The organism is Pseudocitrobacter sp. 73 (genome assembly GCF_008369545.1).
Taxonomy (GTDB): domain Bacteria; phylum Pseudomonadota; class Gammaproteobacteria; order Enterobacterales; family Enterobacteriaceae; genus Pseudocitrobacter; species Pseudocitrobacter vendiensis.
Genome location: NZ_VTZO01000038.1, coordinates 1 through 44,764 on the forward strand (window position 1 = coordinate 1; position 44,764 = coordinate 44,764).

Consider the following 44,764-nt stretch of genomic DNA (forward strand, 5'->3'; position numbering starts at 1 on the left):
ATGATCAGAATTATAGGGTGCTCGCTCTGCTCCATTACCGAGCACGAAGGGCGCATTATTCAGAGCCGCTCGGAAGATTCGATCATCAACGAGATCGAAGCCATTCGCGATACGGTGCCGGGCTTTACTGGCGTGATTTCCGATCTTGGCGGGCCAACCGCGAACATGTACATGCTGCGCTGTAAATCGCCGCGTGCCGAGCAAACCTGCCGCCGCCTCTCCTGCGTTTATCCGGATATCTGTCCGCACATGGACACTAACCATGAGCCGACGATCAACCTTTACCGCCGCGCGCGCGATCTGAAAGGCATCAAGAAGATCCTCATCGCCTCCGGCGTGCGTTACGACATCGCGGTGGAAGATCCGCGCTATATCAAAGAGCTGGCAACCCATCACGTGGGCGGCTATCTGAAGATTGCGCCGGAACATACGGAAGAAGGGCCGTTGTCGAAAATGATGAAGCCGGGGATGGGAACCTATCACCGCTTTAAAGAGCTTTTCGACACCTATTCGAAACAGGCCGGCAAAGAGCAGTATTTGATTCCGTACTTTATCTCCGCGCATCCGGGTACGCGTGATGAAGATATGGTGAATCTGGCGCTGTGGCTGAAGAAACACCGTTTCCGCCTCGACCAGGTACAGAACTTCTACCCGTCACCGCTGGCGAACTCGACCACAATGTATTACACCGGCAAGAACCCGCTGGGTAAAATTGGCTATAAGAGTGAAGAAGTGGTGGTGCCGAAAGGGGATAAACAGCGCCGTCTGCATAAAGCGCTGCTGCGTTATCACGATCCGAAAAACTGGCCGATGATTCGTCAGGCGCTGGAAGCAATGGGTAAAAAGCATCTGATTGGCCCGCGTCGTGATTGTCTGGTGCCGTCACCGACGCTTGACGAGATGCGCGAAGCGCGTCGTCAGAACCGCAATACGCGCCCGGCGTTGACTAAACACACGCCGGTGGCGCACCAGCGCCAAACGCCAGCAGGTGCGAAGAAAGCGCCTGCCGCGCAGCCGCGTCCGGTTAATGCGGCTGCGAAAAAACGCGCAAAACCGACGGCGGGGCGTTAAGAATCCTGCTCCGCTCTGATTCTGGCCGCTAATGCGGCCAGCTTCTCATCATCCGCCCGCTCGTGATCGTGAGAAGACAGATAGCCCTCATACTGTTCAAAATACTTCTTCTGCTTAAATTCGATAGGCCGCCATTTCCTCATGTCGCCTGTGCCGTGCATCGGGCTGAGTTTGCTGTGCACGTGGTCCACGCCGAAACCTTCAAAAAACATTCCGCTGCGGCCCACATCATCAAAGGATTTATCCAGCAATTTAGCCACTTTCTGCGTCGCCAGAACTAAATCGGCCAGCGCCTGCGGCGGCATATCAAAGGCATAACTCGGATAGTGTTTTTTCGGGATGACGACGGTAAAGCCTTCGGTATTGGGGAAAATCGACAGGAAGGCCAGGTGATGCTCATCTTCCCAGATTTTATGGCAGGGCGCTTTGCCCTCAACGATTTGGCAGAAAATGCAGGTCATTCAAGGTCTCCTGTTTGGTTTACCCACGCGTGAATTTCGGCAGAAAAGTACTTATGGAATAGTATCATCCAGGTCTCGTCACTTAAGTGAGTTCTAACACAGGCGACTGCACTTTCGATAAATTGTTTCCACATGAAGTCCAGACTCTCTTCGTCAGAAGCCATCAAACCTGGCAGCGTCTTAGCATCCCATTCAGCACTATTTTTATCGTCAGTCGTTGTACGAATATAGCGGGCTATCTCTTGTAGACTGCTCGTAGCCGTTTTCTGACGCCAGTAATTTAGTGCCATGTTTTGGCAAATTTTAACGTCTTCTCTGCTGGCTGGAAGGAAAAGCGAATCAGGAAGAAGGTCGATACAGTCGCTGACAAAATAGAGGCGCTTGAGATGCCACGCCATTTTGCTTTTCTTTCCACGGTCCATTTCCCTCTCGCCTGCGTTATCGATAATGCGTATTACCGCCGCTTCTGGAGGGTTGCCTCTTCAATTTTTCGACGCAAGCTCCCGTATTCCGGGCGAATAAAATCCATAATTTCCCACTCTCCGGCAGAGCGACGAAGAAGGAGGTCTTGCTCTTTTATCGAATTGTCGTTAAGCGTAATACGAACATGCACCTTTGCCTGGTCCCCTCCGGCTTCTGGTACCGTAGTGTCGAATCGTCTGATGTTGTCGTCCGGTACGCCAATGAATACAGGATTGTCGTAGATAAATAGCGCGTCGGCCTGCAATGCATTTCTTATTTCCTGAGATGATTTCACTGGTGTTGCGATGCTGTCGTTCATCACATGGTGATACCAGGTGGTAATTATCCATTGCCAGGGCCAGCTATCATTGCGGTTTATCTGTCCGAAATATCGCGGTAAATTCGCCAAAATATTGCCCAGTTCAAAGGTCGAATGATAATAGTCATTCACCGCATCACGATATTGCGCACTGACAACCCATGTCCATGGCCAGGTATAATCACTTCTGCGGTGAAATAACTCCCTAACGAAATCCTGAGGTTGCGTTCTTTGCAGCGAGGCTAATGAAGAGAGTTTGGCCTGATTTTCACCGTTTATCGCCTGCCATGTGCTTCCTTGTGAAGACTTAATGTCGTCAATCAACCAACGCCCATCTTCCGCAACCATATACAACGTTTGCGTTCTGCTTTCTGTATCATCGACAAATAAGCGAAAACGCACGGTTACGCTGGCGTGCGTTTCATTAACCTGAATTGCTGAGACATTTTCAAGCACCAGCGTTTCATAGTCCTGACAATCACAAATCGGATCGCCATCCAGCCAGCCAATTTCGCCCGGCAGCGTGAGTTGATTGTTGAGAATAATGGCATTTTTCATCCACGTGGAAAGCAATGATGTGCTGCTGGTGTCACCAAAATTAACCCCAGTGGCATCGGCAGTGTAATGTTGATAAATCTGTTGGACAGTTTGCTCAGGTGATAATGATGGTATTTGTGACAGTGATGGGGCGCTGAAGAAAAGGCTCAGGAGGCAAAGGAGGTATTTCATTATCTTCCTCATCAAAAATGCCGCCCTATAAACTAAGGCGGCAGAGTCTTATTAGTAAAAGCCCAGCATCTTCCACCACGCCAGGCCGACGGTGATAAACACCGCCTGGTTAAACAGGCTGATAGCAAACCCGGTTCGCCACCAGACGCCAGTAGGCACGTAGCCCGCGCCGAAAAGAATCGGGCCGCGCGCGTGGGTGTATTGGGTGAGTGAGCAATAGAGGCTGCTGGTGAACGCCAGCATCAGCGCCATCGGCGCAGGCGGGATGTTCAGATGTAAGCCCACGCCCAGGAAGACAGCATACAGCGCCGCAATTTGCGCGTTGCCGCTGGCGAAGAAGTAGTGGGTGTAGAAGTAGGCGGCGTTCAGCAGCAGCAGTACGACAACCCAACTGGTGCCCTGCATGGCGCTACCAATGCTGTCGCCAATCAGGTTGCCGAACCACATGGTAAAGCCCAGTTTTTTCAGCTGGTTGGCCATCATCAGCAGCGCGGCAAACCAAATCAGCGTATCCCATGCGCCTTTCTCACTTTTCACATCTTCCCAGCTCAGCACGCCGCTCAGCAGCAGGATAGAGAGCCCAACAAACGACGCGGTGGTGGCATCCACACCCAGTTTGTCGCCGAAGATCCACAGCACCAGCAGTACGCCGACGGTCGCCAGCATCAGCCACTCGCCACGCGCCATGTTGCCCATTTCGGCGAGTTCTTTACGGGCGATTTCGGGGGCATCCGGCGTGTGCTTGATTTCCGGGCGGGTCAGCCAGTAAACCAACAGCGGTACGATCATCAACGACACCACGCACGGCAGCAAGGCCGCCATAAACCAGCTACCCCACGTCAGGGTGACGCCCGCGTTAGCCGCCAGTTTGACCGCCAGCAGGTTGCCGGTGTAGCCGGTCATAAACAGCGCGGCGGTGACATCATTGACGTTGCCAATACAGGTGATCAGGAAGGTACCGATTTTGCTGCGCGACTCGTCCTCCGGGCGTGAGCCAAAACTGCGCGCCAGCGAGTCGGCGATGGGGTAGATAACGCCGCCGCAGCGGGCGGTGTTGCTCGGCATTGCGGGGGATAAAATCAGGTCGGCAAACGCAAGGCCATACGCCAGCCCCAGCGTGCGTTTACCCAGCAGGCGGATCATTTGCAGGGCGATGCGCCGACCCAGGCCCGTTTTGATAAACCCGCGGGCAATCATAAAGGCGACGACGATAAGCCAGATCAATGAGCTGTTCAGTTCACTCAGTGCCGTGGTGATAGCGCCGCTGGCGGTTTTATCACCCGCCGCATAGGCGAGGGCAAAAACCGTAATACCGATGATCCCGACCGCGCCAATCGGCAGGACTTTCGCCACAATTGACGCAATGGTTGCCACAAAGATAATCGCAGAATGCCAGGCGGGTGCGCTGAGCCCGGAAGGCGGCGTCAGTTGCCAAAGCCCGGCGGCGATAAGCACGATAATAATGAGTGGGAGCCATTTTACTCCCTGGGATGTTTTCTTCGTCACGACATTACACTCGTTTTTATAGGCGAATTAATTCATGACATATATGTTTTGCCAAAAATTACCGCGCTATTGATGTCTGAGAAATACAGTTATCCTGATGATATTTTTATCCTGAAACCATCAGGAGGCCGGAGAAATTCAGCGGTTAGCGTAGAGTGTCGCGCCGAGACTGAACTCTGTGACCTTTATTCTGCAATGTCTTACGAAGAAAACTTTGATCCTGAAAAAGAAAATGACGGTAGGCAGTAAACAGAAGATATAACTTTATATAATGGCGCACTTATTGTTTAGAATTATATTGATAATATAGGTGTGAAGAATGAATTGAATTGTGTTATTCATTGTGAAAATGAATTACGGAATAAAAACGCCTGATACGAATAAGCGTACCAGGCGAAAATCATTAGCCGCCGAATTGATCCGGATCGGGTCCCAGACGTTTGCCTTTATCCAGTTTGGCTATTTCGCCCAGTTCGTCTTTATCAAGACGGAAATCCCAGACGTCGAAGTTGGCGGCAATACGCGCCGGTGTGACGGATTTAGGGATGACGACCAGGCCGTTATCCAGGTGCCAGCGAATCACAATTTGCGCGGGGGTTTTGCCATATTTATCCGCCAGCTCACGAATGATTTTCTGGTCAAATACGCCTTCGCCACCCTGAGCCAGTGGGCTCCAGGATTCGGTTTGAATTTTGTGCGTCGCGTTCCACGCATGTAGCTGGCGCTGCTGCATCAACGGGTGCAGTTCAATCTGATTGATGACCGGGGCGACGCCGGTTTCATCGATAATGCGTTGCAGGTGATTCACCTGGAAGTTGCAGACGCCGATGCTTTTTACCAGCCCTTGCTTTTGCAGCTCAATCATTCCTTTCCACGCGTCCACATAGTGGTCGATGGCGGGAACCGGCCAGTGCATCAGGTAGAGATCGAGATAATCCAGCTGTAGTTTATCGAGGCTCTCCTGTAGCGCCTCGGCCGGGCGTTTCTGATCGTCGTTCCACAGTTTGGTGGTGATAAACAGCTCTTCGCGCGGAACGCCTGCGCTTTTCAGCGCCTGGCCCACGCCATCTTCGTTCTTGTAGGCGGTGGCGGTATCAATCGAGCGATACCCGACTTCCAGCGCTTTATGAATCGCGGTGACAACCTCCTCGTTGCTTGCTTTCCACACGCCGAGACCCAGCTGCGGCATCACGTTGCCGTCCTGGAGTTTGATTACGGTTGGATGTGTCATGCATTTCTCCTTTTCTCTCTATTGCTTATCGGCACAGTGGGCCCGATAAGATTTGTAAGATCAATTCTGGTCGAAATATGCAAAAACGAAAGCCAGACGCTAAAGAGTTAGGTCTGGCTTTGGGTGGGGATTAACGTGCCGCTTCGTAAATGCGACGGCTTACGTCGAGGGTAATATCCTGATTTTCACCCAGTTTTGTCATGCCGTGTTCTTCGAGTTTTTTCAGCAGTGCGGGGATGGAGCTGCCGTCAAGACCATAATCGGACAGGCGAGTCGGTACGCCCATTTGCTCGAAGAAGTTACGGGTGGCGGCGATGGCGGCGTCGATACGCGCATCATCGGAACCTTCGGTGATGTTCCAGACGCGTTCTGCGTATTGCAGAAGTTTGGCGCGTTTGGTGTCACGTTTTTCATTCCACAGGGCCGGCAGCACGATAGCCAGCGTCTGTGCGTGGTCAAGACCGTGCATGGCGGTCAGTTCGTGACCCAGCATGTGGGTTGCCCAGTCCTGCGGCACGCCTGCGCCAATCAGGCCGTTTAACGCCTGTGTTGCCGCCCACATAATATTGGCGCGAACATCGTAGTTCTCAGGTTCTTTCAGCGCTTTCGGGCCATCTTCAACCAGCGTCAGCAGAATACCTTCCGCGAAGCGATCCTGAATTTTGCCGTTGACCGGGTAGGTTACGTACTGTTCGACCGTGTGCACGAAGGCATCAACCACACCGTTGGCGACCTGACGCGGTGGCAGAGTGTAGGTGTAGACCGGGTCCAGAATCGCGAAGACTGGCTGCACGTGCGGCGACATAAATGCGCGTTTGTCACCGGTGGTTTTCCGGGAAATAACCGCACCTTTATTGGATTCAGAACCGGTTGCCGGCAGAGTTAGAACGGAACCCATCGGAATCGCGCTGTTCACCTTGCTGCCGTAAGTTTCCAGAATTTCCCACGGGTCGATAGACGCATCGTAATGCGCTGCCGCCGCGATGAACTTGGTGCCATCCAGCACGGAACCGCCGCCAACGGCCAGCAGGAAAGTGATTTTTTCGTCGCGGGCAATTTTCACCGCGTTCATCAGCGTTTCATAAGACGGGTTCGGTTCAATGCCGCCAAACTCGCGAACATCCAGACCGTTCAGCGCGGTTAACACCTGGTCCAGCACGCCGGTTTTTTTCACGCTGCCGCCACCGTAGGTCACCAGAACGCGAGCATCTGCCGGAATTTGCGCACGCAGATTTTCAATAACGCCTTTACCGAAAAGAATGCGGGTTGGGGTGTGGAGATCAAAATTAAACATTGCTCGTTTCCTTCATCGGAGGATGGAAAAAGTGGGTAGCAACGGTGGCTACCGGATGACGACTATTGTGGTCTTTGGGGGCGATCCGCTCAATGCACATTCCTGCCGATGTCTTGCCCATTTCTCCATAGGGCTGGAGAAAAGTAGCGAAAAGGTCAACAATGAAAACCTGAATTCAACTGGCGGGAGAGTGGAGAAATGAACCGGGAAGAGATTTGCGCGTTACTAACGGAAAAGGTTAAGTTACTGAAAAGTAATGAACAAAAACTCAGTGCTTTGGTGCCGGATATCCAGCTTATCTATGGTACACAGCCTGCCGCTCGTACGCCCGTTATGTACCGTCCTGGGATTATATTTCTCTTTTCTGGCTATAAGATTGGCTATATCAATGAACGCACCTTCCGCTACGACGCCAATGAATATTTACTGCTGACGGTGCCGCTACCGTTTGAGTGTGAAACCTTTGCCACAGAGGCCGCGCCGCTGGCCGGGTTGCGCCTGAACGTCGATATTTTACAGCTTCAGGAGCTGTTGATGGATATCGGGGAAGATGAATGCTTCCAGCCTGCAATGGCGGCGAGCGGCATTAACTCGGCGACGCTCTCTGATGAGATCCTTTGTGCGGCCGAGCGCCTGCTGGATGTGATGGAACGTCCGCTGGAAGCGCGCATCCTCGGCAAACAGATTATCCGCGAAATGCTCTTCTATGTGCTTACCGGGCCGCGCGGTGGGGCGCTGCTGGCGTTAGTCAGCCGCCAAACGCATTTCAGTCAGATAAGCCGCGTATTAAAGCGCATCGAAAGCCAGTACACCGAAACCTTGAGTGTCGATCAACTGGCCGCCGAAGCCAATATGAGCCTGTCGGCGTTTCATCATAATTTTAAATCGGTAACCAGCACGTCACCGCTCCAGTACCTGAAAACGTATCGCCTGCATAAGGCGCGAATGATGATGGTGCATGATGGATTAAAAGCCAGCGCAGCGGCAATGCAGGTGGGATATGAAAGCGCATCGCAGTTTAGCCGCGAATTTAAACGCTATTTCGGTATAACGCCGGGAGAAGATGCGGCGCGATTACGCGCGATTCAAATCGTTTAGGCAAGAGGCTCTTGTAGGCCGGATAAGCGCAGCGCATCCGGCTTCAAAGCGCATCCAGCCCTATAGAACAGCGCCCTCAGGCGCTGCAATACTTCTTCTTAATCACCACCACCAGCGTACCGAGCAGCCCGGCAACCAGCAGGAAAATAGGCAGGATCATCAGGAAGGTCATCACCTGATCTTCATGACGTTTTACGAAAGGAATCATACTGATGGCATAACCGAGGCTGGTGACGACACCCACCCACAGCAGCGCGCTCAGCCAGTTAAAGAACTGGAAGCGACGATTAGAAAGCCCGGAAATGCCTGCCATGGTGGGCAGCAGCGTACGTACGAACGCCAGAAAACGCCCGGCGAGCAGCGCCAGCAGGCCGTGGCGATCGAACATGCAGGTCGCACGTTGATGGTATTTATCCGGCAATTGAGCGAGCCAGCCTTTTACCGTACGGGTGTTACCCAACCAGCGCCCCTGAATATAGCTCAGCCAGCAGCCGAGGCTGGCGGCGGTCGTCAGAATGATCACCGTCGGCACGAACCCCATCACCCCTTTGGCGATGAGCGCGCCTGCGAGCAGCAACAGGCTGTCGCCCGGCAGGAAGGAGGCCGGAAGCAGACCGTTTTCTAAAAACAGCGTGGCAAACATGACCAGATAAACCACCCCCACAACGTGAGGATTCGCCAGCGCGGCAAAGTCATGCTGCCAGAGTGCGGCGACAATATCTTGAATGACGACCATGGACTTTCCTGTGGAACAGCATTTTCGCTTATTGTACTCCCGAATTGCCCGAAACTCTTTGATCCCTCGCGCAACAACGCACGCGTAACTGTTCAGGAATAAGAACAACCTGAGCACTATGCGTTTACGCCGGGATGTTCTGGCCATTCGGCAGATTGACTGTTCTCAAAATCCTGAAAACACGCGAGACGCTTTTTCAGGAACATTGCTAACCAGACAGCCCGAGGCGAAACGCCGCCGGGCCTGAGGCTATTTTACACAATACGCGCGAAGCCTGCTGCTAAATCCGCGATAAGATCGTCAATGTTTTCTAAACCAATATGTAAGCGAATAAGGGTGCCGGTAAAGTCCACTTCGCCGCCGGGGCGAATCTCCGCCAGCTGTTCTGGCTGGTTAGGCAGAATCAGCGACTCAAAACCACCCCACGAGTAGGCCATGCTGAACAGGGAGAAGTTGTCGAGGTAGGCAGAAAGTTCGGCATCGGTTAAACGCTTTTTCAGCACGAAGGAGAACAAGCCGCTGCTGCCTGTAAAATCTCGTTTCCAGTATTCGTGACCTTTGCTACCCGGCAACGCCGGATGATTCACGCGGGCAACCTGCGGATGCTGTTCCAGCCATTCGGCAATTTTCAGGCTGCTTTCATGATGCTGACGCAGGCGAACGCCAAGTGTGCGCAGGCCTCGACTGGTCATGTAGGCGGTGTCCGCATCCAGCATCTGGCCCATCAGATACGCATTTTCGCGCAGTTGTGCCCAGCAGCGTTCGTTGGATACCGCGGTACCGACCATCGCGTCAGAGTGGCCAATCAGGTACTTTGTGCCAGCCTGAATCGAAATATCTATGCCGAAATCGAGTGCTTTAAACAGCACGCCTGCCGCCCAGGTATTGTCGATCATAATGATTGCATCCGGCGCAACGCTGCGTACGGCTGCAACAATTGCAGGAACATCATGAACTTCCATGGTAATTGACCCCGGGGATTCCAGGAACACCACTTTAGTATTGGGTTGAATCAGATGCGCGATTTCGCTGCCAATCAGCGGGTCGAACCAGCTTGTGGTGACGCCCAGTTTTCCCAGAATTTTGGTGCAGAAATCCTGGCTCGGCTCATAGGCGGTATTGGTCATCAACACATGATCGCCCTGTTCAACAAAGGCCAGAATCGTATTGGCGACCGCCGCGGCGCCGCAAGGGAAGAGGGCGCAGCCCGCGCCGCCTTCCAGCTCACACATCGCTTCCTGCAAAGAGAAGTGAGTGAGCGTACCGCGACGCCCATAGAAGAGTTCGCCTTTCGCACGATTGCGAGTGGCATGTTTTTTCGCCTCAACGGTGTCGAACACCAGCGAAGAGGCGCGCTGAATGACGCTGTTTACCGAACCCTGCGTGTACTTTTTACTCCGCCCGGCGTTGACCAGCGCGGTATCCAGGTGCTTATCTGCCATCTCTCTCCTGCCTTTTTTTATACGTCTGGACGTCTAAATTATCACGATTGTTGCTGGATGTACCCGCCCGCGCGAGATAAAGCAGAAAATATCTCAAAAATCGCGGTGGTGACTTTTTTACTGCGTAAGCGCAAGGAAAATAAGTATGATTTGAGTCACTATGTAAATACTAATGAGAACTACTATCAATTCGACGTCGTTTTGATATTATTGTGCTCAGATTTTGTGATTTATGTCCTGGAGATACAGAGTGGGTAATAATTTGATGCAGGCGGATCTCTCCGTTTGGGGTATGTATCATCATGCCGACATCGTTGTTAAAGTGGTTATGATTGGCCTGATTCTGGCATCCGTAGTCACCTGGGCCATCTTCTTTAGTAAGAGCGCAGAGTTGTTCTCCCAGAAGCGTCGCCTCAAACGCGAGCAGCAGCTGTTAGCGGAAGCCCGCTCTATCGATCAGGCGCACGAAATCGCCGCCGCCTTCCACGCGAAAAGCCTCAGTACGCAACTGATTCATGAAGCGCAGGACGAGCGCGAGCTTTCTGCGGGTTCCGAAGACAATGAAGGAATTAAAGAGCGTACCGGCTTCCGTCTGGAACGTCGCGTTGCCTTCGTGAGCCGTAGTATGAGCCGCGGGACCGGTTACCTCGCAACTATCGGCGCCATTTCCCCGTTTGTCGGTCTGTTCGGTACCGTTTGGGGTATCATGAACAGCTTCATCGGTATTGCGCAGACGCAAACCACCAACCTGGCTGTTGTTGCACCGGGTATCGCAGAAGCGCTGCTGGCGACCGCAATTGGCCTGTTTGCCGCGATTCCGGCGGTGGTTATCTATAACGTCTTCGCCCGTCTGATTGGCAGCTATAAAGCAAACCTCAGCGATGTTGCTGCGCAGGTTCTGCTGCTGCAAAGCCGTGACCTGGACCTCCACGCCAGCGGCGTGACCCAGCCGGTGCGTTCCGCACAGAAATTACGAGTAGGTTGATGCCCCATGGCAATGCGTCTTAATGAAAATCTGGACGATAACGGCGAAATGCATGAAATCAACGTGACGCCGTTTATCGACGTTATGTTGGTTCTGCTGATTATCTTCATGGTTGCCGCGCCACTGGCGACGGTGGATGTAAAAGTCAATCTGCCTGCGTCCTCCAGCCAACCGCAGCCACGCCCGGAAAAACCGGTCTACCTGTCGGTGAAAGCAGATAAGTCGATGTTCCTGGGTAATGACCCCATTACCGATGAGAACATGGTAAACGCGTTGAACACTCTGACGGAAGGGAAGAAAGATACCACTATCTTCTTCCGCGCCGATAAAACCGTCGACTATGAAACGATGATGAAGGTGATGGATACGCTGCATCAGGCTGGCTATCTGAAGATTGGCCTGGTAGGGGAAGAACACGCAGGGGCGAAATAAAGCCCCTCACCCCGGCCCTCTCCCTCAGGGAGAGGGTGAAAACCGCACTCACTTAAACCCTGGCTCTGTCGGTTCCCTCTCCCTTGAGGGAGAGGGTTGGGTGAGGGGGTAAACACCGCACATTTCCCCTAAGTCTTCTCTCCTGAAAAATACGTCCCCACAACACAATTATTTATCTCTGCTTTAAATTAAATTTAATTCTTTATTAAGTAGTAATAAAAACGCGTGTAAAGAATATATTCTCTCCCTCCGCTGGTAATGATTAATAAACTCTCTACGCTTATTTATGGCGCTAAAAATACTAATAACATTACCTGTACAGTGCGGAAAGAACATGGATAAATCAAACAATTCAGACGCTCGCGAATCGCTACGCGAAAGCATCTCTGTCTCGGCAATTCGTCAACGGGCTGACGGCCAAATGTTGGCGCTGGTGTGGCTGCTTTGGGTTATCTCGCTGGTTGTGGGCTGGATAGCCGGAAATGTCCTGGTGGCGCTATGTGTCGCCACACCATTAGCGATTCTGGCCACGCTTGTTACCGCATTTTTTCGCGGGCGATTAATTTCACGGTTGTTTTTTGCGTTTATCCTGATGACCTTTTCCGCACTGCTTATTCAGCTTGGCGAGGGCGAAACAGAATATCACTTCTCCGTTTTTGTGCTTTTGTCCGCGTTGCTGGCCTGGCGTGACTGGCGTCCGCTAGTGATGGGTGCTGCAGTTATCGCAGTACACCATTTAGTCTTTAACTATTTGCAGGAATATAACCTTTATCACATCGTTATTTTTATGCATACCGGCCTGCATATGGTGATGATGCATGGCGCGTTTGTGGTGGTACAAACCCTTTTCCTGGTCGTTCTGGCAGTACGTATGGAACAAGATGCAGTATCTGCCAGTGAGGTGGCGAAACTGGCGGCAGTCATTAATTGTGAACCCGGCAGTCTGACCCTGGCGCGAGAATCAAAAGTCAGTCATTCTCCTTTCGCCCGTACCTTTAGCCGAACGCTTGGCGCGATGCGCACTACGCTGGAGCAGGTGAGTAGCAATGTTGGTCAGTTGCTGGATACCTCGCAAACCATTTTGCAGCGCAATACCGCACTATCAGAACGTACTGACAGCCAGGCCACTTCTCTCGCCATCGCCGCAAGTGCGATGGAGCAACTGGCGAGCGCGGCGTCACTGACCAGTGAACAAGCCAGTGAGGCGCGCAAGCGTGTTTTACAGGCGTGCGATGTCGCGAGGCGGGGTGGGGAAAACATCCGTGCGGCGACGGCGTCAATGATGCACATTCGTGATGAATCACAGCAGATTAATAGCATTCTGGAGTTAATCGACGGCATCGCCTTTCAGACGAATATTCTGTCGCTGAACGCCTCGGTTGAAGCGGCACGCGCAGGCGAACATGGCCGAGGGTTTGCGGTGGTCGCCTCTGAAGTGCGTTCGCTGGCGTTACGTTGTGAAGAGGCGGCGAAAGAGATTCGCCACCTTACCGCCGCCTCGGTGAAAAGCACCCATCAGGGCGCTGAGCAGGTCGAGCTGGCGGGAAATACGATGCAGGCGATCATTACGCATATTGAAGGCTTACAGGACTCGCTGGAAATCCTCTCTTCGATGAGCGAACAGCAGCGCGCCAGCGTGATGCAGATGAAGGGCAGTATCGCCACCATTGATGCCAGCGTGCAGGAAAACGTCCAGCATGTGGCGCAGACTATGCAGATGGCGCAGCAACAGCAGCACTATACTGGCGAACTGAAAACGGCGATTTCGGTGTTCAGGTTGGTGTAACCTAACCCTAAATTGCTGAGGTGAATTGTTGAAATTATGTTGCATGGTTGCGATATACTAAGCCGAATTGAGTTTATCGACAGGACACTATGGAACGTTTTTTTGAAAATGCGATGTACGCGTCGCGCTGGATTTTAGCCCCGGTATATTTTGGCCTTTCATTGGCGCTGCTGGCGTTGATGATTAAGTTTTTTCAGGAGATCTTTCACGTTCTGCCTAACATCTTTGAACTGGCAGAAGCCGATCTTATCCTGACGTTGTTATCGCTGGTCGATATGACGCTGGTGGGCGGTCTGCTGGTGATGGTGATGTTCTCCGGTTACGAAAACTTTGTCTCGCAGCTGGATATCAGTACCCACAAAGAGAAGCTGAACTGGCTGGGGAAAATGGATGCTACCTCGCTGAAAAACAAGGTCGCGGCATCCATTGTCGCTATTTCATCTATTCACCTGCTGCGGGTATTTATGGATGCCAAGAATGTGCCGGATAACAAGCTGATGTGGTATGTGATTATCCATCTGACCTTTGTACTGTCGGCGTTTGTGATGGGATATCTGGATCGCTTAACGCGCGGCCAGAAGCATTAAAACGCGACTCGCGCCCGGTAGCGATGCGCCACCGGGCAAAGAGTGTGCTATTTATCCGACGACGCCTGCCACAAATTCAGTTGCCCATCGGCAACATGCTTATCAATCTGCGCCAGCTCTTCTGCCGTAAAGTTCAGGTTATTCAGGGCCTGAACGTTCTCTTCAATTTGTTCCGGTCGGCTTGCGCCAATCAGTACTGACGTCACGCGGTTGTCCTTCAGCAGCCAGCTAAGGGCCATCTGCGCCATACTCTGGCCACGACGTTGTGCCATCTCGTTTAATAAACGCAGGCTGTTGAGGTTGCTTTCACTCAGCATATTCTCGGTCAGACCGCGCGCTTTTTTCCCTTCTGTCTGCATGCGTGAGCCGTCCGGAATTCCGTTGAGGTATTTACCGGTCAGCAGCCCTTGCGCCAGCGGGGTAAAGGCGATGCAGCCGACGCCGTTCTCTTCCAGTGTATTCAGCAGGCCGCTCTTGTCTACCCAACGGTTGAGCAGGTTGTAGGAAGGCTGGTGGATAAGTAACGGGATTTTCCACTCGCGCAACAGCTCTGCCATCTTTTGCGTGCGCTCTGGCGAATAAGACGAGATGCCGACATACAGCGCTTTTCCGCTCTGCACCGCCTGCGCCAGCGCGGCAGCGGTTTCTTCCATCGGTGTGTTTTCATCAACACGGTGCGAGTAGAAGATATCGACGTAATCCAGCCCCATGCGCTTCAGGCTCTGGTCGAGGCTGGCGAGCAAGTATTTGCGCGAACCGCCCTTGCCGTATGGCCCCGGCCACATGTCGTATCCGGCTTTGGTCGAGATGATCAGCTCATCGCGATAGGCAGCGAAATCTTCCCGCAGCAGGCGGCCAAAGTTCTCTTCCGCACTGCCCGGAGGGGGCCCGTAGTTATTGGCGAGGTCGAGGTGAGTAATGCCGCAGTCGAACGCTTTACGCAGCAGCGCGCGTTGGCTGTCGAGCGACTGGATATGACCAAAACTGTGCCATAACCCGAGTGACAGCGCGGGCAGTTGCAGGCCGCTGTTGCCGCAATAGCGATATTGCATCTGCTCGTAACGGGCAGGATTGGCGGACCAGGTCATAATGTCTCCTTGATTGTCTGATTTTTGAAACGCTGTTTCCAGATTAACGTTTTTGTCACAACCAACCCGTTGGCGGGATCACAATGCTGATGATTTATGGGCAATAAATCTGTCTTGTGCTTTTCTTAGTTAATGCCTGTTAATGGAGATCCCTCGATGACCCGACTGACCGCCAAAGACTTTCCGCAAGAGTTGCTCGATTACTACGACTATTACGCACACGGCAAAATTTCCAAGCGCGAGTTTCTGCAACTGGCGGGACGATACGCCGTCGGCGGCATGACTGCGCTGGCGCTGTTTAATCTTCTCAAGCCCAACTACGCGCTGGCGGAACAGGTCGAGTTCACCGACCCGGATATCAAACCGGAATATATTCGTTATCCGTCGCCCAACGGCCACGGTGAGGTGCGCGGTTATCTGGTCACGCCGACGAAAGCCGCCGGAAAGATGCCCGCCGTGGTGGTGGTGCATGAAAATCGTGGGCTTAACCCGTATATAGAAGATGTTGCCCGACGCGTCGCGAAAGCGGGCTATATTGCCCTTGCGCCGGATGGGCTCTCTTCCGTCGGCGGTTATCCCGGTAATGATGACGAAGGGCGCGAGTTACAGCAAAAAGTCGATCCGACCAAACTGATGAATGATTTCTTCGCCGCGATTGAGTTTATGCAGGCGCATCCGCAGGCGACGGGCAAAGTCGGGATAACCGGTTTTTGCTACGGCGGCGGCGTGTCGAATGCGGCGGCGGTGGCTTACCCTGAGCTGGCCTGCGCGGTGCCGTTCTACGGACGTCAGGCCCCGGTCGCGGATGTGGAAAAAATCAATGCCCCTTTATTGCTGCATTACGCGGCGCTGGATACGCGTATTAACGAAGGCTGGCCGGCAATGGAAGAGGCGTTAAAAGCGCATAAAAAAGTGTACGAAGCCTATATTTATCCGGGCGTGAATCATGGTTTCCACAACGACTCGACTCCGCGCTACGACAAGGCCGCAGCGGAGCTCGCCTGGCAGCGAACGCTGGCGTGGTTTGAGAAATATTTGCACTGAAAGTAAAGGCTGCAAATAGCACTGGATATCGCTCAAAAAGTCGCTATATAATTTTATATATAACGATTGAGGGTTGTGCGATGGATAACCATTTTGGTAAAGGCCTGATGGCCGGGCTGAAAGCACCTTACGCCGACAGTGCGCAGAAGGTTCTGGGCTTTTGTTCTGACTATAAACGCGGGTTTGTGCTGGGGTTTTCCCATCGCATGTTTGAGAAGACGGGCGACCGCCAGCTCAGCGCATGGGAAGCGGGCGTCCTGACACGACGCTATGGTCTGGATAAAGAGATGGTGATGGATTTCTTTAAAGAACACGAATCCAGCACCACGGTGCGCTACTTTATGGCGGGTTATCGCCTGGAAGGCAGATAAACCGGGTGGAGTGCACCCGGTTTCCGTCGTTTAACCCTGACGTTTATCTTCCGTTTGGGTGTCGAAATCGCTGGCGGCATGACGCTCATGCAGTTGTTCATTCAACGGGCCATTGGTACGGTTAACAATGCGTCCGCGTTGTACCGCCGGGCGGCTGGCGATATCTCGCGCCCAGCGCTGCACGTTTTTGTAACTCTTCGCATCGAGGAACTCGTCCGCGCCATACACCTGACCCAGCACCACGTTGCCAAACCACGGCCAGACCGCCATATCGGCGATGGTGTACTCTTCACCTGCGACATAGCGCCCGCGCGCCAGCTGTTTATCCAGCACATCCAGCAGACGTTTTGCTTCCATGGTGAAACGGTCGATCGCGTACTCAATTTTCACCGGCGCATAGTTATAGAAGTGACCAAAACCGCCGCCGAGGAATGGCGCGGAGCCTTGCAGCCAGAATAGCCAGTTCAGGGTTTCTACGCGGCCAGCCGGATCTTTAGGCAGGAAGTGACCAAATTTTTCCGCCAGATACAGCAGGATATTGCCGGACTCAAATACGCGAGTCGGCGGGGTGGTGGAGTGGTCGCGCAGGGCCGGGATTTTCGAGTTCGGGTTCACGTCAACAAAACCGCTGGAGAACTGATCGCCCTCGCCAATGCGGATAAGCCACGCGTCATACTCCGCGCCCGTCACGCCAAGCGCCAGCAACTCTTCGAGCATGATGGTGACTTTCTGGCCGTTCGGTGTTCCCAGCGAATAGAGCTGAAGCGGGTGATGCCCAACCGGCAGCTCTTTTTCATGCGTTGCGCCGGAAACCGGACGATTGATATTGGCGAACGCGCCGCCGTTATTCTGTTTCCACTCCCAAACTTTGGGAGGCTGATAGGTGTTGTCTGACATGTTGGCCTGCCTTTTTGATGATGTGTTGAGGCAGTGTAGCAGTTGATGAGGGAAATGATCACCCTCACCCCGGCCCTCTCCCTGAGGGAGAGGGAGAAAAACCGCACAGTTCGGTCCCCTCTCCCTGTGGGAGAGTGTTAGGGTGAGGGCATCAGACCGCACAGTGTGACAGCGCGCACAACAGGTGTATGATTAACGGACACCTGTTGGATAAATAACAACGTGCAGGGACGACCACACCCGCTATTACTCGCCGCCTGCATGCTCTGAGGAAGACACATGAGTTGTACGAGTAGTGACGCGCCGTTTGGCACGTTGTTGGGATATGCACCGGGTGGCGTCGCCATCTATTCTTCAAATTACAGCAGCCTGAAGCCCGAAGAGCGGGCGGATGATGTCTCGTTCCGTAGCTATATCGATAACGAGTACATGGGCTATAAGTGGCAATGCGTTGAATTCGCGCGCCGCTTCCTGTTCCTTACCTACGGTTTTGTTTTCACCGACGTCGGCATGGCCTATGAAATCTTCTCTCTGCGCTTTTTGCGCCAGGTAGTGAATGATGACATTCTGCCGTTGCAGGCGTTTGCCAACGGTTCCCGTCGCGCGCCGAAAGCGGGCTCTCTGCTCATCTGGCAGAAGGGCGGTGAATTCCATGAAACCGGCCACGTCGCGGTCATCACCCAACTGGTCGGCAATAAAGTGCGTATTGCAGAACAGAACGTTATCCATTCGCCGCTACCTGCGGGCCAGCAGTGGACGCGCGAGCTGACGCTGGAAGTGAAAGATGGCCATTACATCCTTCACGATACGTTTGACGACACCACCATTCTTGGCTGGATGATTCAAACCGCCGATACCGAACATAGCCTTGCGCAACCAACGATTGCCAGCAAAGCGCTGAATCTGCAGGGCGCGCGGCTGGAAAATCGCGGCCAGTTCGACGGTAAATGGCTCAATGAACAGGATTCATTACAGAAAGCATACGTCGCGGCAAACGGTCATGTGATTAACCAGGACCCGTATCAGTACTTCACCATGACGGAAAGTGCTGAGCAGGAACTGATAAAAGCCACTAACGAAATGCACCTGATGTACCTGCACGCCACCGATAAAGTGATGCGTGACGATAACCTGCTGGCGCTGTTTGATATTCCGAAAATCCTCTGGCCACGTCTGCGTCTCTCCTGGCAGCGTCGCCGCCACGACATGATCACCGGGCGCATGGATTTCTGCATGGATGAGCGTGGTCTGAAGGTGTACGAATACAACGCCGATTCCGCATCCTGCCATACGGAAGGTGGGTTAATCCTCGAACAGTGGCTGAAAACCGGCTTTGAGGGCAAAGGCCATAACCCTTCAGATGAACTGCTCAGCGAACTGATTGGCGCGTGGAAACACAGCTCGGCGCGTCCATTTGTTCACATCATGCAGGATAAAGATCTGGAAGAAGATTACCACGCGCAATTTATGCAGCGTGCCATTACCCAGGCCGGGTTCGAGTGCAAAATTCTCCACGGCCTGGAAGAGGTTCACTGGGATGCCGCCGGTCAGCTGGTGGATGATGAAGGGCGACTGGTAAACTGCGTATGGAAAACCTGGGCATGGGAAACCGCCATTGAGCAGGTGCGCGAAGTCAGCGATGCCGAGTACGCCGCCGTGCCGATCCGCACTGGCAGCCCGGCGGGAGAGGTGCGTTTGATTGACGTGCTGTTGCGCCCGGAAGTGATGGTCTTCGAACCGCTGTGGACGGTGATTCCGGGCAACAAAGCGATTCTGCCGGTGCTGTGGTCGCTTTTCCCGAATCATCCGTATCTGCTCGACACCGATTTTGAAGTGACCGATGCGCTGGCGAAAACCGGCTATGCGGTGAAACCGATCTCCGGGCGCTGCGGCAGCAACATTGACCTGGTGAGCGGGCACGATCAGCTTCTTGATCAAACCAGCGGTAAGTTTGTCGACCGCAAAAATATCTACCAGCAGTTGTGGTGTCTGCCAAACGTTGCCGGGAAATATATCCAGGTTTGCACCTTTACCGTCGGCGGTAACTACGGCGGGACCTGCCTGCGTGGTGATACGTCGCTGGTGATTAAGAAAGAGAGCGATATCGAACCGCTGGTGGTGATTGAGCGTTAAACAGCCAGGACGGAGCCTGCAACGGGCTCCGTTTTTTTTACCTGCGAACATCACGACACAATATTGAACCCTTCGGGCAATTCGGCGCATAAATTGATCCAGCACATCCCAAACGTATGATGAATCCTTAAAATCATCATACTCACTTAGTTGTACTCCTTTTCACTGAAGGTCACTATTTTGTCCATTCTTCGTCGCACGCTCATTGCGCTGCTGACCTGTGCCTCGTTTTTCGCACACGCCGCTGCGCCAGATGAAATCACTACCGCCTGGCCGGTTAACGTCGGGCCGCTTAATCCGCATCTTTATACACCGAATCAGATGTTCGCCCAGAGTATGGTTTACGAGCCGCTGGTGAAGTATCGGGCCGATGGATCGGTGAAACCCTGGCTTGCAAAAAGCTGGACGCATTCGGATGATGGTAAAACCTGGACCTTCACCCTGCGCGATGACGTGACCTTCTCCAACGGCGAACCGTTTGATGCGCAAGCCGCGGCAGAAAACTTCCGCGTGGTGCTCGATAACCGCCAGCGCCATGCCTGGCTGGAGCTGGTGAATCAAATCGTCGATGTAAAAGCGCTGAATAAAACTGAGCTGCAAATTACCCTGAAAAGTGCCTATTACCCCTTCCTGCAGGAACTGGCGTTACCCCGACCTTTCCGTTTTATCGCCCCCTCACAGTTTAAAGATAATGAGACGATGCGCGGCATCAAAGCGCCTATCGGCACGGGTCCATGGGTGCTGAAAGAATCGAAACTGAATCAGTATGATGTCTTCGTCCGCAACGAAAAGTATTGGGGCGAAAAACCGGCGATTAACAAGATAACTATTAAAGTGATTCCGGACCCGACCACCCGCGCGGTAGCGTTTGAAACCGGCGATATTGACCTGCTGTATGGCAATGAAGGGTTATTGCCGCTTGATACCTTTGAGCGTTTCAGCCATAACCCGGCGTACCGTACCCAGCTTTCACAGCCGATTGAAACGGTGATGCTGGCCCTCAACTCCGCTAAAGCCCCGACCAATGAACTGGCGGTGCGCGAAGCGCTCAATCACGCGGTGAATAAAAAATCCCTGATCGACAACGTTCTTTACGGCACGCAACAGGTGGCGGATACGCTGTTTGCGCCGACCGTACCTTATGCCGACCTCAACCTGAAACCGCGGCAGTACGATCCGCAGCAGGCGAAAGCGTTGCTGGAAAAAGCTGGCTGGACGCTGCCCGCAGGCAAAGATATCCGCGAGAAAAACGGTCAGCCGCTACGTATTGAATTGTCGTTCATCGGCACTGATGCATTAAGCAAATCGATGGCGGAGATAATCCAGGCCGATATGCGCCAGATTGGTGTTGATGTTGCCCTGATCGGCGAAGAAGAGAGCAGTATTTACGCCCGCCAGCGCGATGGTCGCTTTGGCATGATCTTCAACCGTACCTGGGGCGCGCCTTACGATCCGCATGCGTTTTTAAGTTCGATGCGCGTGCCATCTCACGCTGATTTTCAGGCGCAACAAGGATTAGCTGACAAACCGCTGATTGATAAAGAGATTGGCGAAGTACTGGAAACCACGGACGAAACAAAACGCCAGTCGCTTTACCGTGATATTTTGACGCGCCTGCATAGCGACGCGGTGTATCTGCCAATTAGCTACGTGTCGATGATGGTGGTGGCGAAACCTGAACTGGGCAAAATTCCCTACGCGCCCATCGCCAGCGATATTCCTTTTGAACAGATTACCCCGGTGAAACCCTGATGTTGCGCTACGTATTACGCCGCGTGCTGCTGTTGATCCCGATGGTGCTTTCCGCCTCGGTGATCATTTTTCTGATGTTACGCCTCGGCACCGGCGACCCGGCGCTTGATTATCTGCGTCTGTCTAACCTGCCGCCGACGCCAGAAATGCTGGCTTCTACCCGCACCATGCTGGGGCTGGATCAGCCGCTGTACGTCCAGTACGGAACCTGGTTGTGGAAAGCGCTGCATCTTGATTTTGGCATCTCGTTTGCCACGCAGCGCCCGGTACTGGACGATATGCTGACCTTCCTGCCCGCCACGCTGGAACTGGCGGGCGCGGCGCTGGTGTTAATTCTGCTCACTTCCGTACCGCTCGGCATCTGGGCGGCGCGCCATCGCGATCGCCTGCCGGATTTCGCCGTGCGTTTTATCGCGTTTCTTGGCGTGTCGATGCCTAACTTCTGGCTGGCGTTTTTGCTGGTGATGTTCTTCTCGGTCTATCTGCAATGGCTGCCCGCGATGGGTTACGGCGGCTGGCAGCACATCATTCTGCCTGCGGTTTCCATCGCTTTTATGTCGCTGGCGATTAACGCGCGTCTGCTGCGCGCCAGTATGCTGGACGTCGCGGGTCAGCGTCATGTGACCTGGGCGCGACTGCGCGGCCTGAACGACAAACAGACCGAACGCCGCCATATCCTGCGCAATGCCTCGCTGCCGATGATCACCGCCGTGGGGATGCACATTGGCGAACTGATTGGCGGGACGATGATTATCGAAAACATCTTTGCCTGGCCGGGTGTCGGGCGCTATGCGGTGTCGGCGATTTTCAACCGTGACTATCCGGTGATCCAGTGCTTTACGCTGATGATGGTGGTGGTTTTTGTGGTCTGTAATTTGATTGTCGATTTGCTCAACGCCGCGCTGGACCCGCGCATTCGTCGTCATGAAGGAGCGCACGCGTGAACTTTTTCCTCTCTTCCCGCTGGTCGGTACGCCTGGCGCTCATCATTATCGCCCTGCTGGCACTGATTGCGCTCACCAGCCAGTGGTGGCTGCCATACGATCCCCAGGTCATTGATTTGCCGTCGCGTCTGCTTTCTCCGGATGCACAGCACTGGCTGGGCACCGATCACTTAGGACGCGATATTTTCTCACGGCTGATGGCGGCGACCCGTGTGTCGCTTGGCTCGGTAATGGCCTGCCTGCTGTTGGTGCTGGCGTTAGGGCTGATTATTGGCGGCAGCGCCGGGCTGATTGGCGGGCGCGTTGATCAGGCCACCATGCGCGTGGCGGATATGTTTATGACCTTCCCGACGTCGATTCTGTCGTTCTTTATGGTCGGCGTGCTCGGCACCGGGTTGACCAATGTGATTATCGCCATCGCCCTGTCGCACTGGGCGTGGTACGCGCGCATGGTCCGCAGTCTGGTGATTTCACTGCGCCAGCGCGAGTTTGTGCTGGCATCACGGCTTTCTGGCGCGGGCCATGTGCGGGTGTTTATCGATCATCTGGCGGGCGCGGTGATCCCTTCACTGCTAGTGCTGGCGACGCTGGATATCGGCCATATGATGCTACACGTCGCGGGGATGTCCTTCCTCGGTCTCGGTGTGACCGCCCCGACCGCCGAATGGGGCGTGATGATTAACGATGCACGTCAGTATATCTGGACCCAGCCGCTGCAAATGTTCTGGCCGGGACTGGCGCTGTTTATCAGCGTGATGGCCTTTAACCTGGTGGGTGACGCACTGCGCGATCATCTGGACCCTCATCTGGTGACGGAGCACGCACACTAATGCCGCAACAGATTGAACTACGTAATATCGCGCTACAGGCCGCGCAGCCGCTGGTGCACGGCGTATCGTTAACCCTGCAACGCGGGCGCGTACTGGCGTTAGTCGGCGGTAGCGGCAGCGGGAAATCACTGACCTGCGCCGCGACGCTGGGCATTTTGCCCGCAGGCGTTCGCCAGACGGCGGGGGAAATTTTGGCCGATGGCAAACCGGTTTCTCCCTGCGCCCTGCGCGGTATCAAAATTGCCACTATCATGCAGAACCCGCGCAGTGCCTTTAATCCGCTGCACACCATGCACACGCACGCGCGGGAAACTTGCCAGGCACTGGGGAAACCCGCCGATGACGCCACGCTTATCGCCGCTATAGAAGCGGTAGGGCTGGAAAACGCCGCACGCGTGCTGAAGCTGTACCCGTTCGAGATGAGCGGCGGCATGTTGCAGCGCATGATGATTGCGATGGCAGTGCTATGTGAATCACCGTTTATCATCGCCGATGAACCGACCACCGATCTCGACGTGGTAGCACAGGCGCGCATCCTCGATCTGCTGGAAAGCATTATGCAAAAACAAGCGCCGGGAATGCTGCTGGTCACCCATGATATGGGCGTGGTAGCGCGTCTGGCAGACGATGTGGCGGTCATGTCTGACGGTAAGATTGTTGAGCAGGGCGATGTCGAAACGCTGTTTAATGTCCCCCAACATGCGGTAACGCGCAGCCTGGTTTCTGCTCACCTCGCCCTTTATGGTATGGAGCTGGCATCATGACTTTACTTAACGTCTCCGACCTTTCACACCAGTACGCACACGGTGGATTCAGCGGTAAGCACCAGCATCAGGCAGTGCTCAATAACGTTTCGCTGACCCTGAAAAGCGGTGAAACCGTCGCCCTGCTGGGACGCAGCGGCTGCGGAAAAAGCACCCTCGCGCGGCTATTGGTAGGTTTAGAATCGCCCTCACAGGGGAATATTAGCTGGCGCGGCGAACCGCTGGCGAAACTTAATCGCGCGCAACGTAGAGCGTTCCGTCGCGATATTCAGATGGTGTTTCAGGACTCCATCAGCGCCGTGAATCCGCGCAAAACCGTGCGCGAGATCCTGCGTGAACCGATGCGCCACCTGCTGGCGCTGAAAAAATCGGAACAACTGGCGCGCGCCAGCGAAATGCTGAAGGCGGTCGATCTTGACGATAGCGTGCTCGACAAGCGCCCACCGCAGTTAAGCGGCGGTCAGCTCCAGCGCGTCTGCCTGGCACGTGCGCTGGCGGTCGAACCGAAACTACTGATTCTGGATGAGGCAGTTTCCAACCTTGATCTTGTGTTACAGGCGGGTGTCATTCGCCTGCTGAAAAAACTGCAACAGCAGTTTGGCACTGCCTGCCTGTTCATCACTCATGACTTACGCCTGGTGGAACGCTTTTGCCAGCGGGTGATGGTAATGGATAATGGGTACATTGTTGAAACACAGACCGTGGGGGAGAGATTAGCCTTTTCCTCTGACGCCGGACGCGTGCTTCAAAACGCGGTATTACCCGCATTCCCCGTGCGCCGTCGCGCCGCAGAAAAGGTTTAAGTCAATGCAACGAGTCACTATCACGCTTGATGACGATTTACTGGAGACGCTGGACAGCCTGAGCCAGCGTCGTGGCTATAACAACCGCTCAGAGGCGATTCGCGATATTCTGCGAGATGCGCTGGCGCAGGAAACGACGCAGGAGCACGGTACTCAGGGCTTTGCGGTCCTCTCCTATGTGTATGAACATGAAAAACGCGACTTAGCCAGCCGAATTGTCTCCACCCAGCACCATCACCACGATCTCTCCGTTGCTACGCTGCATGTGCACATCAACCACGACGACTGTCTGGAAATCGCCGTGCTGAAAGGTGACATGGGCGACGTGCAGCATTTTGCCGATGACGTTATCGCCCAGCGCGGCGTTCGACACGGACATTTACAGTGCTTGCCGGAAGAGTGAGTTAGTCGTAGCTCACATTAAAGACCATATGCCCGGTGACATCGCCCGCCTGCGCTTTGGGCTGATATTGATAGAATCGGGCAAAATAGCGCAGGTCAATAAACTGCGAGACGGCGCTATTCAGGGTCGCAACGTGATTTGCCTGCCGGAACGGCACCGGTCGACGGTTCTCGTCCATGATCTGCACGCCGATACCTTCGGCTGCTGTTCTGCTGCGGCTCTCATTACGAATCACGCCCAGCGCAGGTGAAATACCGTCTGGCGTGTTTCCGTCAAAGGTCATATTCAGCCGCGTACCGGCGACGCTAACATTCCCCGCGCACTGCATACGAATCGAAAAATTGCGCCCCCCGGCCCCTGTCCCTTTCCCTTTCAGGGCAGCAAGGGGAATGGATCCGAGATTCACGCGGAAGTTGGCATTATTGGTGATACGACAGGAGGGCGAGACGATAATCAGCGAGTTTTCGCGCAGCCAGGTATTCAGCAACGACTGACTACCGCTACCAAAGGTCGTATATTGCCCGGCGGCGACCGCGCCGCTACCCACAAGGTTTGCTGTCTTAATCACGTCCAGCTTGAAGGTGAGGTCGTTAAGCGAGACATCGCTTTTACCTCCTCCTCCAACGTCAATTTTTCCTGGATAGCCAACCTGCTGAGCCTGACGCTGAAGCGTAAATCGCAGGCCAATACCGGGAATGTTGGTTGACCAGATCTGATTACCAGTTTCGCGGCTGCCATTCGCGATAACTTTCGTTTCCAGACTCTGCGAGCCGCTGCATTGGAGCTGCAAACGATTGTCGCGTAAAGGCCAGCTGCGGCTGGCAATCACCGTTCCGGGCGGTGTTTGCGGCTGAACCATGATACGCCCGATATCCATAAACAGTGGGGAAGGGACAGCGTCCGAACCCAGAATACAACCGGCATTGGCTACGCCGCTGGTGAGCAGCGTGGCGGCTAACCACCATTTTGTGCAAAGTTTCATAAGCACCTCAGCTGTTGTGAGCCACTCATCGGCAGTGTCACCTGACACTGCCCACCATCCCAGCGAACCCAGGCGTTTTTCACATTTTCTCCGGTGATGTAAAGCGTGCTGCCCTGACCGACAAAGCCGAGGGATTTACCCCGTCCATCGGTGATTTCAGAGCCGAATGGGAGCGGCGTGCCGTTGCGCTGGTGGGCAACAAATACACGCGTTTTTTCGCGCCGTGTATTGAATACCACCTTCACCACGCTGCCTTCATACGGCACCGTTCGGGCTTCAGTACTGGAGAACTGGACATCTTCGTTCGCCCCTTTGGGGTCGATTTCAATGTTGTTTACGCGATAAGGTTGCAGTGATGAAAGTACGGCATAGCCTTGATTATCAAACCAGGTTGGTGCGCCCATAATGGCGGCGCCTTTGGCGTCTTTCGCTTCAACCAGGGCGAGCGTCGTACCTGTTTCCGGCGTAAGCGTCACGCCGCCGGAGTGCACTAGCACCGAACCTTCCGCAGAGGCGGCGGCCTGCTGATAGCTGCGACCATAGGTATAACTGCCCGACAACGCCGACCAGGGGGAGATGTATCCGCCGTTAACGCCTGTCGTGTAGTTACCCTCTTTGTCTGTGTTCGCGTTGACGCCCCATGTCAGCGCGTGGTCCTGACCGACTGAACCATTGACACCTAACTGGCTGCGATCGAAAGACGAGTCTTTGAATTGGGTGTTCGATGAAAGCGTGGCAGAGCTATCTTCGCCCTGGAAAAGGGGATAGCTGAAGCTCAGAAAGACTAAATCCTCTTTTTTACGTCTTGAAGAGGTTGTCCCGTTATCGTCATCGGTGTCGTTCTCATTGGAATAACTCCGCTGGAACGTCAATGACCAACTCAGACGCCCCCAACTGTTGCTGTATCCCAGTGAGTACTGCTCTTCTTTGCCGGAATAGTGCCAGTATCGCGTGATGGAACCATTCAGGTAGAGCATTCCCCAGGTTTCCGGCAATTGCTGGTTGATGGAAAAACTGACACCGCTTTTTTGTCGGATATTGGTGCTGGTTGTGCCGCGCATTTCGTCATCGCGGGCATAGATTGCATTACGCAGAGAGTAATAATTGTCGGAGTTATTCACCCATCCCTGAATGTTCATGCTGGTTTGTGAGGCACCAAACATGCGGCTAAAGGTTGCGCGGTATTCCTGACCCGATGTTGTGGCGCTGGGCAGCTTCGTTTTCGCCTGGGTTACATCCAGCCCCAGCGCGCCATAGCCGGTATTAATCCCCACGCCAACCTGTCCGGCCTGATAATCGTTGAATCCCGTGAGGGCTGAATAGAGCGTGAAAGTGTTGTTCAAACCATACTGAAAGCTACCCTGGCCGATGGTCGGCTTATCTTTCAGCCCCTCTTCATCAACCTGACCGGCCGCAATGCCGTACAGGCTCATATCGGGGTGTAATAACTGCACCACTGAATCATAAGGAATAGACCAGGTCGACGTCCGCCCATCGGCTTCCTGCAAGGTCACAATAAGATCGTTACCGGTGCCTGAAGGATAGACATCCGTCAGGCTGAAAGGGCCGGGGGTGACGGTGGTCTGATAGATAATGTTGCCATCCTGACGGACGGTAACCAGGGCGTTTGTCTGCGCTACGCCGTTCACGACGGGCGCATAGCTACGCATGCTGTCAGGGTACATGAGATCGTCGGTATGCAGGTCAAGACCGAGCAGGCTGATGGCGTCGAAAAACGTGCCGTTGGTGCTAAATTGCCCCATCGTCAGGATTGATTTCATTGCCGCAATTGGACGCTGTAAGTAGGTTTGGTTGCTATTCCATTTGTTCTCGCCGCTGTTCTCATCCCAGGTATAGTTACCGGAATGGCGTAATAACCAGCCGTTTGAGGAAAAGCCAGCGTTCACGCCCAGATACGCGCTTGCGCCTTTATCATTACTGTCGGATTTCATGATGTTGTAGTAGTTGGCCATGTAGCCCAGGTTGAGCGCGGTAATTCCTTCATCCCAGAATTGCGGCGGAATATAGCCGTTACTACTGCCATCCATCAGTCGCTGTGGAACACTGAAATCCAGACGCATCGTGGAGGCGCTAAAGGTATCCTTCAGCGTGGGCTCGCTGTTCCACTGAGATAATGTTCCACAGAATTTCTCGTCGTCGGTTTTTGTTGAATCCAGCCTCTCGGGTGAGAGGCCAAAGTTCTGTAGCATTTCCGCCGTATAACAGATCTGCGGTTTGCCATCGGCAGAACGTTTAACGTCAACGTCATAGCGTCCTTTCCAGCTTTCGTTGGTATAAACGTCAACGGAATAGGTGCCAGGTTTGAATGCCAGGGCATCAAACCGTTTCATACTGGCTTGCTGTTGGCTGCCGACAATGAAGTTGTTGTCGAATTCGTAGTCTGTTCCACTGTCTTCTGCGTTTGCCTGCTCAGCATGGCAAATACCGGGGCCCAGGCAAAAAAGGGTCACCAGACTGCCAACCTGCCAGGGTGTGACTCGCCAATGCTCCATGAGGTTCCGCCCTGAAAAAAGAGAACACGCCGACCATTGCCGGTGCCATTTTTATCCCGTAACGACGTTAACCTGCCCGGGTTTTACTTTTTGCCAGCGCGCCATAGTCATTGATCTCTTCGAGGGTTAATTCTTCACCCGTACGCACGGCCTGGCGCAAATTAATCGTTTGCGAAGATTCCGGAGCAATCATGACGGCTTCTGTATTTATTGGCTCGCCGCGGCCCTGACTAATCGTGGCGACCGTAATGTAAAACGGCGTAGGATTCGTCAATGTCAGCGCTGTTCCTGCGGGCTGTAATTTGAGTTTTGCAATAGCAGAGGCTCTGCCTGAAAGTGGTTCGGGGCGATATATCAACTTAAACCGTGAACGAACCGCCATCTTGAATACACCAATACCTTCCGGCGCTTTATCTGCTTTAGAGGCACCAGGGATATCCAGCACATTTATCCACCACAGGGATTCTTTGTTTTGCGGCAAACTATTACCCGCATTGAGTTTAATGCGTATAACTTGCCCGCTGTGGCCATCAATACGTGAAATCGGTGGGTTAATAATAAATGGCGTCGTGATTTTATCTGGCGTAACGGTCGCATCACCGTTATCCAGCCAGACCTGAGCAAGGGAAGGCCGTTCCGCACTATTTGAGAGTTGAACAGTGATCTCTTTTTCATTTCCTTTATAGATAAAACGCGTTCCGTTTACGATAATACTGTCTGCCAGAACTGGAAACGTTAACAATAATCCACTGAGCGCCGCGACAAGCTTCATAAACACCCTCATCTTTTCTATGTCATATTGTTGTCATTATTTGTGTGGGGTTAGGTGAGTGAAGGAAAAAAGTGGCGGCGTACCGCCACTTTTTTATTGCGATTAATCGTAAGAAATTTCGTATGTTGCATTCGCTGCAACATGCCCGGCAGTCGCGCTGCTGTTGGTTGGGTTCACGTAGCTAACCTGGTATTTATAAATATCCCAGGTGCCGTCGTTGGTATCACGAACCTTACCGTTGTCGTTACCCGGTTTGATAACAGAAGAGCTACCAGGGTTAGTGAGCGCAAAGGCAACGTTAGTTGCACCGCTGTTGTCGGTATTTTTCAGGAAGCTTGTACCGTATACCAGACCGGAAGAGTCGGTCCATTTCACTTTACGAGTAAAGGTACCGTGTTTGCCATCCGGATCACCACAGTCTTTCAGGTTAATACTGAAGTCAGTGCGGTTAACCAGCGCATTTTTAACGGAAAGGGCAGTTGTACGCACGGAATTCAGGAAAATAGTGTTTCCGTCATTTTTGCCGCCGACAATTTTTACTTTACAGGAGCCGGTATAAACATCACCGTCAAAGAATACTTGCCCGCCGGTAACATAACTGCCACCGCCGCCAGGGTAACCGCCATGATCGTTATCACCGCCGTGCCCTTGTGAATTAAATGATTCTACAGATGCATCTTCTGCATATGCTGCCACACTGCCACCCATTAAAGCCGCGGTAACCATCAAACCCAGATATATCTTTTTCATGTGCGTATCCTGTTACTGTGTTGTTTAGTAGGACATTCGAATTACAATGACAAAGACGTGCACAGCGTTCTCTCTTCAGTGATTAAATAACCCACCAGGATTATTTAATCTCTCCTGCGATGAATGCTGCCCGCTAATAGTGGGCAACCGAAGCGGTATTGCATCTAATGACTTTTTCGTATTTTCCGTCGGTTTTTGTGACAAAATAGTATGACGCTACTGAACTGGCGGCGATTTTAGTGAGTGAAGCCCACGGTGATGATATTCTATTACGGTATGTAATGTGCGCTACATCTCCTTTATCCCTGAAGTTTAATTTGCATGACAAATAGCACTACAGGCGTCGCCCGGTGAATTTTTCACATTGGCATTTTAAGAACGAGGTATCTCTTTATCAACCCGAGTGCTTTTTCTTAAAAGTGATAAACAATCGATGCAAGGGAACCGAATGAGTAGGGGTATCAGCAGGTAACTTATCCGCACTTTTTCAGAATATTCACATCCTCTTTCCGTTGTTATATTTCATGGCAAGTGATTAGATATCGCGTTATGAACATTAGTTAATGATGTTTATATGATGTTAAGTTAAATGCTGCTCTGCGTTCTATTCCTCTTAAGCTAAATACTCTCAATGTTAAGTTCCATTCAAAAAAAATGTCATTTGCATTCTACTGCCATGTGCATACGCAGGAGGAATGGACGACATTGAGTACTTTTTGTGGCAAAAAAATGTGGATTTGGTAAGTGTTAGATGCTGTATTTTCATTGATTGTAAGTATAAAAATCTAATTAACTGCATTTGTTAAGTATATAAACATAACCATGGCGATATTTTGGTTTTTAACTCTAATAATACTTCTATTTTTAGAGTTGTTATTTCATTTTAAATCTGCGTGTTTTTTGACCTTTCTTTTTTGGGAGATTAATCGATAATTTATTACGTCAGCGAGACGGGGCTGTCGATATTAATGTGAACCCGAATCGATGATGTTTCTGTATTAGTAAATCGCTAATCAATTGTGGTTTGCGAATCTTTCATATGGGTTAAGGCTGATATGTTTATCTATTGGCAGGGAGCCTTTTAACTTTATCAGGGAGAGTGAATCTTGCTGTTGAATTGTTTGAGTGAAAGATTCTGAACGATTTATTAATGCTTTTATTCGTGTGTCGATCAATTAAAAGGATTGTTATTTATGAAACTTAATAAAATTGTTTCTGCTTTCGTTCTGGCTTCTGGCGTGATGGTATTCGGTGCTCAGGCAGATCAGGGTAGCGGCGTAGTCACCTTCACCGGTTCCGTTATTGATGCGCCGTGCTCCATCGCTGCGGGTGATGAAGATCAGACTATCAGCCTGGGTCAGGTTTCCAGCTCTGCGGTTGCCAACGGCGGCACCTCTACGCCGGTTCCTTTCTACATCCATCTGGAAAACTGCTCTGTTGATACGGCTAACACCGTTACCACCACCTTCAGCGGCGCTTCATCCAGCGTTGACGGCGCGGTACTGGGCGTAACCGGTAATGCAACGGATGTCGGTATCGTGATGACCGATGGTGACAGCAACACCATCACTCTGGGTGAAGCAACGACCGGCCAGACCATCACCAACGGTGATAACACCCTTTCTTACTCCGCTTACATCATCGGTGGCGAAGCGCCGACCGAAGGTGATTTCACCGGTGTGACCAACTGGACTCTGGCTTACGAGTAATTCGTAACCAACAGGTGGCCTTAACGGGCCACCTGAAATGAGTTTCAGCTGAATATGAGAAAAGGGAGCGCAATGATTTATTTAAATACACAGTCACTACAGCCAGCGACAAAAGCGCTCCTTTTTCTCTTATCCGGTTTTTGTTCCACGGCGATGGCGGCGAACCAGGGTGAGGGTACCGTATTTATTCGCGGAGAGGTGTTATATACCCCTTGTGCGATTGATCTCGATAGCCGCGATCAAACTATTGATATGGGCGAAACGCCGGTCTCTGAAATTGCCGTCAAAGGGTATGGGCCGACACGAAAATTTACGGTTCGTCTGATTAATTGCCTTCTTTTGCCTGCACCAGGGCAAACCCAATATGAGTCTGAGTATTACCAGATTACGTTCGACCCTATGTCCGGAAACGATCGTTTCTCAATTAGCGGCGATGCTGAAGGCATTGAACTTGCTATTCACGATAGTGAAGGTCATTTCGCCGAGCCGGGAATTGCGCTTCCGGCCAGGGAAGTTACACCCGGAATAATGGATCTGAATTACACCCTACGTCTGGTCAGTAATGGACAGCCGTTAAAGTCCGGCAGTTATCAGACCCTAATTCGGTTCAGAATGGATTATTACTGAGATGAAGACACCTTTTATTAAAAAAATGCCTTTTAAGCGTTCAGCGCTCAGTGCCGCCATATTTATACTGATGATCCCGGTTTCTGTCTGGGCGGAAGAGGAGATTCAGTTTAATACTGACGTGCTGGATACTCAGGATAAAAACAATATCGATCTGAGCCACTTTTCACGTCGTGGCTACGTGATGCCAGGGGAATACACCTTCACGATTATGGTGAATAAGGACATTCTGCGTGAAGAGCCGATTGTGGTGTATGCCGACGGGGACGACGGGAAAAATAGTCTGATTTGCCTGACGCCCGATCAGGTTTCGCGCCTTAACCTTAAAAGCAGCACGCTGAGTGAACTGCGCTGGTTACGTGAAGGGCAGTGCCTGGATACGGGCAGTTTGCACGGGATGGAAATCCGCGTCGATCTCTCTAAGGACACGCTCTATCTCTCTATTCCACAGGCGTATATCGAATTTACCGCGCCAAACTGGGATCCGCCTTCGCGCTGGGATGACGGGATCGCCGGGCTAATTGCCGACTACAATCTCAATTTCCAGACCCAGCACTCAAATAATAGCGCCGATAGTCAGAACCTGAGCGGAACCGGCGTTTTTGGCGCCAACCTCGGGCCGTGGCGCGCGCGCGCCGACTGGCAGATGAACTGGAATCGCCGTAGCGGCTACACGGATAAAGATTTTACCTTTAGCCGTTATTACCTCTATCGTGCCATTCCATCGCTGAAAGCAAAACTCACCATGGGCGAGGATTACCTCAGCTCCGATATTTTTGACACCTTCCGCTTCAGCGGTGTCAGTCTGAACTCTGACCTGAGCATGCTGCCGCCTAGCCTGCGCGGTTATGCGCCGGAAGTGACCGGCGTGTCGCGCTCGGGCGGGAAGGTGGTTATCAGCCAGCAGGGCCGCGTGCTGTATGAAACGCAGGTTGCCGCCGGGCCATTTCGTATTCAGGAGCTCAATGATGCCGTCTCCGGTACGCTGGATGTGCGCGTCGAAGAACTCGACGGCAGCGTACAGGTTTTCCAGGTCAGCACGGCTTCCGTTCCTTATCTGACGCGTCCGGGCGCGGTGCGCTATAAGCTGGCGATGGGGAAACCCTCTGAGTGGGAACACAGCATGCAGGGGCCGCTCTTCTCGTCGGGTGAAGCCTCGTGGGGGATTGCCAACGGCTGGACGCTCTATGGCGGTTCTATCATTGGCGGCGACTATAATGCGCTGTCGATGGGGATCGGTCGCGATCTCTATCTGCTGGGGGCGATCGCGGCGGATGTCACGCAATCACGTGCTTCACTGCCTTCCGATGGTGTGATGACCGGAACCTCATACCGCGTCAGCTACTCGAAAACGTTTGATGACTACGACAGCCAGGTCACCTTCGCCGGGTACCGCTTCTCTGAGCGCGACTTTATGAGCATGTCGGAGTATCTCGATGCCCGCTATGGCAGCGGCGTGACGCATAGCCCCAAAGAGAAATACACCGTCTCCTTTAATCAGCGTTTTCGCGATGTGGGGTTAACGGCCTACCTCAACTACAGCCACCAGACTTACTGGAACAGCGCCGATAACGATCGCCTGAGTTTGTCGCTGTCACGCTATGTCGATATTGGCCCAATCAAAAACATGAGCGTCTCTCTGTCCGTCTATCGCAGCGAATACTACTCGCAGAAAGATGATGGCGCTTATATCTCCCTGTCAATGCCATTTGGCGATGGTGCGTCCATCAGCTACGGCGCGACGGTTAACCGCACCGATAACACCCACCGCGTGAGCTACTACGGTCGCCTTGATGAGCATAACAGCTACCAGGTCAGCAGCGGTTTATCGCGCAGTGGCCCGACGGCTTATGGCTATTACACCTGGCAGGGCGATAGCGCACAGGTTCAGGCCAATGCCAGCTATCAGTCCGGCAGCTACAGCGGGCTGGGTATGACGGTAACCGGCGGCCTGACAGCGACAACGGAAGGGGCCGCCGCGCACCGTTCCAACGCCCGTGGCGGCAGTCGCGTGCTGGTGGACACCTCCGGCGTCAGCGACGTACCGGTGAAAGGGTTTGGCGCGTCGGTGAAAACCAACCGGTTTGGTAAAGCGGTGATTGCCGATGTGAACAGCTACTACCGAAATCCGATCCGTATTGATGTCGATAAGCTTGCGGAAAACGCCGATGTGACGCGCTCTGTGTCTCAGGCCACGCTGACCGAGGGCGCGATTGGCTATCGCCAGTTCGATGTGATTGCCGGTGGAAAAGCGATGGCCTTTATTCGCAAAGCGGATGGCAGTTTCCCGCCGTTTGGCGCGTCCGTGGTGAATGACAAAAATCAGGAGACCGGGGTGGTCAATGATGAAGGTAGCGTCTGGCTGAGCGGCATCAGCCCGAACGGAAAAATGAGTGTGAAATGGGATGGCAAAACCCGCTGCGTCGTGCAGATGCCGCCTGTTCTGCCGCAGGTGCTGGATAACCTGCTTTTAACCTGTGCGCCGGAATGAATCGGCCTGACTAAGAGACGAGTTTACTGAAATGACTATTGTTCGATCTTCTGCAATCGCCATCACGGCGCTGATACTGGCTGGCCTGACGCAAAGCGCAACGGCGGCGGTCTCCCTGGATCGTACCCGCGTTATTTTTGACGGTGCGGCCAAATCGGTCAGCCTGCGTATTACTAACGAGAACAAAACCTTGCCTTATCTGGCGCAGGGATGGATTGAGGATCCTCAGGGTAAAAAGATCACCGATCCGCTGGTGCTGTTGCCCCCCGTACAACGTATTGAGCCCGGCGAGCAGAGCCAGCTGAAAGTGCAGTCGACGGCGTCTGTCCATCGATTGCCGCAGGATCGCGAATCGCTGTTCTATTTCAACCTGCGCGAGATCCCACCGAAGAGCAGCAAGCCGAACACGCTTCAACTGGCTTTACAGACGCGGATCAAACTGTTTTACCGCCCGGAAGCCATTGAAGTAAAACGCGCGGACTATGCGACACCGTTCCAGGAGCAGGTGACGCTGACGCGCGCTGGCGATAAGTATCGCGTCAATAACCCAACCCCTTATTACATTTCGCTGGTTAATGCGTCTTCGACGTTAACGGGGAAAGCGGCGGCGGGCTTTAAGCCGGTGATGGTCGAACCGAAAGGGCAGATTGATCTGGCGCCGTCGGCATCGGAACTGGGCGGTGCGCCGGTTCTGACCTATGTGAATGATTTCGGCGGCAGGGCAAAGCTGGTCTTTAGCTGCAACGGCGGCGCGTGCAAAGCGGTGCCTCAGGAAAAGAAAAAGTAAGCGGAAAGAGGAGGCTGGATGAAAACTGCAATCTTCACCGTCAGTGGCTTTCTGGCATGGATGATGGCCGCGGGCCTGGTTCATGCGCAGGAGCCGCAGCTGGTTGATGGCGAATATGGGCTGCTGCATGTACACGGTGCGCTCACTGAGAGCACTTGTCGCCTGGCGATGGCCTCGACCTGGCAGGAGGTTGATATGGGGACATTACCGACCGCGTCGCTGAAAAAGCCGGGGGATCAAGGTTCGCCTGTCCGCGTTGAAATACGACTGGAAGATTGCCTGCCATCGCCGAGTTCGCAGCGCGATGCGTGGAGCGGCAACCTGCTCTGGAGCCGCGATCAGCCTTCCGTCACCGTGACGTTTGTTGCGCCCTCAGAACCGATGAATCCCAGTCTGATTCGGGTTAATGGGACGCAAGGTATGGCATTACGGATGACGGACCGTTATCACCGTGACATTCGTTTAGGCGGTGAGGGCCAGCCGTTATTGCTGGAACCCGGCGACAATCAGCTTTTCTACTATATCGCGCCGGAACGCACGGCCTCGCCGCTCGTGGCGGGAGCCTGGCATGCGCTTATTCACTTCAGGCTTAACTATGACTAGATACTTTTTGGCTCTGCTGGCGGCAGCGTTGTTGATGCCATCCGCTCAGGCGGCGTTGACGGTGAATGTGACCGGTGTGCTGGTGGATGGCGTCTGTGAAATTAATAACGGCGAGACGATTAACGTCGACTTCGGCAGCAACCTGCAATCGCGCGAGATAAACGGGGAAAACTTTATGAAAAGTATTGATTACACCCTGTCGTGTGAAGAGCTCGTCTCGAACGATCTCGAAATGCAGTTTGAAGGCACCGCCACCTCCTTTAGCGACGATTATCTGGCAACGGACCGGGAAGGGCTGGGGATCAAAATCTACATGAACGGCGAGGCGATGCCGCTGAATACCTGGACGCCTTTTACCTGGCCGGAGATCCCGATATTACAGGCGGCCCCGGTAAAAATTGACGGTAGTGAGGTGGAAACGGGCGTCTTCTCCGCATCCGCCACGCTAAAAATTCAATACCAGTAAAGGAAGAACCCCATGAAACGACTGATTTATGCTGTGATTTTGCTGGGTGGGCTTTCTTTTAGTCATGTCTCTTCGGCGTCGATTTGGAGCTGGATTGATACATTGAGCACGTGTACTTCAACAGCGACTTATTGTTATGACTATACGTTTACTATTGCTGATTGGGATGAAAATGATACATCACCCAACCCCTGTTATGGGTTGAGCGCCTGCACCATTTTCATTGGCCACCGACATAATGCCGCTGGGACATCAGGCCCTCGTACAAATCGTTCCTGGGGAGCCGGTGCTTATCCGTTCCTGCTAACGGCAGAGACAATGGGTGATTTGGCGAAAGAGTTCAAAGCGGTATTTTCGCTACCTTATTCATCATCAACGCGACACAGTGGAAATACTGTTGCGACAGAAGAGTGTGTCGGGATTTTTTACGCTGCGGGGAAAAACCTGGGAAGTAATACCTCTGAAATAAACGATAATACATTTCAGGGCTACCCATTGATGGAAGGTAGTATCTGCGGCGTTGCCCCGGCACCCAGCGGTTCCTGCGATTTTGATCAGGATGTCCTGACGCTCGATCACGGCACGCTTTCTCGCCGTGAACTTGAAGGTCATGAAGTCAGCGAAAATGTCAGCATTAGCTGCACGACCGCGCAGACCTTAAAACTCTACATCTACTCCGCAAATGAAGTGGATTTGCGCGCCGATGGCAGCCTCTATTCTGAGCTCTATCTTAATGACAATGTACTGGGGACGACCGGTTTCACTCTTGATGTAAACAGCCAGACAGAGGTCAGCGTTAAGTCTCGTCTGCGTACCAATGGCACACCTGAAGCAGGAGAATTCTCAGGATCAACAATTATGTTGATTACTGTCGAGTAGGAAATTACTCAAATTTAATCATGAATAGCAAAATTTTAATTAGCCATGATCGTTTTCTGTATCATGCATTAGAAGAACTTATCCCCAATTTACAACATATGAGCGTTGATTGTATTGACGGGTTAGATATGGATGCCTTCTGGCAAGGGGATGAGTGTTATCTGTTAGTGGATAATCGCATGCCATTTAATTTCGTTGAAAAAGTTCGCGCACTTCTGCTTGATAAAAAAGTAAAGGTTGAGCTTATTGTTCTGGAGATGAAAGGTGCTATCTATTTCAGAAAAGGATATGAAAAATACAAGAAGATCGATATGCGTGGTGGCATCAGTGTATGTCAGGACGTTATCGCTGCGTGCCTGCATGGCGGCAATTTCTCCGAGATAAAGAACATCGCCTGGCAAAAGCGATTTATCAGGGGTATCGATCTTGAGTTAATGCGATTGATTCAGGCCGGGGAGAGCCTGGCGCTGATCGCAAAGCAGTTCAGAATGCCTGTTAAACGGGTCTATTTTCACCGTGAGCGTTTCTACCGTGACCTGGGATTCGAAAGTTACAACCAGGCGTGCATTTTTATTATCCATAATGGTTTGTTGAATTAATTTCAAAAGGATTTGATGTGATTAAGAGGCGAGAATGTCCAGGTTTTATTTTTTTCAAAGTGAACTGCGTCAGGCGCTGAGTGACAACGCTATTTATCCTTGTTATCAGCCGATAATCAACGCGGTGACCGGGGAACTCTATGGCCTGGAAGTTCTCACCCGCTGGCGGGGAAAGAGCGGCTATATTTACTCGCCTTCGAACTTCATCCCGGAGTTCGAAAGGGCGGGCCTGGCGCTGGAGTTTTCCCGCTACCTGATGGCCGTGGTCGGCCGGGATATCTCAAGGCTTGATGCCATGCTACCTGACGGGTTACATCTGGCATTGAACTTTAACGCCGCGTCTATTCAGGCATCCGGTTTTGTCGCGGAATATCTCGCTTTTCAGGCGGCTATTCCCGCGCAAAAGTATGCTTTTGTTATTGAAGTCACGGAGACGCAAAGCCTTAACCGTATTTCCCGTACGGTATTGCAGCTTCTGAAATTTGCGAATGCGAAGATCTTCCTCGATGATTTTGGCACCTCATATTCTAATCTCGACTATCTATTAATGCTGGATGTCGATGGCATTAAACTGGATCGCCGCTTCATTCAGGAGTATCAGGTTGAGCGGGCTGACGTGATTATTCGCCATACGCTGGCTCTCGCTTCGGCTTTAAACCTCAATGTTATTATCGAAGGAATAGAGGAACGAGCGCAATGTGAATATCTCTGCGCGAATGGCGGCCAACTTCAACAGGGATTCTTACATTCAGCTCCTCTCAATTATGATGAGCTTGAAATATACCTGAAAACAATAGGGTTAAATAAATAGCCTTATTATTTCTATGTGTAATTACGTTTTAATTATTTTTGTTATGCCTACACGCGTGATCTATAATATCCCAGCTGTGGTGAAATATTCCACAGCCAGATTGTGAGTTTGATGATACAGGTATATGAAATACATAATAAATAACTCGGTCGATTTTATTGTTGCCGAACGGAAATTGTACGGCAATGATAAGGAAGTGACCCTCTCTAACCCTGCCTGTAGGCTACTTCTGGTTCTCCTGGAAAATAATCAATTACAGGTAAGCCGTGAAGCATTGTTGACAAAAGTCTGGGAAGATTTTGGACTGGTTTCATCTGAAAGCAGTTTGAATAATAGCATTAGTAGCTTGCGGCGTGGGTTGAGTGACGTTGGGGTGGATAATGTCCTTGAAACTGTTCCCAAGAAAGGATTCATACTGCATCTTGATGACGTTAAACTTGAGAATCTTCCTGGTGATTATCTTACGCGTAATATTGAAAATGCATCATCGCTAAAACGCCCTGCATTAAAAACCTGGCATGATTTGTTATTGAGAGTTTTCCCGCTCGCGGCAATTGGATTATCCATTATTGCGATTCTCCTGTTTCTTTTGGTTTTCTTCAAAGAGAGAACCCACAGTTATCAACTGTACGAACATGTCAAAAAATGTAATGTCTATTTTTTTGGTGACGTGAATATAGAGAAAGTTGAACACTATTATTCCAGCAAACGAGGTGAAGAGGTGCTTTCGCAATGCGATACTCCTGCGATTATCTACTACGATGATAATAACAAGGGGCAGAGCGGAGGTGTTGCTGAAAGCATAGTTTCAATTTGCAAGTTGAATTCGGATGGACAGGTGAATGACTGTAAGAATTACGTCGATATTTATAGTGGTTAGTATCTTGATTACCATCATCGGGATGGCAATCAATGCAATTTTTCAGAGTTTCTCCGTGCCGGATGAGTTGAATTGCTCCGGGAATGTCGATATTCGTGTTATGCAATCCGGAAATGAGGCGTTAAGCGGCGATATTCAGATTACCGCGCACATCGTCCCTTTCGCTAAAAAAAGAAGTTATGTTTCCGAGTACGGTTATGTTGTCGCTGACGGTAAAAAATACATTATCGATCGCAATGTACGCCTGCTTTTTTCTGAAAGTAAAAAGAATGGTTTTTCTGAGGTTCATCGGGAAGGCACCGACAAAAATCCGGCAGACACCATGCCAGATGCTGTCGCTAAACTGCTGATTTCTTCCCAATCTATCTTCTTCTATAAGCTGGATAAGCTACAAAATGATATCTGGCGCTGGAGCGACCTGAGAAGAACCATCCTGATTTGTAAGGTTGTGGCTTGATAAACGGAGCGCTGTATAACGCAGAACCCGCCAATCAGGCGGGTTCAAGAAATTACAGTAAGCGCATTAGCTGGCGCTGATGGTAACGACCAAGCAGCAATACCGTGGTTAATGCCCCGAGCAAGGCGCAGAACATGTCCGACTGCGTATCCCACGGATCGCCCTGAGTCCCCAGGAAATCATCCGCGCCCTGGCCCATCGCCAGCGCCGCCCACCACTCGATCAATTCATAGGCTGCACTGATGGCCAAAGCGATACAGCAGACCAGAAAACCGACCATTTTACGCCCGCGCACATAGCCGCCGCGCAGTAAAATTTCTCGCGCCGCCAGTGCCGGAACCAGCCCCTGGAAAAAGTGGCCCAGTTTGTCGTAAGGATTGCGGCTCAGGTTAAACATCTCCTGCACGTCGAAGCCGATGGGCACTTTAGCGTAGGTGTACATGCCGCCGCCGATCAGAATAAGTGCGTGGAAAAAGATAAGCGTATAAAGGAGGGGGGTCAGTGAGTAGCGACGATGCGTGGCCAATAGCAGCGGCACAATGATAATCACCGGGGTGACCTCCATGAGCCAGGTCGTGCGGTCAGCGGTAAAGACGCCAGTGTAAATCAGGGCAAGCAACAGGATCAGCGCGCCGCCCTTGAGTGTCGATGAGAGTGCGGTTGATGTCATACTCGTCTTCTGTCTCAGTCAAAAAAGCACTATCGTCTGTTGGCGGTTAAAATTCAATGTTACCGGGTGTACGTTTTCGTCACTTCCTGCGCCATAGCCGTAAATGCCCTCACGGCGGCCGTCCTCCACGCGCCTTTACGTTGAATCAGCGCGGCGGTCCGTTCCAGCAACTGCGGCGTCAGTGAAACCGCGTTTAATCCCTCGTTTTGTGCGGCGATTGGTGATGGAAGCAGGGTGGCGAGCGTTGTGCGGCGTACCAGTTCCAGAATGGCATTGATAGAGTTTGCTTCTATGACTATCTGCGGATGCAGCTCTCTTTGGCGGCAATAGCGATCAATTTGCTCGCGGGTAGCAAATTCCTCACTCAATAAAATAAGTCGTTCATGATTTAGATGCGACAAGGCTACGCAATCCTTCTGAGCCAGAGGGTGGCTTTCGGACACCACCAACGCAAGGGATTCCTTCAGTAGCGGCAGTACGTCGATGTCTGCCGAATGAACATCATCAAATGCGATGCCGATGTCTAATTCATCGTTGAGCAGCAGCTCTTCCATCTTTTCCTGCGACATCTCCTGTAACGCAAGGGTGATGTCGGGATAGCGCGCGTAAAACGTCGCCATCAGCGGCCCGATAAGCCACGAAGTAAACGTGGGGGTAACGGCGACGCGTAGCGAGCCACGGCTCAAATCCTCAACATCATGAATTGCCCGCTTTCCCTCCTCCAGCGCCCTCAGCGCATTTTTCGCGTAACTCAACCAGGCTTCGCCAGCATCGGTGAGCTGAATATGGCGACCACTGCGATCGAACAGTTGCGCGCCGAGTGACTCCTCAAGCTGCCTGATTTGCTGAGAAAGCGCGGGCTGCGAAACGTGAAGTGCCGTGGCGGCACGGGTAAACCCGCGATGCTCAGCGACTGCCAGAAAATAGTGAATATGTCGTAACAGCATTATCTAACTCATAAGTTTTTACAATGGACTTGATTATAAATGAGTCTTTTACCTTATGAAACGTGGCGAGTAGCCTGTGTCCATTCCATAGTGAGGCAGAGGAACAATCGTGAAAGAGATTATTGATGGCTTTTTAAAGTTTCAGCGCAGCGTCTTTCCAGAACGCGCCGAGCTTTTCAGAACGCTGGCGAACCAGCAAAACCCACGCGCGCTTTTTATATCGTGTTCAGACAGCCGCCTGGTGCCGGAACTGGTGACGCAGCGTGAGCCTGGCGATCTGTTTGTCATCCGCAATGCGGGCAACATTGTTCCTTCTTATGGCCCTGAACCGGGAGGCGTCACCGCATCGGTGGAGTACGCCGTGTCGGTTTTGAAAGTAAATGACATTGTTATATGTGGTCACTCTGACTGCGGGGCCATGACGGCCATCGCCGGATGCCATTGCCTGGACAGTATGCCCGCCGTCAGCCACTGGCTGCGCTATGCCGATTCAGCTCGCGTGGTGAATGAATCACGCACGCATATTTCATTGCAGGCGAAAACCGCATCAATGGTGCGTGAAAACGTTATCGCACAGCTGGCCAATATTCAGACCCACCCGTCAGTACGCCTGGCGCTGGAAGAGGGGCGGATGGCATTACATGGCTGGGTTTACGACATCGAACGTGGCGATATTGCCGCTTACAACGGTGCCAGCGGGCAGTTTGTCTCGCTTGCCGAAAATCCAAATACCTGCGCGATGCCGCTTCGCAGCCTCACAGCAGCTTAATTTTTTCTCTCTATACAGGAGGTTCCATTATGATCCACGCACAAATTAACCGCGATATTCGCCTCTCTTTGGCTGACCAGATTCTGCTTATCAAAGCGAAAAAAGATCTGACCTTTGCGCAACTCACTGAGGGGACGGGCTTATCTGAAGCTTTTGTTACCGCGGCCTTGCTGGGGCAGCATGCACTGCCGGCTGATGCGGCGCGTCTGGTTGGTGAAAAGCTCTCACTGGATGAAGATGCGGTGCTGCTTCTGCAAACGATCCCACTGCGCGGCAGTATTGACGATCGCGTACCCACTGACCCGACCATTTATCGCTTCTATGAAATCCTGCAGGTGTATGGCTCTACGCTGAAGGTGCTGGTGCATGAGAAATTTGGCGACGGCATTATCAGCGCCATTAACTTTAAGCTGGATGTCAAAAAAGTGGCCGACCCGGAAGGCGGTGAACGCGCGGTGATTACGCTTGATGGCAAATATCTGCCGACAAAACCTTTCTAAACCCGAGTAAAGCCTGGCGCGTTACCCGCGCCGGGCATAAAGAACACTATGAATCAATTTCCTCGTACGGGCCTGATGCTCCTTGTGTTGGTGCTGATTGGCCTGAATATGCGTCCGCTCCTCACGTCTATTGGGCCTTTACTCCCGCAACTACGCGCGGCCAGCGGTATGAATTTCACCATGGCTTCTCTTCTTACCGCATTACCGATGATCGCGATGGGTGGACTGGCGCTGGCGGGCGGCTGGATCACTCGTCATATTCGCGAGCGTGATAGCGTGGCGGTTGGTCTGCTGATGATCATCATCGGTGCGCTAATGCGTGAAGTTGCGCCTCATAGCGTGGTACTACTGAGTAGTGCGCTGCTGGGGGGAATTGGCATTGGTGTCATTCAGGTTGTGATGCCAACGGTTATCAAGCGCCAGTTTCAACGCCGTATGCCGCAAGTCATGGGACTGTGGTCCGCGGCATTAATGGGCGGCGGTGGTTTGGGCGCGGCATTAACGCCGTGGATCGCCGATCGGAGTGAAATCTGGAATAGCTCACTGGCGTGGTGGGCGGTGCCTGCAATTATCGCCTTGATTGGCTGGTGGCCGCAGAGCCGACATTCCGCCGAGACAGGCCCACGAAACGCGCAGAATACAATTCGTATCATTCGCAATCCCCGCGCGTGGACTCTGGGGATCTATTTCGGCGTGATTAATGGCGGCTATGGCAGTCTGATAGCCTGGTTACCTCCTTACTATATGCAGCTGGGAAATAGCGCACAGTTTAGCGGCACGCTGCTGGCGTTGATGACCGTCGGGCAAACGGCTGGCGCGCTGCTATTGCCTATGCTGGCGCGGCATCAGGATCGGCGGCGATTGCTGCTGGCGTCGCTGGCCTTGCAAATGATAGGTTTCCTCGGCTTTATCCTCTGGCCTGCACATCTTTCCGTGTTTTGGGCGTTCGCGTGCGGAGTCGGGCTGGGTGGCGCTTTTCCGCTTTGCCTGGTGCTGGCGCTCGATCATGCCGGGCATCCGGTTATTTCCGGAAAGCTGGTGGCGTTTATGCAGGGGATCGGTTTTATCATCGCCGGACTGTCTCCCTATCTTTCTGGGATATTGCGTAGCCTGAGCGGGGATTTTGTCGTCGATTGGGTATTTCATGCGTGCTGTGTTGTCGGATTAATGCTGCTGACGCTGCGTTTTGCCCCATCACGCTATCCGCAGGAGTGGGCTGCAACAGAGTAGGGCTATGTCTGTTATTCAGCAAAATTCACTTCTTTGTGGATAACTCTGTGGTTAAGTGGGTATAAGGCGGGGTTTTGCTGTGGAATGCAGCAGTCAGTGAATCAGGTGCAAATTAGGGGTTGCAGGCTCGGCATAACTCCCTATAATGCGCTCC

At 52.5% G+C, this 44,764-nt stretch carries 45 protein-coding genes; 29 read left to right on the forward strand and 16 right to left on the reverse strand.

What is annotated here, in order from left to right:
• On the forward strand, positions 1 to 1,071 hold a 1,071-nt coding region (locus F0Q32_RS24275; protein WP_149464996.1), incomplete at its 5' end, for a DUF3362 domain-containing protein.
• Here the strand turns inward: F0Q32_RS24275 and F0Q32_RS24280 are convergent.
• The 6 genes from F0Q32_RS24280 to yqhD form a co-directional block, all read right to left on the reverse strand.
• A complete protein-coding gene (locus tag F0Q32_RS24280) occupies positions 1,068 to 1,532 on the reverse strand; it encodes an HIT family protein (RefSeq protein WP_149464997.1) in 465 nt (154 codons plus the stop codon). The genes F0Q32_RS24275 and F0Q32_RS24280 overlap by 4 nt on opposite strands.
• Positions 1,529 to 1,954: a hypothetical protein gene (locus F0Q32_RS24285; RefSeq protein ID WP_149464998.1), complete on the reverse strand. Its 426-nt coding sequence runs from the start codon at positions 1,952 to 1,954 to the stop codon at positions 1,529 to 1,531. Before F0Q32_RS24285 ends, F0Q32_RS24280 begins: the two co-directional genes overlap by 4 nt.
• A 32-nt stretch (positions 1,955 to 1,986) precedes the next feature.
• Entirely contained in the window at positions 1,987 to 3,042 is a 1,056-nt protein-coding gene (locus tag F0Q32_RS24290) for a DUF3828 domain-containing protein (protein WP_149464999.1), read from the reverse strand.
• A gap of 51 nt (positions 3,043 to 3,093) precedes the next feature.
• Positions 3,094 to 4,548: a DASS family sodium-coupled anion symporter gene (locus F0Q32_RS24295; RefSeq protein ID WP_149465000.1), complete on the reverse strand. Its 1,455-nt coding sequence runs from the start codon at positions 4,546 to 4,548 to the stop codon at positions 3,094 to 3,096.
• A gap of 403 nt (positions 4,549 to 4,951) precedes the next feature.
• A complete protein-coding gene (dkgA, locus tag F0Q32_RS24300; protein WP_149465001.1) occupies positions 4,952 to 5,779 on the reverse strand; it encodes a 2,5-didehydrogluconate reductase DkgA in 828 nt (275 codons plus the stop codon).
• Between the two features lie 130 nt (positions 5,780 to 5,909).
• The gene (gene yqhD / locus F0Q32_RS24305) at positions 5,910 to 7,073 is read right to left on the reverse strand and encodes an alcohol dehydrogenase (protein ID WP_149465002.1); all 1,164 of its coding nucleotides are present in this window, start codon (positions 7,071 to 7,073) and stop codon (positions 5,910 to 5,912) included.
• A gap of 198 nt (positions 7,074 to 7,271) precedes the next feature.
• Here yqhD and F0Q32_RS24310 point away from each other — a divergent pair, with 198 nt between their 5' ends.
• Positions 7,272 to 8,171 (forward strand): AraC family transcriptional regulator, encoded by a 900-nt coding sequence (locus tag F0Q32_RS24310; RefSeq protein ID WP_149465003.1) that lies wholly within the window; start codon positions 7,272 to 7,274, stop codon positions 8,169 to 8,171.
• A gap of 76 nt (positions 8,172 to 8,247) precedes the next feature.
• On the opposite strand, the gene yghB is transcribed toward F0Q32_RS24310, so the two are convergent.
• Both yghB and metC read right to left on the reverse strand, forming a co-directional pair.
• The gene (yghB, locus tag F0Q32_RS24315) at positions 8,248 to 8,907 is read right to left on the reverse strand and encodes a DedA family general envelope maintenance protein YghB (RefSeq protein WP_149465004.1); all 660 of its coding nucleotides are present in this window, start codon (positions 8,905 to 8,907) and stop codon (positions 8,248 to 8,250) included.
• Positions 8,908 to 9,161: 254 nt separating this feature from the next.
• On the reverse strand, positions 9,162 to 10,349 hold the full coding sequence (gene metC, locus F0Q32_RS24320; protein ID WP_149465005.1) for a cystathionine beta-lyase: 1,188 nt from the start codon (positions 10,347 to 10,349) through the stop codon (positions 9,162 to 9,164).
• Between the two features lie 250 nt (positions 10,350 to 10,599).
• Between metC and exbB the strand changes: the two genes are divergently transcribed.
• The 4 genes from exbB to F0Q32_RS24340 all read left to right on the forward strand — a co-directional run bounded on the left by exbB (position 10,600) and on the right by F0Q32_RS24340 (position 14,139).
• Complete coding sequence (exbB, locus tag F0Q32_RS24325; protein ID WP_149465006.1) at positions 10,600 to 11,334, forward strand: tol-pal system-associated acyl-CoA thioesterase; 735 nt, start codon at positions 10,600 to 10,602, stop codon at positions 11,332 to 11,334.
• A gap of 6 nt (positions 11,335 to 11,340) precedes the next feature.
• Positions 11,341 to 11,766 (forward strand): TonB system transport protein ExbD, encoded by a 426-nt coding sequence (exbD, locus tag F0Q32_RS24330; protein ID WP_015963005.1) that lies wholly within the window; start codon positions 11,341 to 11,343, stop codon positions 11,764 to 11,766.
• 334 nt (positions 11,767 to 12,100) lie between these two features.
• Positions 12,101 to 13,552: a methyl-accepting chemotaxis protein gene (locus F0Q32_RS24335; protein ID WP_149465007.1), complete on the forward strand. Its 1,452-nt coding sequence runs from the start codon at positions 12,101 to 12,103 to the stop codon at positions 13,550 to 13,552.
• Between the two features lie 89 nt (positions 13,553 to 13,641).
• Complete coding sequence (locus F0Q32_RS24340) at positions 13,642 to 14,139, forward strand: TIGR00645 family protein (protein ID WP_015963007.1); 498 nt, start codon at positions 13,642 to 13,644, stop codon at positions 14,137 to 14,139.
• Positions 14,140 to 14,186: 47 nt separating this feature from the next.
• On the opposite strand, the gene F0Q32_RS24345 is transcribed toward F0Q32_RS24340, so the two are convergent.
• Positions 14,187 to 15,227 carry an aldo/keto reductase gene (locus F0Q32_RS24345; protein ID WP_149465008.1) on the reverse strand — a complete coding sequence of 347 codons (1,041 nt, stop codon included), beginning with the start codon at positions 15,225 to 15,227 and terminating at the stop codon, positions 14,187 to 14,189.
• 156 nt (positions 15,228 to 15,383) lie between these two features.
• Between F0Q32_RS24345 and yghX the strand changes: the two genes are divergently transcribed.
• A complete protein-coding gene (yghX, locus tag F0Q32_RS24350; protein ID WP_149465009.1) occupies positions 15,384 to 16,271 on the forward strand; it encodes a YghX family hydrolase in 888 nt (295 codons plus the stop codon).
• Between the two features lie 80 nt (positions 16,272 to 16,351).
• Positions 16,352 to 16,642 carry a DUF2623 family protein gene (locus F0Q32_RS24355; RefSeq protein ID WP_015963010.1) on the forward strand — a complete coding sequence of 97 codons (291 nt, stop codon included), beginning with the start codon at positions 16,352 to 16,354 and terminating at the stop codon, positions 16,640 to 16,642.
• A 30-nt stretch (positions 16,643 to 16,672) separates the two neighbouring features.
• Here the strand turns inward: F0Q32_RS24355 and yghU are convergent, their stop codons facing one another.
• On the reverse strand, positions 16,673 to 17,539 hold the full coding sequence (gene yghU, locus F0Q32_RS24360) for a glutathione-dependent disulfide-bond oxidoreductase (RefSeq protein WP_149465010.1): 867 nt from the start codon (positions 17,537 to 17,539) through the stop codon (positions 16,673 to 16,675).
• A 279-nt stretch (positions 17,540 to 17,818) separates the two neighbouring features.
• Between yghU and gss the strand changes: the two genes are divergently transcribed.
• From gss to nikR, 7 genes are all read left to right on the forward strand, one after another.
• Entirely contained in the window at positions 17,819 to 19,672 is a 1,854-nt protein-coding gene (gene gss / locus F0Q32_RS24365) for a bifunctional glutathionylspermidine amidase/synthase (protein ID WP_149465011.1), read from the forward strand.
• Between the two features lie 177 nt (positions 19,673 to 19,849).
• On the forward strand, positions 19,850 to 21,424 hold the full coding sequence (gene nikA, locus F0Q32_RS24370; protein WP_149465036.1) for a nickel ABC transporter substrate-binding protein: 1,575 nt from the start codon (positions 19,850 to 19,852) through the stop codon (positions 21,422 to 21,424).
• Positions 21,424 to 22,368 carry a nickel ABC transporter permease subunit NikB gene (nikB, locus tag F0Q32_RS24375; protein WP_149465012.1) on the forward strand — a complete coding sequence of 315 codons (945 nt, stop codon included), beginning with the start codon at positions 21,424 to 21,426 and terminating at the stop codon, positions 22,366 to 22,368. Before nikA ends, nikB begins: the two co-directional genes overlap by 1 nt.
• On the forward strand, positions 22,365 to 23,198 hold the full coding sequence (nikC, locus tag F0Q32_RS24380) for a nickel ABC transporter permease subunit NikC (protein WP_001008971.1): 834 nt from the start codon (positions 22,365 to 22,367) through the stop codon (positions 23,196 to 23,198). The genes nikB and nikC overlap by 4 nt, the downstream gene beginning before the upstream one ends.
• Positions 23,198 to 23,962, forward strand: coding sequence for a nickel import ATP-binding protein NikD (gene nikD, locus F0Q32_RS24385; RefSeq protein WP_149465013.1), 765 nt, complete (start codon positions 23,198 to 23,200; stop codon positions 23,960 to 23,962). Before nikC ends, nikD begins: the two co-directional genes overlap by 1 nt.
• Positions 23,959 to 24,765: a nickel import ATP-binding protein NikE gene (nikE, locus tag F0Q32_RS24390; RefSeq protein WP_149465014.1), complete on the forward strand. Its 807-nt coding sequence runs from the start codon at positions 23,959 to 23,961 to the stop codon at positions 24,763 to 24,765. Before nikD ends, nikE begins: the two co-directional genes overlap by 4 nt.
• 4 nt (positions 24,766 to 24,769) lie before the next feature.
• On the forward strand, positions 24,770 to 25,168 hold the full coding sequence (gene nikR, locus F0Q32_RS24395; RefSeq protein ID WP_149465015.1) for a nickel-responsive transcriptional regulator NikR: 399 nt from the start codon (positions 24,770 to 24,772) through the stop codon (positions 25,166 to 25,168).
• A 1-nt stretch (position 25,169) separates the two neighbouring features.
• Here the strand turns inward: nikR and F0Q32_RS24400 are convergent, their stop codons facing one another.
• From F0Q32_RS24400 to F0Q32_RS24415, 4 genes are all read right to left on the reverse strand, one after another.
• Entirely contained in the window at positions 25,170 to 26,150 is a 981-nt protein-coding gene (locus F0Q32_RS24400; RefSeq protein ID WP_149465016.1) for a fimbrial protein, read from the reverse strand.
• Positions 26,147 to 28,663 carry a fimbria/pilus outer membrane usher protein gene (locus tag F0Q32_RS24405; RefSeq protein ID WP_149465017.1) on the reverse strand — a complete coding sequence of 839 codons (2,517 nt, stop codon included), beginning with the start codon at positions 28,661 to 28,663 and terminating at the stop codon, positions 26,147 to 26,149. The genes F0Q32_RS24400 and F0Q32_RS24405 overlap by 4 nt, the downstream gene beginning before the upstream one ends.
• 67 nt (positions 28,664 to 28,730) lie before the next feature.
• Positions 28,731 to 29,435 (reverse strand): molecular chaperone, encoded by a 705-nt coding sequence (locus F0Q32_RS24410; RefSeq protein WP_149465018.1) that lies wholly within the window; start codon positions 29,433 to 29,435, stop codon positions 28,731 to 28,733.
• Between the two features lie 102 nt (positions 29,436 to 29,537).
• Positions 29,538 to 30,185 carry a fimbrial protein gene (locus F0Q32_RS24415; RefSeq protein ID WP_149465019.1) on the reverse strand — a complete coding sequence of 216 codons (648 nt, stop codon included), beginning with the start codon at positions 30,183 to 30,185 and terminating at the stop codon, positions 29,538 to 29,540.
• A 1,193-nt stretch (positions 30,186 to 31,378) separates the two neighbouring features.
• On the opposite strand from F0Q32_RS24415, the gene F0Q32_RS24420 reads away from it, so the two are divergent.
• The 11 genes from F0Q32_RS24420 to F0Q32_RS24470 all read left to right on the forward strand — a co-directional run bounded on the left by F0Q32_RS24420 (position 31,379) and on the right by F0Q32_RS24470 (position 40,494).
• Entirely contained in the window at positions 31,379 to 31,894 is a 516-nt protein-coding gene (locus tag F0Q32_RS24420; RefSeq protein WP_149465020.1) for a fimbrial protein, read from the forward strand.
• Between the two features lie 72 nt (positions 31,895 to 31,966).
• On the forward strand, positions 31,967 to 32,521 hold the full coding sequence (locus F0Q32_RS24425) for a fimbrial protein (protein WP_149465021.1): 555 nt from the start codon (positions 31,967 to 31,969) through the stop codon (positions 32,519 to 32,521).
• 1 nt (position 32,522) lies between these two features.
• On the forward strand, positions 32,523 to 35,012 hold the full coding sequence (locus F0Q32_RS24430) for an outer membrane usher protein (RefSeq protein WP_149465022.1): 2,490 nt from the start codon (positions 32,523 to 32,525) through the stop codon (positions 35,010 to 35,012).
• 31 nt (positions 35,013 to 35,043) lie between these two features.
• A complete protein-coding gene (locus tag F0Q32_RS24435; RefSeq protein ID WP_149465023.1) occupies positions 35,044 to 35,799 on the forward strand; it encodes a fimbria/pilus periplasmic chaperone in 756 nt (251 codons plus the stop codon).
• 18 nt (positions 35,800 to 35,817) lie between these two features.
• Positions 35,818 to 36,402 carry a fimbrial protein gene (locus F0Q32_RS24440; RefSeq protein ID WP_149465024.1) on the forward strand — a complete coding sequence of 195 codons (585 nt, stop codon included), beginning with the start codon at positions 35,818 to 35,820 and terminating at the stop codon, positions 36,400 to 36,402.
• Positions 36,395 to 36,868: a fimbrial protein gene (locus F0Q32_RS24445; RefSeq protein WP_149465025.1), complete on the forward strand. Its 474-nt coding sequence runs from the start codon at positions 36,395 to 36,397 to the stop codon at positions 36,866 to 36,868. The genes F0Q32_RS24440 and F0Q32_RS24445 overlap by 8 nt, the downstream gene beginning before the upstream one ends.
• 12 nt (positions 36,869 to 36,880) lie before the next feature.
• The gene (locus F0Q32_RS24450) at positions 36,881 to 37,747 is read left to right on the forward strand and encodes a hypothetical protein (protein WP_149465026.1); all 867 of its coding nucleotides are present in this window, start codon (positions 36,881 to 36,883) and stop codon (positions 37,745 to 37,747) included.
• 20 nt (positions 37,748 to 37,767) lie between these two features.
• A complete protein-coding gene (locus tag F0Q32_RS24455; protein ID WP_149465027.1) occupies positions 37,768 to 38,346 on the forward strand; it encodes a hypothetical protein in 579 nt (192 codons plus the stop codon).
• A gap of 34 nt (positions 38,347 to 38,380) precedes the next feature.
• Positions 38,381 to 39,157: an EAL domain-containing protein gene (locus F0Q32_RS24460; RefSeq protein WP_149465028.1), complete on the forward strand. Its 777-nt coding sequence runs from the start codon at positions 38,381 to 38,383 to the stop codon at positions 39,155 to 39,157.
• Between the two features lie 124 nt (positions 39,158 to 39,281).
• Positions 39,282 to 40,037 carry a winged helix-turn-helix domain-containing protein gene (locus F0Q32_RS24465; RefSeq protein WP_149465029.1) on the forward strand — a complete coding sequence of 252 codons (756 nt, stop codon included), beginning with the start codon at positions 39,282 to 39,284 and terminating at the stop codon, positions 40,035 to 40,037.
• Between the two features lie 4 nt (positions 40,038 to 40,041).
• Positions 40,042 to 40,494: a hypothetical protein gene (locus F0Q32_RS24470; RefSeq protein ID WP_255475757.1), complete on the forward strand. Its 453-nt coding sequence runs from the start codon at positions 40,042 to 40,044 to the stop codon at positions 40,492 to 40,494.
• 52 nt (positions 40,495 to 40,546) lie between these two features.
• On the opposite strand, the gene F0Q32_RS24475 is transcribed toward F0Q32_RS24470, so the two are convergent.
• The gene (locus tag F0Q32_RS24475) at positions 40,547 to 41,164 is read right to left on the reverse strand and encodes a DUF2238 domain-containing protein (RefSeq protein WP_149465031.1); all 618 of its coding nucleotides are present in this window, start codon (positions 41,162 to 41,164) and stop codon (positions 40,547 to 40,549) included.
• A 59-nt stretch (positions 41,165 to 41,223) separates the two neighbouring features.
• Positions 41,224 to 42,111 (reverse strand): transcriptional regulator CynR, encoded by an 888-nt coding sequence (cynR, locus tag F0Q32_RS24480; RefSeq protein WP_149465032.1) that lies wholly within the window; start codon positions 42,109 to 42,111, stop codon positions 41,224 to 41,226.
• A gap of 109 nt (positions 42,112 to 42,220) precedes the next feature.
• Between cynR and F0Q32_RS24485 the strand changes: the two genes are divergently transcribed.
• From F0Q32_RS24485 to F0Q32_RS24495, 3 genes are read left to right on the forward strand one after another with little or no spacing between them, the layout of a single operon-like run.
• Positions 42,221 to 42,880, forward strand: coding sequence for a carbonic anhydrase (locus tag F0Q32_RS24485; protein ID WP_149465033.1), 660 nt, complete (start codon positions 42,221 to 42,223; stop codon positions 42,878 to 42,880).
• Positions 42,881 to 42,909: 29 nt separating this feature from the next.
• Positions 42,910 to 43,380: a cyanase gene (gene cynS / locus F0Q32_RS24490; protein WP_149465034.1), complete on the forward strand. Its 471-nt coding sequence runs from the start codon at positions 42,910 to 42,912 to the stop codon at positions 43,378 to 43,380.
• Between the two features lie 48 nt (positions 43,381 to 43,428).
• A complete protein-coding gene (locus tag F0Q32_RS24495) occupies positions 43,429 to 44,610 on the forward strand; it encodes a cyanate transporter (protein WP_149465035.1) in 1,182 nt (393 codons plus the stop codon).
• The last annotated feature ends 154 nt before the right edge of the window (positions 44,611 to 44,764 follow it).

Coding starts and splice junctions, on each gene's coding strand:
- F0Q32_RS24495 (WP_149465035.1), top strand. CDS start 43,429: ATGAATCAATTTCCTCGTACGGGCCTGATGCTCCTTGTGTTGGTGCTG.
- nikB (WP_149465012.1), top strand. CDS start 21,424: ATGTTGCGCTACGTATTACGCCGCGTGCTGCTGTTGATCCCGATGGTG.
- F0Q32_RS24405 (WP_149465017.1), bottom strand. CDS start 28,663: ATGGAGCATTGGCGAGTCACACCCTGGCAGGTTGGCAGTCTGGTGACC.
- dkgA (WP_149465001.1), bottom strand. CDS start 5,779: ATGACACATCCAACCGTAATCAAACTCCAGGACGGCAACGTGATGCCG.
- F0Q32_RS24420 (WP_149465020.1), top strand. CDS start 31,379: ATGAAACTTAATAAAATTGTTTCTGCTTTCGTTCTGGCTTCTGGCGTG.
- nikE (WP_149465014.1), top strand. CDS start 23,959: ATGACTTTACTTAACGTCTCCGACCTTTCACACCAGTACGCACACGGT.
- F0Q32_RS24290 (WP_149464999.1), bottom strand. CDS start 3,042: ATGAAATACCTCCTTTGCCTCCTGAGCCTTTTCTTCAGCGCCCCATCA.
- F0Q32_RS24410 (WP_149465018.1), bottom strand. CDS start 29,435: ATGAAGCTTGTCGCGGCGCTCAGTGGATTATTGTTAACGTTTCCAGTT.
- F0Q32_RS24435 (WP_149465023.1), top strand. CDS start 35,044: ATGACTATTGTTCGATCTTCTGCAATCGCCATCACGGCGCTGATACTG.
- F0Q32_RS24425 (WP_149465021.1), top strand. CDS start 31,967: ATGATTTATTTAAATACACAGTCACTACAGCCAGCGACAAAAGCGCTC.
- F0Q32_RS24445 (WP_149465025.1), top strand. CDS start 36,395: ATGACTAGATACTTTTTGGCTCTGCTGGCGGCAGCGTTGTTGATGCCA.
- F0Q32_RS24340 (WP_015963007.1), top strand. CDS start 13,642: ATGGAACGTTTTTTTGAAAATGCGATGTACGCGTCGCGCTGGATTTTA.
- yqhD (WP_149465002.1), bottom strand. CDS start 7,073: ATGTTTAATTTTGATCTCCACACCCCAACCCGCATTCTTTTCGGTAAA.
- F0Q32_RS24335 (WP_149465007.1), top strand. CDS start 12,101: ATGGATAAATCAAACAATTCAGACGCTCGCGAATCGCTACGCGAAAGC.
- yghU (WP_149465010.1), bottom strand. CDS start 17,539: ATGTCAGACAACACCTATCAGCCTCCCAAAGTTTGGGAGTGGAAACAG.
- nikD (WP_149465013.1), top strand. CDS start 23,198: ATGCCGCAACAGATTGAACTACGTAATATCGCGCTACAGGCCGCGCAG.
- F0Q32_RS24430 (WP_149465022.1), top strand. CDS start 32,523: ATGAAGACACCTTTTATTAAAAAAATGCCTTTTAAGCGTTCAGCGCTC.
- F0Q32_RS24465 (WP_149465029.1), top strand. CDS start 39,282: ATGAAATACATAATAAATAACTCGGTCGATTTTATTGTTGCCGAACGG.
- F0Q32_RS24455 (WP_149465027.1), top strand. CDS start 37,768: ATGAATAGCAAAATTTTAATTAGCCATGATCGTTTTCTGTATCATGCA.
- gss (WP_149465011.1), top strand. CDS start 17,819: ATGAGTTGTACGAGTAGTGACGCGCCGTTTGGCACGTTGTTGGGATAT.
- yghX (WP_149465009.1), top strand. CDS start 15,384: ATGACCCGACTGACCGCCAAAGACTTTCCGCAAGAGTTGCTCGATTAC.
- F0Q32_RS24400 (WP_149465016.1), bottom strand. CDS start 26,150: ATGAAACTTTGCACAAAATGGTGGTTAGCCGCCACGCTGCTCACCAGC.
- metC (WP_149465005.1), bottom strand. CDS start 10,349: ATGGCAGATAAGCACCTGGATACCGCGCTGGTCAACGCCGGGCGGAGT.
- F0Q32_RS24355 (WP_015963010.1), top strand. CDS start 16,352: ATGGATAACCATTTTGGTAAAGGCCTGATGGCCGGGCTGAAAGCACCT.
- F0Q32_RS24415 (WP_149465019.1), bottom strand. CDS start 30,185: ATGAAAAAGATATATCTGGGTTTGATGGTTACCGCGGCTTTAATGGGT.
- cynS (WP_149465034.1), top strand. CDS start 42,910: ATGATCCACGCACAAATTAACCGCGATATTCGCCTCTCTTTGGCTGAC.
- yghB (WP_149465004.1), bottom strand. CDS start 8,907: ATGGTCGTCATTCAAGATATTGTCGCCGCACTCTGGCAGCATGACTTT.
- F0Q32_RS24345 (WP_149465008.1), bottom strand. CDS start 15,227: ATGACCTGGTCCGCCAATCCTGCCCGTTACGAGCAGATGCAATATCGC.
- F0Q32_RS24310 (WP_149465003.1), top strand. CDS start 7,272: ATGAACCGGGAAGAGATTTGCGCGTTACTAACGGAAAAGGTTAAGTTA.
- F0Q32_RS24440 (WP_149465024.1), top strand. CDS start 35,818: ATGAAAACTGCAATCTTCACCGTCAGTGGCTTTCTGGCATGGATGATG.
- cynR (WP_149465032.1), bottom strand. CDS start 42,111: ATGCTGTTACGACATATTCACTATTTTCTGGCAGTCGCTGAGCATCGC.
- F0Q32_RS24450 (WP_149465026.1), top strand. CDS start 36,881: ATGAAACGACTGATTTATGCTGTGATTTTGCTGGGTGGGCTTTCTTTT.
- F0Q32_RS24285 (WP_149464998.1), bottom strand. CDS start 1,954: ATGGACCGTGGAAAGAAAAGCAAAATGGCGTGGCATCTCAAGCGCCTC.
- F0Q32_RS24460 (WP_149465028.1), top strand. CDS start 38,381: ATGTCCAGGTTTTATTTTTTTCAAAGTGAACTGCGTCAGGCGCTGAGT.
- exbD (WP_015963005.1), top strand. CDS start 11,341: ATGGCAATGCGTCTTAATGAAAATCTGGACGATAACGGCGAAATGCAT.
- F0Q32_RS24280 (WP_149464997.1), bottom strand. CDS start 1,532: ATGACCTGCATTTTCTGCCAAATCGTTGAGGGCAAAGCGCCCTGCCAT.
- nikR (WP_149465015.1), top strand. CDS start 24,770: ATGCAACGAGTCACTATCACGCTTGATGACGATTTACTGGAGACGCTG.
- F0Q32_RS24475 (WP_149465031.1), bottom strand. CDS start 41,164: ATGACATCAACCGCACTCTCATCGACACTCAAGGGCGGCGCGCTGATC.